The 54,638-nt window shown below is 65.9% G+C and carries 58 protein-coding genes and 3 tRNA genes (2 of these 61 running past the window's edge); 24 read left to right on the plus strand and 37 right to left on the minus strand.

Translation table 11 applies throughout. The features are described from left to right. The 6 genes from ACZ9BC_RS12705 to asd all read left to right on the plus strand — a co-directional run. Positions 1-820 carry the 3' portion of a WXG100 family type VII secretion target gene (locus ACZ9BC_RS12705; protein WP_476246218.1) on the plus strand. Its footprint begins 173 nt before the window's first position, so only the last 820 of its 993 coding nucleotides appear in the window; its start codon lies beyond the left edge, outside the window; it ends in the stop codon at positions 818-820. A 27-nt stretch (positions 821-847) separates the two neighbouring features. Beyond that, positions 848-1,489, plus strand: coding sequence for a hypothetical protein (locus ACZ9BC_RS12710; protein WP_476246219.1), 642 nt, complete (start codon positions 848-850; stop codon positions 1,487-1,489). Positions 1,490-1,551: 62 nt separating this feature from the next. Further along, positions 1,552-1,977, plus strand: coding sequence for a hypothetical protein (locus ACZ9BC_RS12715; protein ID WP_476246220.1), 426 nt, complete (start codon positions 1,552-1,554; stop codon positions 1,975-1,977). Between the two features lie 10 nt (positions 1,978-1,987). After that, entirely contained in the window at positions 1,988-2,488 is a 501-nt protein-coding gene (locus tag ACZ9BC_RS12720; protein WP_476246221.1) for a hypothetical protein, read from the plus strand. Positions 2,489-2,503: 15 nt separating this feature from the next. Beyond that, complete coding sequence (locus tag ACZ9BC_RS12725; RefSeq protein ID WP_476246222.1) at positions 2,504-2,920, plus strand: hypothetical protein; 417 nt, start codon at positions 2,504-2,506, stop codon at positions 2,918-2,920. Positions 2,921-3,030: 110 nt separating this feature from the next. Further along, the gene (gene asd / locus ACZ9BC_RS12730; protein ID WP_476246223.1) at positions 3,031-4,161 is read left to right on the plus strand and encodes an aspartate-semialdehyde dehydrogenase; all 1,131 of its coding nucleotides are present in this window, start codon (positions 3,031-3,033) and stop codon (positions 4,159-4,161) included. Positions 4,162-4,219: 58 nt separating this feature from the next. Here the strand turns inward: asd and ACZ9BC_RS12735 are convergent, their stop codons facing one another. Together ACZ9BC_RS12735 and ACZ9BC_RS12740 are read right to left on the minus strand one after the other, a co-directional pair. Beyond that, entirely contained in the window at positions 4,220-5,197 is a 978-nt protein-coding gene (locus ACZ9BC_RS12735) for a hypothetical protein (protein ID WP_476246224.1), read from the minus strand. A 140-nt stretch (positions 5,198-5,337) separates the two neighbouring features. Beyond that, positions 5,338-6,450 carry a winged helix DNA-binding domain-containing protein gene (locus ACZ9BC_RS12740; RefSeq protein WP_476246225.1) on the minus strand — a complete coding sequence of 371 codons (1,113 nt, stop codon included), beginning with the start codon at positions 6,448-6,450 and terminating at the stop codon, positions 5,338-5,340. 54 nt (positions 6,451-6,504) lie between these two features. Here ACZ9BC_RS12740 and ACZ9BC_RS12745 point away from each other — a divergent pair, with 54 nt between their 5' ends. Continuing rightward, complete coding sequence (locus ACZ9BC_RS12745; RefSeq protein ID WP_476246226.1) at positions 6,505-6,996, plus strand: hypothetical protein; 492 nt, start codon at positions 6,505-6,507, stop codon at positions 6,994-6,996. Here the strand turns inward: ACZ9BC_RS12745 and ACZ9BC_RS12750 are convergent. The 9 genes from ACZ9BC_RS12750 to ACZ9BC_RS12790 form a co-directional block, all read right to left on the minus strand. Then, positions 6,977-8,044 carry a UDP-N-acetylmuramate dehydrogenase gene (locus tag ACZ9BC_RS12750; RefSeq protein WP_476246227.1) on the minus strand — a complete coding sequence of 356 codons (1,068 nt, stop codon included), beginning with the start codon at positions 8,042-8,044 and terminating at the stop codon, positions 6,977-6,979. The genes ACZ9BC_RS12745 and ACZ9BC_RS12750 overlap by 20 nt on opposite strands. Before the next feature lie 50 nt (positions 8,045-8,094). Further along, positions 8,095-9,372, minus strand: coding sequence for an MFS transporter (locus ACZ9BC_RS12755; protein WP_476246228.1), 1,278 nt, complete (start codon positions 9,370-9,372; stop codon positions 8,095-8,097). 7 nt (positions 9,373-9,379) lie between these two features. After that, positions 9,380-9,817: a MaoC family dehydratase gene (locus ACZ9BC_RS12760; protein WP_476246229.1), complete on the minus strand. Its 438-nt coding sequence runs from the start codon at positions 9,815-9,817 to the stop codon at positions 9,380-9,382. Between the two features lie 2 nt (positions 9,818-9,819). Next, positions 9,820-10,281: an FAS1-like dehydratase domain-containing protein gene (locus ACZ9BC_RS12765; RefSeq protein WP_476246230.1), complete on the minus strand. Its 462-nt coding sequence runs from the start codon at positions 10,279-10,281 to the stop codon at positions 9,820-9,822. A gap of 53 nt (positions 10,282-10,334) precedes the next feature. Beyond that, positions 10,335-10,559 carry a DUF3188 domain-containing protein gene (locus tag ACZ9BC_RS12770; protein ID WP_275727684.1) on the minus strand — a complete coding sequence of 75 codons (225 nt, stop codon included), beginning with the start codon at positions 10,557-10,559 and terminating at the stop codon, positions 10,335-10,337. Positions 10,560-10,579: 20 nt separating this feature from the next. Continuing rightward, positions 10,580-11,521, minus strand: coding sequence for a DUF2797 domain-containing protein (locus ACZ9BC_RS12775; protein ID WP_476246231.1), 942 nt, complete (start codon positions 11,519-11,521; stop codon positions 10,580-10,582). 29 nt (positions 11,522-11,550) lie between these two features. After that, positions 11,551-12,414, minus strand: a complete 864-nt coding sequence (locus tag ACZ9BC_RS12780) for an HpcH/HpaI aldolase/citrate lyase family protein (RefSeq protein ID WP_476246232.1) — start codon at positions 12,412-12,414, stop codon at positions 11,551-11,553. A gap of 165 nt (positions 12,415-12,579) precedes the next feature. Continuing rightward, positions 12,580-13,521: an aldo/keto reductase gene (locus ACZ9BC_RS12785; protein ID WP_476246233.1), complete on the minus strand. Its 942-nt coding sequence runs from the start codon at positions 13,519-13,521 to the stop codon at positions 12,580-12,582. Between the two features lie 16 nt (positions 13,522-13,537). Next, on the minus strand, positions 13,538-15,250 hold the full coding sequence (locus tag ACZ9BC_RS12790; RefSeq protein WP_476246234.1) for a glycoside hydrolase family 13 protein: 1,713 nt from the start codon (positions 15,248-15,250) through the stop codon (positions 13,538-13,540). A gap of 98 nt (positions 15,251-15,348) precedes the next feature. Here ACZ9BC_RS12790 and ACZ9BC_RS12795 point away from each other — a divergent pair, with 98 nt between their 5' ends. After that, a complete protein-coding gene (locus ACZ9BC_RS12795) occupies positions 15,349-16,554 on the plus strand; it encodes an ROK family protein (protein ID WP_476246235.1) in 1,206 nt (401 codons plus the stop codon). On the opposite strand, the gene ACZ9BC_RS12800 is transcribed toward ACZ9BC_RS12795, so the two are convergent. The 8 genes from ACZ9BC_RS12800 to ACZ9BC_RS12835 all read right to left on the minus strand — a co-directional run bounded on the left by ACZ9BC_RS12800 (position 16,547) and on the right by ACZ9BC_RS12835 (position 23,815). Further along, the gene (locus ACZ9BC_RS12800) at positions 16,547-17,206 is read right to left on the minus strand and encodes an SDR family oxidoreductase (protein WP_476246236.1); all 660 of its coding nucleotides are present in this window, start codon (positions 17,204-17,206) and stop codon (positions 16,547-16,549) included. The two genes, ACZ9BC_RS12795 and ACZ9BC_RS12800, sit on opposite strands and share 8 nt — an antisense overlap. A gap of 16 nt (positions 17,207-17,222) precedes the next feature. Next, positions 17,223-17,780: a dihydrofolate reductase family protein gene (locus ACZ9BC_RS12805; protein ID WP_476246237.1), complete on the minus strand. Its 558-nt coding sequence runs from the start codon at positions 17,778-17,780 to the stop codon at positions 17,223-17,225. Beyond that, the gene (yidC, locus tag ACZ9BC_RS12810; RefSeq protein ID WP_476246238.1) at positions 17,773-18,588 is read right to left on the minus strand and encodes a membrane protein insertase YidC; all 816 of its coding nucleotides are present in this window, start codon (positions 18,586-18,588) and stop codon (positions 17,773-17,775) included. Before yidC ends, ACZ9BC_RS12805 begins: the two co-directional genes overlap by 8 nt. A gap of 138 nt (positions 18,589-18,726) precedes the next feature. Then, positions 18,727-19,674: a hypothetical protein gene (locus ACZ9BC_RS12815; protein ID WP_476246239.1), complete on the minus strand. Its 948-nt coding sequence runs from the start codon at positions 19,672-19,674 to the stop codon at positions 18,727-18,729. 298 nt (positions 19,675-19,972) lie between these two features. Then, positions 19,973-20,046, minus strand: a tRNA-Met gene (locus tag ACZ9BC_RS12820). 61 nt (positions 20,047-20,107) lie between these two features. Beyond that, positions 20,108-20,179 (minus strand) — tRNA-Thr (locus ACZ9BC_RS12825). 439 nt (positions 20,180-20,618) lie between these two features. Beyond that, on the minus strand, positions 20,619-22,754 hold the full coding sequence (locus ACZ9BC_RS12830) for a DEAD/DEAH box helicase (RefSeq protein ID WP_476246240.1): 2,136 nt from the start codon (positions 22,752-22,754) through the stop codon (positions 20,619-20,621). Between the two features lie 404 nt (positions 22,755-23,158). Beyond that, entirely contained in the window at positions 23,159-23,815 is a 657-nt protein-coding gene (locus tag ACZ9BC_RS12835; protein ID WP_476246241.1) for an MOSC domain-containing protein, read from the minus strand. Positions 23,816-23,975: 160 nt separating this feature from the next. Between ACZ9BC_RS12835 and ACZ9BC_RS12840 the strand changes: the two genes are divergently transcribed. From ACZ9BC_RS12840 to ACZ9BC_RS12855, 4 genes are read left to right on the plus strand one after another with little or no spacing between them, the layout of a single operon-like run. Continuing rightward, on the plus strand, positions 23,976-24,578 hold the full coding sequence (locus ACZ9BC_RS12840) for a Tat pathway signal protein (protein WP_476246242.1): 603 nt from the start codon (positions 23,976-23,978) through the stop codon (positions 24,576-24,578). Between the two features lie 2 nt (positions 24,579-24,580). Continuing rightward, on the plus strand, positions 24,581-25,792 hold the full coding sequence (locus tag ACZ9BC_RS12845; protein WP_476246243.1) for a glutathionylspermidine synthase family protein: 1,212 nt from the start codon (positions 24,581-24,583) through the stop codon (positions 25,790-25,792). After that, complete coding sequence (locus ACZ9BC_RS12850) at positions 25,789-27,312, plus strand: APC family permease (protein WP_476246244.1); 1,524 nt, start codon at positions 25,789-25,791, stop codon at positions 27,310-27,312. The genes ACZ9BC_RS12845 and ACZ9BC_RS12850 overlap by 4 nt, the downstream gene beginning before the upstream one ends. 7 nt (positions 27,313-27,319) lie before the next feature. Further along, positions 27,320-28,519, plus strand: coding sequence for an acyl-CoA dehydrogenase family protein (locus ACZ9BC_RS12855; RefSeq protein WP_476246245.1), 1,200 nt, complete (start codon positions 27,320-27,322; stop codon positions 28,517-28,519). Positions 28,520-28,618: 99 nt separating this feature from the next. Here the strand turns inward: ACZ9BC_RS12855 and ACZ9BC_RS12860 are convergent, their stop codons facing one another. From ACZ9BC_RS12860 to ACZ9BC_RS12885, 6 genes are all read right to left on the minus strand, one after another. Continuing rightward, positions 28,619-29,389, minus strand: a complete 771-nt coding sequence (locus ACZ9BC_RS12860; protein WP_476246246.1) for an SDR family oxidoreductase — start codon at positions 29,387-29,389, stop codon at positions 28,619-28,621. Positions 29,390-29,414: 25 nt separating this feature from the next. Further along, on the minus strand, positions 29,415-30,773 hold the full coding sequence (locus tag ACZ9BC_RS12865; protein WP_476246247.1) for an MFS transporter: 1,359 nt from the start codon (positions 30,771-30,773) through the stop codon (positions 29,415-29,417). Further along, positions 30,770-31,279 carry a winged helix-turn-helix transcriptional regulator gene (locus ACZ9BC_RS12870; RefSeq protein ID WP_476246248.1) on the minus strand — a complete coding sequence of 170 codons (510 nt, stop codon included), beginning with the start codon at positions 31,277-31,279 and terminating at the stop codon, positions 30,770-30,772. The genes ACZ9BC_RS12865 and ACZ9BC_RS12870 overlap by 4 nt, the downstream gene beginning before the upstream one ends. 117 nt (positions 31,280-31,396) lie before the next feature. After that, positions 31,397-32,560 carry a cystathionine gamma-synthase gene (locus tag ACZ9BC_RS12875; RefSeq protein WP_476246249.1) on the minus strand — a complete coding sequence of 388 codons (1,164 nt, stop codon included), beginning with the start codon at positions 32,558-32,560 and terminating at the stop codon, positions 31,397-31,399. Positions 32,561-32,598: 38 nt separating this feature from the next. Continuing rightward, the gene (locus tag ACZ9BC_RS12880) at positions 32,599-33,984 is read right to left on the minus strand and encodes a cystathionine beta-synthase (RefSeq protein ID WP_079596577.1); all 1,386 of its coding nucleotides are present in this window, start codon (positions 33,982-33,984) and stop codon (positions 32,599-32,601) included. 17 nt (positions 33,985-34,001) lie between these two features. Further along, entirely contained in the window at positions 34,002-34,421 is a 420-nt protein-coding gene (locus tag ACZ9BC_RS12885; protein WP_476246489.1) for a VOC family protein, read from the minus strand. A gap of 151 nt (positions 34,422-34,572) precedes the next feature. Between ACZ9BC_RS12885 and ACZ9BC_RS12890 the strand changes: the two genes are divergently transcribed. From ACZ9BC_RS12890 to ACZ9BC_RS12900, 3 genes are all read left to right on the plus strand, one after another. Then, positions 34,573-35,571, plus strand: coding sequence for a DNA-3-methyladenine glycosylase family protein (locus tag ACZ9BC_RS12890; protein WP_476246250.1), 999 nt, complete (start codon positions 34,573-34,575; stop codon positions 35,569-35,571). A 118-nt stretch (positions 35,572-35,689) separates the two neighbouring features. After that, positions 35,690-36,658: an ATP-binding cassette domain-containing protein gene (locus ACZ9BC_RS12895; protein ID WP_476246251.1), complete on the plus strand. Its 969-nt coding sequence runs from the start codon at positions 35,690-35,692 to the stop codon at positions 36,656-36,658. Further along, the gene (locus ACZ9BC_RS12900) at positions 36,658-37,464 is read left to right on the plus strand and encodes an ABC transporter permease (protein ID WP_476246252.1); all 807 of its coding nucleotides are present in this window, start codon (positions 36,658-36,660) and stop codon (positions 37,462-37,464) included. The genes ACZ9BC_RS12895 and ACZ9BC_RS12900 overlap by 1 nt, the downstream gene beginning before the upstream one ends. A gap of 77 nt (positions 37,465-37,541) precedes the next feature. Here ACZ9BC_RS12900 and ACZ9BC_RS12905 read toward each other — a convergent pair whose 3' ends face one another. Together ACZ9BC_RS12905 and ACZ9BC_RS12910 are read right to left on the minus strand one after the other, a co-directional pair. Beyond that, a complete protein-coding gene (locus tag ACZ9BC_RS12905) occupies positions 37,542-38,138 on the minus strand; it encodes an endonuclease domain-containing protein (protein ID WP_476246253.1) in 597 nt (198 codons plus the stop codon). Positions 38,139-38,606: 468 nt separating this feature from the next. Then, positions 38,607-40,286 carry an AMP-binding protein gene (locus ACZ9BC_RS12910; protein ID WP_476246254.1) on the minus strand — a complete coding sequence of 560 codons (1,680 nt, stop codon included), beginning with the start codon at positions 40,284-40,286 and terminating at the stop codon, positions 38,607-38,609. Positions 40,287-40,385: 99 nt separating this feature from the next. Between ACZ9BC_RS12910 and ACZ9BC_RS12915 the strand changes: the two genes are divergently transcribed. Beyond that, positions 40,386-40,664: a putative quinol monooxygenase gene (locus ACZ9BC_RS12915; protein ID WP_476246255.1), complete on the plus strand. Its 279-nt coding sequence runs from the start codon at positions 40,386-40,388 to the stop codon at positions 40,662-40,664. Positions 40,665-40,726: 62 nt separating this feature from the next. On the opposite strand, the gene ACZ9BC_RS12920 is transcribed toward ACZ9BC_RS12915, so the two are convergent. Further along, complete coding sequence (locus tag ACZ9BC_RS12920) at positions 40,727-41,149, minus strand: thioredoxin family protein (RefSeq protein WP_476246256.1); 423 nt, start codon at positions 41,147-41,149, stop codon at positions 40,727-40,729. 149 nt (positions 41,150-41,298) lie between these two features. Between ACZ9BC_RS12920 and ACZ9BC_RS12925 the strand changes: the two genes are divergently transcribed. Further along, positions 41,299-42,222 carry an ABC transporter ATP-binding protein gene (locus ACZ9BC_RS12925; protein WP_476246257.1) on the plus strand — a complete coding sequence of 308 codons (924 nt, stop codon included), beginning with the start codon at positions 41,299-41,301 and terminating at the stop codon, positions 42,220-42,222. After that, complete coding sequence (locus ACZ9BC_RS12930; protein WP_476246258.1) at positions 42,219-43,022, plus strand: ABC transporter permease subunit; 804 nt, start codon at positions 42,219-42,221, stop codon at positions 43,020-43,022. The genes ACZ9BC_RS12925 and ACZ9BC_RS12930 overlap by 4 nt, the downstream gene beginning before the upstream one ends. A gap of 7 nt (positions 43,023-43,029) precedes the next feature. Here ACZ9BC_RS12930 and ACZ9BC_RS12935 read toward each other — a convergent pair whose 3' ends face one another. After that, complete coding sequence (locus ACZ9BC_RS12935) at positions 43,030-43,584, minus strand: acyl-CoA thioesterase (protein WP_476246259.1); 555 nt, start codon at positions 43,582-43,584, stop codon at positions 43,030-43,032. A gap of 67 nt (positions 43,585-43,651) precedes the next feature. On the opposite strand from ACZ9BC_RS12935, the gene ACZ9BC_RS12940 reads away from it, so the two are divergent. Further along, positions 43,652-44,386 (plus strand): potassium channel family protein, encoded by a 735-nt coding sequence (locus ACZ9BC_RS12940; protein ID WP_476246260.1) that lies wholly within the window; start codon positions 43,652-43,654, stop codon positions 44,384-44,386. A 365-nt stretch (positions 44,387-44,751) separates the two neighbouring features. Further along, the gene (locus ACZ9BC_RS12945; protein WP_476246261.1) at positions 44,752-45,759 is read left to right on the plus strand and encodes a LysM peptidoglycan-binding domain-containing protein; all 1,008 of its coding nucleotides are present in this window, start codon (positions 44,752-44,754) and stop codon (positions 45,757-45,759) included. Positions 45,760-45,860: 101 nt separating this feature from the next. Here the strand turns inward: ACZ9BC_RS12945 and ACZ9BC_RS12950 are convergent, their stop codons facing one another. The 3 genes from ACZ9BC_RS12950 to ACZ9BC_RS12960 all read right to left on the minus strand — a co-directional run bounded on the left by ACZ9BC_RS12950 (position 45,861) and on the right by ACZ9BC_RS12960 (position 47,102). Beyond that, on the minus strand, positions 45,861-46,286 hold the full coding sequence (locus tag ACZ9BC_RS12950; RefSeq protein ID WP_079596567.1) for a CBS domain-containing protein: 426 nt from the start codon (positions 46,284-46,286) through the stop codon (positions 45,861-45,863). A 312-nt stretch (positions 46,287-46,598) separates the two neighbouring features. Then, positions 46,599-46,680 (minus strand) — tRNA-Tyr (locus ACZ9BC_RS12955). Between the two features lie 167 nt (positions 46,681-46,847). After that, a complete protein-coding gene (locus ACZ9BC_RS12960; protein ID WP_476246262.1) occupies positions 46,848-47,102 on the minus strand; it encodes a hypothetical protein in 255 nt (84 codons plus the stop codon). Between the two features lie 185 nt (positions 47,103-47,287). Between ACZ9BC_RS12960 and ACZ9BC_RS12965 the strand changes: the two genes are divergently transcribed. After that, the gene (locus tag ACZ9BC_RS12965) at positions 47,288-47,779 is read left to right on the plus strand and encodes a YajQ family cyclic di-GMP-binding protein (protein ID WP_079596566.1); all 492 of its coding nucleotides are present in this window, start codon (positions 47,288-47,290) and stop codon (positions 47,777-47,779) included. A 165-nt stretch (positions 47,780-47,944) separates the two neighbouring features. Here ACZ9BC_RS12965 and htpX read toward each other — a convergent pair whose 3' ends face one another. Beyond that, positions 47,945-48,811 carry a zinc metalloprotease HtpX gene (htpX, locus tag ACZ9BC_RS12970; protein WP_476246263.1) on the minus strand — a complete coding sequence of 289 codons (867 nt, stop codon included), beginning with the start codon at positions 48,809-48,811 and terminating at the stop codon, positions 47,945-47,947. A gap of 133 nt (positions 48,812-48,944) precedes the next feature. Between htpX and ACZ9BC_RS12975 the strand changes: the two genes are divergently transcribed. The 3 genes from ACZ9BC_RS12975 (at position 48,945) to ACZ9BC_RS12985 (ending at position 51,678) form a co-directional block, all read left to right on the plus strand. Then, the gene (locus ACZ9BC_RS12975; RefSeq protein ID WP_079596564.1) at positions 48,945-49,430 is read left to right on the plus strand and encodes a Fur family transcriptional regulator; all 486 of its coding nucleotides are present in this window, start codon (positions 48,945-48,947) and stop codon (positions 49,428-49,430) included. Between the two features lie 7 nt (positions 49,431-49,437). Continuing rightward, complete coding sequence (locus tag ACZ9BC_RS12980) at positions 49,438-50,919, plus strand: catalase (RefSeq protein WP_476246264.1); 1,482 nt, start codon at positions 49,438-49,440, stop codon at positions 50,917-50,919. 123 nt (positions 50,920-51,042) lie between these two features. Next, the gene (locus tag ACZ9BC_RS12985) at positions 51,043-51,678 is read left to right on the plus strand and encodes a DUF2461 domain-containing protein (protein ID WP_476246265.1); all 636 of its coding nucleotides are present in this window, start codon (positions 51,043-51,045) and stop codon (positions 51,676-51,678) included. A gap of 37 nt (positions 51,679-51,715) precedes the next feature. Here the strand turns inward: ACZ9BC_RS12985 and ACZ9BC_RS12990 are convergent, their stop codons facing one another. The 4 genes from ACZ9BC_RS12990 to ACZ9BC_RS13005 form a co-directional block, all read right to left on the minus strand. After that, positions 51,716-52,318 carry a TetR/AcrR family transcriptional regulator gene (locus ACZ9BC_RS12990; RefSeq protein WP_476246266.1) on the minus strand — a complete coding sequence of 201 codons (603 nt, stop codon included), beginning with the start codon at positions 52,316-52,318 and terminating at the stop codon, positions 51,716-51,718. A 40-nt stretch (positions 52,319-52,358) separates the two neighbouring features. Then, positions 52,359-52,715 carry a nuclear transport factor 2 family protein gene (locus tag ACZ9BC_RS12995; RefSeq protein WP_476246267.1) on the minus strand — a complete coding sequence of 119 codons (357 nt, stop codon included), beginning with the start codon at positions 52,713-52,715 and terminating at the stop codon, positions 52,359-52,361. A gap of 179 nt (positions 52,716-52,894) precedes the next feature. Then, the gene (locus ACZ9BC_RS13000; RefSeq protein ID WP_476246268.1) at positions 52,895-54,460 is read right to left on the minus strand and encodes an amino acid permease; all 1,566 of its coding nucleotides are present in this window, start codon (positions 54,458-54,460) and stop codon (positions 52,895-52,897) included. Between the two features lie 174 nt (positions 54,461-54,634). Then, on the minus strand, positions 54,635-54,638 hold the final stretch of the coding sequence (locus ACZ9BC_RS13005) for a DUF779 domain-containing protein (protein ID WP_476246269.1). 404 nt of this gene lie beyond the right edge of the window; only the last 4 of its 408 coding nucleotides appear in the window; its start codon lies beyond the right edge, outside the window — the gene reads right to left on this strand; it ends in the stop codon at positions 54,635-54,637.

A 54,638-nucleotide genomic window follows, 5' to 3' on the forward strand; every position in this document is an offset into this window, starting at 1 on the left:
CACACACCGTACCCTCCTCCAGCAAACGGCATTGGCGCTCAAGCAGGAATCCGCCAAGCTGCTGGAACACGCCAATCAGCAGGAGAATGCCAGTGACGCCGGGACGGGTTCCGGCGGACCCGGTCCCGGAGTAGAGGCTGGCGTTCCGTCCTCGTTCGTTCCCGTGGTTCCGGAGTGGCTTTCCAACGGTGATTCACCCTTCCGAAACGGCTGGGACGCCTACAACGGCGTCCTTGGGCTGAAGGGTGTCCCTTTGGGTCTTCGGGACATTTCGCAGTTTGATGCCCGGCATGGCCGCGAAATCGAAGCCTTGTTCGGGGCGGGTCAGGACTGGGCAGCATGGAAACGCTTTTTCAATAAGGACCTGTGGGAAGCTTCAGCGCGCGCCGATCCTTTGCGGGGCGCGTTCTCCGGTACTTCTGACCTTCTCAGCGGCAAATTCGGTGACTTCGCCGACATGGCCCGGGGTACGGGAGCAGCGGAGATCGGCCCCTGGGCGAAGTTCGGTCTCAACTCTGCGGGACATGTCCTCGGGGGAATCAGCGTTGGCTTGGATGGACTCGACACCGTCAACGCCATTCGCGCCGGAGAGACAGGTGACGCCATTAAGTCCGGCCTGAAGACCGCTCTCGGGGTCGGCTCTTTCTTACCCCCACCTGTCGGGGTGACGTGCATGGTTGTTGGCGGCGCATGGGCAGCCGTCGAACTGGTCCCGGGGGCCAAGGATGCAATCGACGACGCCTTCGATTGGGTAGGCGACACTGCTGAAGATTTCGCAGGAGCAGTCGGCGACGGTGTCAAGGACTTCTTTGGCTTCTAGAAAATGGGGACTCATAGGATGGACAGCATGACTGAGGCACAAACGGCGACAGACACCTCCGTGGGATTCGGTGTTGCAGAAATGGCCTATCTCGTACAACTGCAGGACACGGATGAATCCCGCGCCAGCGCCGCCTGGCTTCGGCTGACGGAGGAGTCCGGGAACAGGCAACTGGTCAGCGCGGGCCTGTCGTCGCTCGTCGCCCGCCGAATGGCGGCAGTCGATGGCACCAGCGTCGAGTTTGATGCAAAGGTGGATGCAGTCGCTTACACCCTCGCCCACGCCGCGAAATGGACGCAACTGGATCTGCTGATAGATGAGCACCGCGCAGACTCGGTGCTCCATGCCGGGGCCGGAAAAATATCGCTGATCTTTCAGCCGAGAACCATGATGAGTTGGTTCGTCCTTCCCCAGGATGCGCACTTCTCCAAGGAGGCGGCAGAATCCTTCATTGTTCAGGAGCACCTGCACAAGTATCCGGAAGGGGGCGTGAAGGTCAGATCTGGACGGATCCCTTCCGCACAGCAGCTTCTCATCCGTAGGGACACCCGCGGCTGGGCACACGCCATTGCGCAGGGCGACCTTGTTGGACCTGAACAGCTTGCGACGACCGGCGACGACCTCACGGCCGTACTGAGGGCTTTCGTCCATGAAACCGGAGAAAACTGATGGAAATGGATCCGGACGTACAAAAATTACTTGTCGAACGCCAGTACTTTTATGCAACGGGTATGGAACGCACCGTGCATGCCTACACAAAGGAAGAATGGGGCATCGGCGGTGCCCAGCCATCCGGGAACTACTCCGTCCACACAACCACCGGGCTTTTCGTGGTAACAGCCCTCATGACCATCCCTGCGCTCGGCGCACCCCTTCTGCTGATCATCGCACTCGCGAGCCTCAATCTGATTGTGGTTGTCTTTGGGTTGCTGGGTACCGCCCTCTTCACCGGTGGATGGCTCCTGGGCCTCAACAATCTCCGCCGCGAATTGCGGGCTTCCAAGCTGCGAAAACTGAAGGGATTGCCCAAGCCCCGCTTCGCCCTGACCGACGACCAGGCCCGTACCTGGTTTGAAGCCAACCCCTCAGGAATTGCCATCACCCGCGAAAATTTTCCGGACAGCACGCGTCCATTCCCCGGAGAACACGCGTTTTAGGGAAACTCACATGGGGCGACAGTCTACGTCCGATGCCCAGGTGCTAACCACATTCAATCGATTCGACAGGACTTCCGTGCAGAACGGCATTCAAGGCAGCAATGCGGGAAGCGGCCCCAACTCGGACGACCAAGTCCGTGCCTACCACGAACAGGCGCTGGCACGAGGTGAAAAGAGGGTCCTGTTCCGGACCGTGGAGGGCAGGCTTCACAGCTACGCCAAAGATGAGCTCGGAGTGGTTACTGCCAGTTCCCACGCCCAGGTGCGGTCCGCCGTCGGTTTCTTTGTCATGGCGGTTGTCTTCACTGCCGTCGCGGTCTTTTCCATCCTGCTGGTGGCGGGACCCACCGGCCGGGGCCAGGATCCCATGTGGAGCGGCCTGTTCCTGACCGCGGCCGGGGTCGGTGGTGCGCTGTACGCTATTCGGATGGCGAAGATGGCCTCAACGGCCAAGCGCCTCCGGGCCGAGCGGGGAATCCCGGAACCAACAGCCAAGCAATTCGACCGGTAAGGGGACAGCCTGCTGATGGTTTTCAATCGGGAAGCTGAGCGGCGAAACGACGCCGTGTACGCCGAGCACAAGGCGGCACTCGCCCGGGGTGAAAAACGGGTGCTGCGTAAAACTGATACTGGCGACCTCCACAGCTACCCCGCCGACGAGATTGGGTTCTCACCTGGCAGAGGCCAAGCGCAGGTCCGGACATGGTGGGGAATGGGAATTGTGTCTGCCTTTTTGGGGCTTTTAGCCATCCTTTCATTGGTAATTCTTCTGATCCCGGCGGGAAGCGGCGAGCAGCCCTTCTGGGGCGCCTTGTTCCTCACCGCGCTCGGAGGATCTGGGGCGTGGTACACCTTCGGCATGGCAAGGGACGAGTACCGAGCCAAGAAGCTGCGGAAAGAGCGGCAGGCACCCGAACCAGGGGCGGGACACGTCTCACAGTGATCCGCTGGCCGAGCACGAGCAGGCAGTAGCTGCCGCCCGCCGTCGACAGTTCCACCCGGGAGTGACGTAACCGACTGCGCCCAGCCGGTTCCAAAGTCTAAACTGGACGGATGACTACAGCAGCTACCCCTTCCGTCGGCCTGGTCGGATGGCGCGGTATGGTCGGTTCCGTCCTCATGCAGCGCATGCAGGACGAGGGCGACTTCGCCAACATCAACCCGGTGTTCTTCTCCACCTCCAACGCGGGAGGTGCCGCGCCGTCCTTTGCTGACGGCGCCGGCAAGCTCGAGAACGCGTTCGACATCGACACCCTCGCGAAGCTGCCCATTATTGTTACCGCCCAGGGTGGCGACTACACCAAGCAGGTCCACGGCGAACTCCGCAGCCGCGGCTGGGACGGCCTCTGGATCGACGCCGCCTCCACCCTTCGCATGAACGACGACTCGATCATCGTCCTGGACCCCATCAACCGCGACGTCATCGACAAGGGCCTGGTCAACGGCACCAAGGACTTCATCGGCGGCAACTGCACCGTGTCCTGCATGCTGATGGGCCTCGGCGGCCTGTTCAAGAACAACCTGGTGGAGTGGGGCACCTCCATGACCTACCAGGCTGCCTCCGGCGGCGGCGCCCGGCACATGCGCGAGCTGCTCAGCCAGTTCGGCACGCTCAACTCCCAGGTCAGCACGGAACTGGACGACCCGGCGTCAGCCATCCTGGACATCGACCGCAAGGTCCTGGCCCACCAGCGCACGGACATCGACGCCACCCAGTTCGGCGTTCCGCTGGCCGGCTCCCTGATCCCCTGGATCGACGCGGACCTGGGCAACGGCCAGTCCAAGGAAGAGTGGAAGGCCGGGGTTGAGACCAACAAGATCCTGGGCACCGCCGAGGAAAACCGCGTGATCATGGACGGCCTCTGCGTCCGCATCGGCGCCATGCGCTCCCACTCCCAGGCCCTCACCCTCAAGCTCCGCGAGGATCTGTCCGTCGCCGAGATCGAGAAACTCCTGGCCGAGGACAACGAATGGGCCAAGGTGGTTCCCAACACCAAGGAAGCCTCCATGGCCGAGCTCACCCCGGTGGCAGCCTCCGGCACCCTGGACATCCCGGTGGGCCGCATCCGCAAGATGGAGATGGGCCCGCAGTACATCAGCGCCTTCACCGTGGGCGACCAGCTCCTCTGGGGCGCCGCCGAACCGCTGCGCCGCATGCTCAACATCGCCACCGGCAACCTGTAACCCTCCAGCTGCCTCACAAGCGGCCCTGACCCGCTTAACCGGTGCTGTCCAGCACCGGTTAAGCGGTCCAGGGCCGCTTTTGCATGCCGGGCGTTCGATCGAGGAAAGTGGTCAGGCGCTGCTTGAGCTCTCCCGGCCGGTCCAGGTGCCTCCAGTGCAGCCGGAAGACGCGCCACCCGGTTTCCACCAGGGCATTTTCACGCTGGCGCTCTGCGAGCAACACTTCGTCTGCGGGTTTGTAGTCCGTGTACTTGGCTATGCCATCGAACTCGATGATCACCCGGGACTCCGGGTCGGCGAAGTCCGCCCGGAAGAGCCCTTCAGGAGTCGGAACCTCAACCTGCGGGGTAAAAGATTGCATCCCAAATGAGTGCAGCAGCAGCCGGGTCCGGGTCTCCCCCGCTGATTCCGACCGGCCGTCCAACACATCCAGCAGGTTGAGCACTCGGCGGCTCCCCCGCTTGACTGGGGTCTCGGACAGGAGTCCGTGCATCGTGCGCACCGAGGCTCCTTTGCGCAGCGCATGATCACCTATAACCGCGGCCTGGTCCAGCGGCAGAATGCGGGCACAGTCCAGCACCGTCCTCTCCAAACTGGTGGTGAGCATATCCCGGCCATCGGGCGTCCGGATCGTGGCTAATTCCCTGTCAGTCAGAGGAAGCCGATGAGCCTTGACGTCGCTTCCTGCGCTGCCCGGCGAATTCGCGTACTGGGTTGTCACATGGACCATCGGCTCTGCGTTCCACAGATAACAGGAGTGCAGCCTGGCGGCGCTGATATGGCTGTACCGGGCCTGGCCGCCGGTCGATTCATAGTGCGCCGTAATCAGCAGCCGATCCCGGTCCCACGGCTTGATGGTGTTCCAATACGCTTGCTGGACGTAGGCTCCGCGCCGTAGCCGGAGCAACATGCCGCTGCGCACACCCGCCGTCAATACACGCTCATCGATTCCTGCCCTGGCCAATTGGAGCGTCGAGGCCACGGCCGTACCGGGCCACCGCTCCTCAACCAGGGCGTTCAATTTCCTGGATTCCATGCTCCACAGATTGCCGGACGCTTAGACCCTCGTCAGCGCCGGGATTGCCTATGTGGACAGCGTTAGATGCATGAGCGGCCTTACCCCGCACAACCGGAGCTGGGCAGCACCGGTTGTGCGGGGTGGAGCCGGTTTTGTCGTCAGGTGTCGAGGAACTCGAGGTAGCGCTGGGCGGCTTTGGCGAAAGCAGCCTGGGCTGCCGGGCCGAGCGGCCGGGACGGGTCAAAGAGCTGGGGTACGACGGCGGCGCGCTGGCCTTTGCCCTCGACGGCCCAGGTGCCAATTACCTCTCCCCCGGCCACCAGGGTTTTCTTGAAGACCCCGTTCCCGCCGGGAACGATCTTGTTGGCATGCTCGGGCGGCAGGACCAGGCTGCGGTCCGTGTAACCGAGCAGGAATTCGTCGAAGCCGGGCAGCAGCAGGACGGAGCGCGGGCCCGGGACGCCGGTATCCAGCAGGGCCGCCGTCTCATGCGACATCCAGTAGCTGGCACCCTCAAACTCGAGTTCCACCAGCCCGCCCCTGATCGTTTCGAGGGCAGCCCGGACCTCGGTCAGCGGAATCTGCGTCCACCAGGCAAAGTCACGGACAGTCGCCGGGCCGTGACTGCGGAAGTAGCGGAGCAGGAACTCGGCAATGGCCTCCGCCCGGCCAAGGCGGCGCGAAACGGGAATCCAGTCGTCGAACGCCACGATCAGCTGCTGGTTCCCGGCCAGCGGTCCCTGCACCAGCCACCCGTGCCGGCACAGCGTTCCCAGGATGTGGATGCCCCGCTGCCCCTGGGTGGGCTGTCCGCCGTCGTCGAACAGCTTGAAGAGACCCGTGCGGCTGACCGGGCCTTCCGTGGAGATCCCGGCCAGGGCAATGTCACGGCACTTCTCGACATCCGCCCAAGTAATGCCGAGTTCGCGGTGCCGGGCGGCGATGCCCTTGGTAAGCCGGTCCGCGGTCAGCTCCAGCATCCAGCGCAGGTCCTCCGGTGCCACCAGGTGCAGCGTGCCCCGCATCGGCCACGAGCGCACGACCGTCCCCGCGTCGATGGCAGCCCGCACGTCGCTGACACCGGAACCGGTGAGTCGCACGGCCACCGCCCACAGGGCCGCCTGCAGGTCCTGCGCCTGCATCGCCGTCATCCAGCGCACCACGCCGCCTGCCGACTCCGGCCGTTCCCCCGCACCAAGAAGCCCCTGTGACGCCAGGCGCAGCCGGCCCATCATCTTGCGGTCAACACGCTTCCCCACCTGTGCAGCCATGCCCTCATCCTAGGGGCGGGGCGGGGTCCGCAAAACGACGGTTAGGGTAGGAGCATGACTTTGGGGAGTTTGTGGCAGTTGCTCGCGCGTAAAACCAAGCGGTGGATGATCGGCGGCACGGTCTGCGTCCTGGCAGGAACCGCGTTGGGCCTGCTCTCCCTCGCGGCGTTTCTGGACAGCGGCAAGTCCGAGCCCCTGCTGCTGCTCCCTTCGCTCACGCTGAGCCTGGGCGGCGGATATGCCGTACTGTTCCCCGGCATCGGTGTCAGTCCCGGCGGCGTCCGCATCCACCGCGACTGGCGCCGGCACCCCCGTGCAGGCCAGGTCCTTTGGGTCCTGTCACTGGCCGTCGCCGTGGCGGGTCTGGTGACCTGCGTCCTGTCGGGTGCATCGGATCCCCTGGCGCCCGGGCTGCTGGTCTGGCTTTTCATGGGGATCTACCTGGTCCTCACCGGCTGGGCCTCGGCCCTCATGGGAGCAGCCGAGGTCCTGCGGCACAAGGCAGCCCCGGACAAGCCGCTGGAAGCTACAGCTGCAGGCCGATAAGCAGCGGTTCCGGATGCAGCTCGATGCCAAAGCGGCGTACGACGCCGGCACGCACCTCGCGTGCAACGGCCACCACGTCCGCGGCGCTGGCTGAGCCGCGGTTGGTGATGGCGAGCGTGTGCTTGGTGGAGAGCGACGCCCGTCCCCCGGACACACTGTCCGCCGCCAGGCCAAAGCCCTTGGCGAAGCCCGCCTGGTCAATCAGCCAGGCTGCGGAAAGCTTCACCAGCCCGTCAGCACCCGCCGGATACCGCGGCGCCGACTCCGGCAGCGCCTCGGCCACCTCGGCGGGAACGATGGGGTTGGTGAAGAACGAGCCCGTGGAGTAGGTGTCCCTGTCTGCGGAATCCCACACCATGCCTTTGGAGGCGCGCAGCCTCAAGACCTCGCGGCGCACGTCGTTGGCGTAGGCGCGTTTTCCGGGCTCCACACCCAGCGACCGTGCCAGCTCCGCATAGCGGATGGGGGCACTCATCCGGCCCAGGGGAAGCTGGAACTCCACAGTCAGCACCACGTAGCGGGGCGAGCCGTTGACGGTGGTCTGCTTGAGGATGGAATCCCGGTAGCCGAACTTGAGCTCGGAGTTGGTGAAGGTCTTGACGGCATTCCGCTCGCGGTCCCAGGTACGCACCGCGGCGATGGTCTGGGAAACATCGGCACCATAGGCGCCAACGTTCTGCACGGGTGTGGCACCCGTGGAACCCGGGATGCCGGCCAGCGCTTCAATCCCGGACCAGGCGTGCAGCACCGCGTGCTCAACCAGCTTGTCCCAATTGTGGCCCGCCTGGACCACCACGGACACGCCGCCGCAGGAGTCCTCCGCATTCACGGTGAACCCTTCGGAGGCGATTTTCACGACGGTCCCGGGGAACCCGTCGTCGGAAATCAGGAGGTTGGACCCGCCGCTGATGATCAGGACCTGTTCGCCTGCCGCATCGGCCGTGCGGACGGCGTCGATGATTTCGGCCTCGGTGCGCGCCTCGATGAAGGAGCCGGCAGGGCCTCCGACGGCGGACGTGGTCAGGGAGGAGAGCAGGGTGGAATTCACCGGAACTACAGTACTTGAAAATACTTATCTAACGCAGCACCTTTAAGTACCTAGGCAAGCTTCCGGGCCACCGGCGAGAGCAGGAAGCTCACCACCAGCATCACCATCACGGCCAGCAGGGAATGCAGGATGCCCACATGCTCCGCGAGCAGGCCCAGCAGCGGCGGCCCGCAGAGGAAGGCCCCGTACCCGATGGTGGACACCACCGAGACCCGGGCAGCTGCCTTGGCGGGATCATCCGCTGCAGCGGACATGCCAACGGGGAAACCGAGGGACGCTCCCAGGCCCCACACCGCCAGCCCGGCAAAAGCCAGCCAGGGAACCGGCGCGAAGACAAACACCCCGAGCCCGAACACCGCCAGGGCTGCGCTCCAGCGCATCACCGGCACCCGGCCAAAGCGGTCCAGGACCAGGGTGCCGGCAAATCGTCCGATGGTCATGAACGTGACGAAGAGTCCATAGCCGGCGGCACCGGCGGCGTCGGTCTGGCCGTGGCCGTCAGCCAGGGCCAGCGCCACCCAATCCCCCGCCGCGCCTTCCGCCAGGGCGAGGCCCAGCACCAGCACGCCCAGAAGCAGGGTCCGCCGGTCGCGCCAGGCCTGCGCTATCTTGCGTTTGTTGTCCAGCGGTGCGTCTTCCGGGCCAGCGCCTGCCGGAATGACGGGGATAGGGCCGGTGGTGGGATCTTCGAAGTTGTCCGGGGCGTAGGTCCGCTCCACTGCCACGGGGGTGACGTCCGCGCGGAACCAGGCTGCCGCCGTCGCCACCGAGACGGCGACCACCACCCCGGCTGCGCCCAGATGCCAGGACACGGGCACAGACAACGCGGCGGCTCCCGCGCCCAGTCCTGCGCCGGCTACTGTCCCCAGGCTGAAGGCGCCGTGCAGCCGGGGCATGATGTGCCGGCCAACGGCCCGCTCCACCGCGGCGCCCTCAACGTTGGACGCCGTGTTCCAGCTGCCGGTCCCCAGTCCGATGATGGCCAGCCCGATAGCGGTTGCCACCGGGCTGGACAGGACCGAGGTGCCAAGCCCGGCCAGCAGCAGGCCAATCCCGACCAGGATGCTGCCGGTCCTGATGGTCCTCTTGGATCCCAGCCGGAGCACGATCAGCCCGGACGCGGAGACGGAGGCAAACGACCCCAGGGTCATGCAGAGCAGGAGGACCCCGATGTTGCCCGGGGTGAGGTCCAGCGCGTCACGGATGGCCGGAAGCCGGGAGACCCACGAGGCAAACGCCAGGCCGCTGGCAGCGTAGGCCACCACCACGGCATTGCGCCAATGCGTAACTTCGGCGGTGCTGGCCCCTGTTGCTGCCCGTGAGGTCAAGGGGCGCTCAGGAAAGCTTGACGACGGCCTGGGCCTTCATCAGGACTTTTTGCCCGGCCGAGACCACGGTGAGGTCAACGCGGGCGGTGCCGGCATCGGCGTCGAGCTTCCCGATGGTGCCGCTGACCTCGATAGTGGCCCCCGGTTCTTCGGTCCCGGTGGTGTCGGTGACCAGGACCGGCTTGGTGAAGCGGGTCTGGAAGTCGACGACGGCAGCCGGGTCCCCGGCCCAGTCGGTCACCAGCTGGACGGCCGAGCCCATGGTGAACATGCCGTGCGCGATGACGCCGGGCAGTTCCACGCCGGTGGCGAAGCCCTCGTTCCAGTGGATGGGGTTGAAGTCCCCGGAGGCACCGGCGTACTTGACCAGGTCCGTCCTGGTGACCTCGACGGTGCGGCTGCCGATCTCCTGGCCGGCGCTGAGTTCATTGAAACTGGGGCTCATGGCTACTGTCCCTCTCCGCGGACCAGGATGGATGACGTGGTGGTGGTGACCGGTTCCTTGGAATCGTCGGCCGCCAGGGCAAAGATTTCGGAGCGCGTGGTGATCATCGCGCCGCCGCCCATGGCCCGGACGCCGTCCACGTGCAGTTCTGCCACCAGGCGGTCGCCGGCGAAGATGGGCCGGTGGTGGGTGAAGCGCTGGTCCGCGTGGACCACGCGGGAGAAATCGATGCCGGCGTCCGGGTCCTCGATGAGCTGCGCGTCCGCGCGCTGGGCGATGATGATTGCGAAGGTGGGCGGGGCCACCAGGTCGCTGTGGCCCAGGGCCTTGGCTGCATCCACGTCGAAGTGTGCAGGGTGGGTGGCTTTGACGGCGCGGGCGAACTCGCGGATTTTCTCGCGGCCAACGTCGTACACCTCTGCGGCAGGGTAGCTTCGGCCCTGCAGATCCGGATTGATAGTCATGGCTTCAACCCTATCGCCCGCCCGTCAGGGGGCAGAAAACCGCGCGGAAACAGCTACCGGCGCAGGTTCTTGCGGATGGCCTGGCCGCGGACCACGATGCCGGCGATGTGCAGGAGCAGGCCCAGCCCGATCAGCGGCAGCGACGCGGTGGCCAATCCCTGGTTGCCGCTGGTGTTGCCCACCAGGTTCAGGATGATGCCGACGGCGATCAGGCCCATCGCGCTGAAGACCAGGACTTTGTAGCGGGTTGGCGCGGTGGCCCAGAATTCGTTCAGCACCGTCCCAGTTTACCGGCTGCCTAGAACAGGGGTTCCTGCACCGCCGGTACGTCCGAGGCGAAGTCCCCCAGGACTATGGTGCGTGCCGCCAGTTGGCCCAGGTTCACCACAAACTCGGCGTCGGTCCCGTCCAGCCGGGCCAGCGCGATGAGTCCGCTGAGCGCCGCGATATGGAAGCCGTGCCGCCCGCTGTCCAGCGGATACGGGTAGGCGTGGCGGGCCGCGGGGACGCAAAGGCGGGAGGCCTGTGCCGGACGCACCCACTGCTCGTCCAAAATGGCAAAGCCCTCGACGGCGGTGCCCGCCAGCAGGCCGCGGACTTGGCCAGCATGCCGGGCGTTGAGGGCGTCCAGTTCGGCTGGTGCGAGCGGCTGCAGCAGCGCCTCCGACTTCGCGGCGGACCGCACCTGCTGTGCCAGCCCGGCTTCGGCCGTCACCAGGTCCTCCAGGATCCGCACCACGCGGCCGTCCTGTGCCCTGGCCACGTACCTGGCCGTCACGGCGCCCTGCTCTGCGAGCCGGTGCCATTTCCGGGGCCCGGACGCCGTTCCCACCTTGCTGCCGCCGCCGGCGAAGGTGGCCACATACAGCCAGTGCTCCTGCATCAGGTAGTCCCGCAGGCCGGGGGTGACGCGGCCGCCGCGGTGAAAGTCGTGGATCAGCCGGGACTCGTCGAGCATGAAGCAGCGTTCGCACTGCTTGCCCTTGGCTGCCGGGGCGCCGGCCGTACACAGGATATGGTCACGGCGCGTGGACGAGTGGACGCGAAGGTGGCCCAGGCAGGACCTGCCGTGCTCAATGACGTGGAAGCCGAGCCGGGCACCCGGGTGGAGGCTGAGCTGCCGGAAGTCCCCGGAGGGTGACTGAAGGCGCAGAACCGGGGCGCCGCCGTCGTACTCCGTTGCGGAAGCCGGCGGCCCATCCCAAAAGACCCCGTGGACCAGATAGCGGGTATCGGTCACGGGGTCTCCTGGAGTGGAAAGCGGGGCGGCTACAGCGCCGGCTGCACGCCGAAGGCTACCGCGAGCTTCATGATCTTTTCGGCGCGGCCCAGGCGGGGCAGGTCGGAGCCGTCGCGGATGACACGGCCGTTGGCCTCGAAGTCGGCCATGAAGTCGGTGGCCCAGGCGACGTCGGACGGCGTGGGGCTGATGACCTCGTTGATGACGGGGGTCTGGTCGATGGCCAGGCAGAGCTTGCCGGTCATGCCCATCATCACGGTGATGCCGGTCTGCTCGCGGAGGATGGGGTGGTTGGTGCCGACGGTGGGGCCGTCGATGGGGCCCGGCAGGTTGCCGACGCGGCTGGCGACCACCAGCTTGGCGCGGGGGTAGGCCATGGCCTCGGCGGTGGCGGCCATGCCGGTGTCGCGGCGGAAGTCGCCGGAACCGAAGGCCAGGCGGAAGGCGCCCTGGGCCCTGGCGATGTGATTGGCTTCCTCGATGCCCAGGGCGGATTCCACCAGCGGGATGACGGGAGTCTTGCCGTCCATGCGGTGGAAGCTCTCGGTCACCTGGTCCGCTGATTCGGTCTTGGCGAGCATGACCCCCAACAGGCCGGGCGTGCCGCGCAGGCCGGCGAGGTCGTCAGCCCAGAACCGGCTGGTGGCATCGTTGATGCGGACCCAGGCCTTGCCGCCGGCCGTGAGCCAGTCCACCACGTTGTTCCGCGCCTGGTCCTTCTGCGACGGGTCCACGGCATCTTCAATATCCAGGATGATCGAGTCGGCGCGGGAGACTGCCGACTGGTCGAAGAGCTCGGGCTTCATGGCATTGACCAGGAGCCAGGAGCGGGCGATCTCTGCGGGGATATTGCGTTCGGGCCGTACAGTTTCGGCGGCGATGGTAGACGTCATGTATCTACCGTATCCGCCCGGCAAGCAGCACGTCGAAGAAAACGGCCGGCATGTGAGGTTCAATACGAACTAAACCCCATATGACTCAATCCTGATCAAAGTAGGTGGCAGCAAGTGTCGTTATGGGGCTCCATAACGACACTTGCTGCTACCCACTTGGGGAGGTCAGGGGATGTTGCTGCCCCGCGCCGTCACCCAGAGCCGGTACCAGTCGGCGCGGGTCAGTTCCCGGGCCATCCGGGCAGCGTCGGCACAGGCACGGATGCGGTCCGGGTTGACCGTCCCGATTACCGGCGCGATGCCTGCCGGGTGCTTCATCAGCCAGCCGAGCAGCACGGCCTCGCCGGAGGTGCCGTGCTCGTGGGCCAGCGCGGCCACCAGCTCCGAGGTGGCGGACTCGGCGGAGGTGGGGCTCTCCGGTTCCGCGCCGGTGTACAGGCCGCGGGCCAGCGAGCCGTACGCCTGCAGGGTGATGGAGTTGCGGGTGCAGTACTCCAGCGTGCCGTGCGGAAAGCTGTAGTCCAGGTGCTCGGGATGGTTGACCAGCACCTGGCTTTCCAGCCAGGCCCGCTTGAGCAGGCTCATCTCCAGCTGGTTTGCCACCACGGGCGTCTCCAGCCGGTCCTGCAGCACCTCGATCTGCGCGCCGGACATGTTGGACACACCCAGCTGCCGGACCTTGCCTTCAGCCATGAGTTGCCCGACGGCGGACGCCACCTCCGCGGGGTCCGCCAGAGGATCGGGGCGGTGCAGCAGGAGGATGTCCACGTAGTCGGTCCGTAGCCGTTCCAGGCTCCCGTTGACGCGCTCAAGTATGGCGTCGCGGCTGAGGTCATAGTGGGTCTGCAGGCCCCTCTCGTTCAGCCGGATTCCGCATTTGGTCTGGAGCCTGATCCGGTCCCGCAGCCCAGGCGTGCCGGCCAGCACTTCCCCGAAGACCGCCTCCGACTTGCCGCTGCGGTAGATGTCCGCATGGTCGAAAAGCGTGATGCCGGCGTCCAGGGCAGCGTGGACGGCGGCAGCGGCCTCGTCCACATGGCTGCTCCCATGCGGCTCGTCGGACCAGCTGCCGCCCAGGCCCATGCAGCCGTAGATCAGCTCCTGCAACGGATGACTTCCCGCATCAGCGCAGCCACGCGGTGGTATTGGCCGGCAGCTTGCCGTCCTCCAGCGGTGCGCTGCTGACCAGCACGGTTCCGGCAGGACGGTCGACGGCGGTGTCCCCGAAGTTGGTTACTGACTGCCAGCCGTTGGGGCGGCGGAAGTGCAGGACCTCGGGGTTGCCGGCCTCGACCCATTCGAGTTCCTCGTCCGTCTGCAGTTCATGGCGCAGCTTCAGCGCGGTGCGGTACAGCTCCAGGGTGGAGCCTTTGGTGCCGTCCTGCGCCTCGACCGCGTACTTGCTGAACCAGTCCGGCTGGGGCAGGTGCGAGCCGCCCTCGCCGAATCCGAAAGAGGTGCCCTCCACCTTCCACGGCAGCGGCACGCGGCAGCCGTCGCGGCCGATTTCCACTCCCTTGTTGCGGAAGAAGGACGGGTCCTGGCGCTCCGATTCCGGAATGTCCGCCACTTCCTGCAGCCCCAGCTCCTCGCCTTGGTACAGATACGCGGATCCCGGGACGGCGAGCATCAGGAGCGTGGCCGCGCGGGCCCGGCGTTCGCCCAGCTCCACGTCCAGTTCCTCTGCGGGTCCGCCGGCGAGCAGCCAGTCCTTGCCGTCCTGGCCCTTGGTGTGCCCCTTGCCCTTGGACACCTGAGGCAGCCCGTAGCGGGTGGCATGGCGGACAACGTCGTGGTTGGAGAACACCCAGGTGGACGAGGCGCCGGTGGCGGCCGCTTCGGCGAGGTTGCGGGTGATGATCTCCTGGTATTCGGCGGCGTCGAAACCGGCCTGCAGCAGGTCGAAGTTGAACGCCTGGCCCAGGCCCTGCGGGCTGGCATAGCGGGCGCGCCGGGTGGCGTGGACCCACGCTTCCGCGACGGCGGTGCGCGGCGGGTTGTACTCGTTGAACACCTCGCGCCATTCGGCGTAGATTTCGTGGACTTCGTCGCGGTCCCAGAACGGGTGGGTGCCGTCGTCGAATCCGTCCACGCCGGTGTTGGCGGCGCTCAGTTCCAGCTTGGAGAGCAGCGGCTCGGTGAGGTCCTTGGTGAGGGCGTGGGCCACGTCCACCCGGAAACCGTCCACGCCGCGGTCCGACCAGAAGCGCAGGGTCTTGAGGAAGTCGTCCCGGATCTCCCGGTTGGACCAGTTCAGGTCCGGCTGCTCCTTCGCGAAGATGTGCATGTACCACTGGCCGGGGGTGCCGTCCGGCTCAGTGATGCGCTCCCACGCTGATCCGCCGAACACGGAGTCCCAGTCCGACGGCGGGAACTCGCCGTTGGGGCCCTTGCCGTCACGGAAGATGTAGCGGTCGCGGGCCGGGGAACCCTTCGGGGACGCGAGGGCTTCCTGGAACCACTTGTGCCGGTCGGAGGAGTGGTTGGGCACGATGTCCGCGATCAGCTTGATGCCGGCGTCGTGCAGGGCCTTGGCCATCTCGTCGAAGTCGTCCAGGGTACCGAGCTTGGGATCCACATCGCGGTAGTCGTCAACGTCGTAGCCGCCGTCGGCGAGCGCTGAGGGGTAGAAGGGGCTCAGCCACACAGCATCGATCCCCAGCGACTTCAGGTACGGGACCTTGGACGTGATGCCTTTCAGGTCTCCGATGCCGTCACCGTTCGAATCGGCGAAGCTGCGCGGATAGATCTGGTAGACGGACGCCTGGCGCCACCAGTTGGGATCGGCCGGACGGTCGGAGTCGGACAGGGTTGCCAGGGTGGCAGTGGTGGACAAGGGGTGATCCTTTTCTTCTGGTTCGGCGTATATTTATTTTGACTCTAAATTTACTTCCTCGAATGTTATCTGGTGTGGTCCGCAGAAAGGTCAACAGCATGCCTGAAATGCCCCTTGCCACTCCAAGCCTGCTGCGGCGGGTCAGTGCCGGCGCCGTGCTGGAGTTCATGCGCCTCTCCGGCGCGGTGACGGTTACGGAGGTCATGGACGCCACCGGCCTGACGAGGGCAACCGCCATTTCCGTGTGCGAGGACCTGAAGGACCGAGGGTGGATCCGCGAGCTGGAAAACCAGCGGGCCTTCGGGGACTACCAGAAGGGGCGGCCGGCCCGCAGGTTTGAACTGAACCACCGGGCCGGCGTGGTCCTTGGCCTGGACATCGGCTTTTCCAAGGTGACGGCGGTTGTTGCGGACTTGCGGGGCAAGACCGTGGCCAGGTTGAGCCGGCGTTTTGATGTCGCCGACCTTACTGCCGTCCAGCGCATCAGCTTTATCGACCAGGTGGCCATGACGGCGCTGGACAGCGCTGCTGCCGGGCCGGAGGAAGTCCTCGCTGCCTGCGCAGGCGTTGCCGCCCCCGTGGACCGGCACGGCGACGTGCTCGCAACGCAGAAATTCTGGGGCCTGTTCGATATTGACCTGCGGGCGTCCCTGAAGGACCTTCGGGGCTGGACGGTGCTGCTGGAGAACGACGCCAACCTGGCGGCGCTCGGGGACCGCTGGCTGGGCGCGGCCGCCGGCGTGGATGACGTGGTGGTCATCCTCGCCAGCGAACGCCTGGGCTCCGGGGTCATCGACGGCGGCCGGCTGCTGCACGGCAGCCGCGGCAGCGCCGGCGAGCTGGCCTTCCTGGACCTGGTGCAGGGTGTGGGCGACACCTATGGCATCGCCCACCTTGCCCGGACCTGGGCAGCGGAAGCCGTGGCCGGCCCGGCAAAGACGTCCCTGCGCATCCACGCCCGCAATGGCGCCGAGGCAGAACAGGTCTTCGCCGCAGCGGCATCCGGCGATGCCGTGGCGCAGGACATCCTGGAGCGCCTGGCAGACAGGATGGCCCGCGTCATTGGCACGGTGGCCACCATGTGCAACCCGGAGCTTGTGGTCATTGGCGGCGCGGTGGCCAACTCGGCCGGTGTGCTGCTGGACCCTATCGCCGCACGGCTGCCGGAATTCACGGCCACTCCCCCGCGCATCGCCGTCTCCCCGCTGGGCGACGCCATGGTGACTGTTGGAGCGGTCCGTGCGGCGCTGGACTACGTGGAGAAAAATTCCCTCGACCTGGAACTGTCCACAACGGTCAGTTAAGCGACTCCAGGGCGGCAGCAACCGGCAGCGAGCCGTCGCAGAACTCGATCGTCCGGCCCGCCGTCTCCGGCAGGTCCAGCACGGCTGCTGCCACGATGGCCGTATTGCTGCGCGACGTTCCCCGTCCGTCCTCCCCCGCAGAGGGGTTGACCTTGATCATGCCCGTGCCGGGTTTATCGGTCAGGGTGCCCGGCCCCAGGATTGTCCACGCGAGGCCAGTCGCGCGCAGGTACTCATCAGCCGCGGCTTTCGCCTCGGCGTAGGCAAAAAAGCCGTTGTCCTCCGGCACCCCATGGTCCTTGCGCGCCCCGAGGTAGGACACCATCACGTAGCGGTTCACGCCGGCCTGCGCTGCGGCGTCCATCGACCGGATGGCCGCGTCCCTGTCCACGGCATAGGTCCGCGAAGGGTTGCCGCCGCCGGCACCGGCAGACCACACCACGGCGTCGTGGCCCTGCAGCGCGGCGGCGATGTCCGCCGTCGTGGCATTTTCGATGTCGAGGACCGACGGCGTTGCGCCGGTTTCCGCGACATCGGACGCATGGTCCGGGTTGCGGATGAACGAGGTGACGCTGTGGCCTTCTTCCGCGAGGAGGGTGGACAGGTGGAGGGCCACTTTGCCGTGGCCGCCGATGATTGCGATTCGGGTCATGGACCCATTCTGCCCCTCAAGCCAGGCAGCGGTAGCGCAGGTAGACCACGCCGTTCCGGAACGTGCGCTCATCCACGAGTTCCAGCCGGAGGTTCAGGCCGTCGGGCAGGAACCGCAGGCCCCCGCCCACCGATACCGGGTTGAGGAATATCCGGCACTCGTCCACCAGCCCGGCCCGGAGCGCGGCAGCGGCCAGGGTGGACCCGCCGATGCCGATGCTGCCTTCCGTGTTCTCCTTCAGGTTCCGGATGGCACCGGCATCGAAGGAGCGCTCGATCCGCGTTCTCGGAGCCGGCGGCGCGTCCAGGGTTTCCGAATAGACGATCTTGTCCGCGGCGCGCCAGATGCGGGCGTAGTCCTGGATCACGGGCGGATCGTCGCTGCCGCCAAGGGTTTCCCAGACGGCCATGACCTCGTACATGCGCCGCCCCAGCAGGTACGTGGTGACCTCGCGTTCAAGATCGTTGACGAAGGCGTGCACTTCCTCATCCGGTGCGCTCCAGTCGAAGTTGCCGCTGCTGTCTGCGACGTAGCCGTCCAGGGAGGCGATGCCGGTGTAGATGAGCTCAGCCATGCGCCCCATTCTGCCCCGCCTGCCGGTCACTGACGAGGAACTGCTGCACCATGGTCCAGAGATTGGTGACCGTCCAATAGACCAGGACACCGATGGGAAACAGGACGCCGCCCACAGCGAAGACGACGGGCAGCGCGTAAAGCAGCATCTTTTGCTGCTTCACAAAGGGGCTTTCAGGAGCCCCCGGGACCGCCGTCCGGGCCATGATCCGTCTTTGCGTCAAGAACTGCGCAGCGACCATCACCAGGATCATCAGGACGGTCAGCAGCACAACGGCGGCCGGGTCGCCGGCACCGCCATGAAGCACCGACGCGGTCAAGGACGCCCCGAAGATGCTGGACTGGTCAAACTGCACCACGTGGCCGGCGCTCATCGCCCCGATCCCCTCCCCCTGCTGCGCCCGTGTACTGATGCCGGAGAGGACCTGGAACAGTCCCAGGAAGAACGGGACCTGGACCAGCACGGGAAGGCAGGCCGAAAACGGGTTGGTCCCGTGCTCCCGGTACAGCGCCATCTGCTCCTGGGCCATTGCCTGGCGGGACAGCGGGTCCGTTTTGCCTTGGTATTTTTCCTGGAGCTTCTTCAGGTCCGGCTGCAGGAGCCGCATCCAGCGCTGGGCATCGAGCTGCTTCAGGAACACGGGAATCAGCGCCGCGCGGATCAGCAGCACCAGCCCGATGATGGACAGCGTCCAGGTCCAGCCGCTGGCCGCCGGCATGCCGGCCGCGCTTAGCCCGTCGTGGATTCCGACCATGGTGACGGACACAAGCCACTGGAACGGAGCCATGATTTCGTCAAGTACGTCCATGCGGCGGTCCCCCAATGTCTGATGCCGCAAAGCTACGGCGAAACCGGGAACTTGTCACGCAACGAAAAAGCGGGGGCCGGCGAAGATCGCCAGCCCCCGCAGGGCCACCAGTTGAAGCTGGTGGACATGTCCGTTTGTTTACTGCTTTACGAGCGTGTTGCCGTAGCCGGCATCGCACTTGCCGTCGTGGATGACTCCTGCCCCCGGTGCCACAACGTAGTTGCTTGCCGGGTTGAAGACGGCGGTGTTGACGTTGGTTACCTTGCTGGCGCAGGCGTTGGCGCCGTCGGCGCTCATGCTCTGGCCGCCGATCCACATGTCGATCCAGATGGTGGAGTTGGTGCCATGGACGTTGACGCCCTGGTGGCACGGGCCGCCCTGGGGATCGTTGCCGTCACCGCAGGTGTCTTCGACGATGAAGTAGCGGCGGACGTCCGGAAGGTAGATCCGCGTGCCGGCCGGGAAGTCGAGGACGTCCTCACCGGTGGCCAGCGAGTGGCCCACGGCGATGGTGATGGGGTCTTCGTAGGTGCCGGCGCCTCCGGCGGTCTTGTGCAGTACCGGGTGGCTGATGGCGGACGAGCCTGCCGGGGTGTTGTCGTACCAGGTGTACGCCGTCGTGTAGGCGGTGGTGACGATCCGTTCGGAGGTCGACGCCGGCAGGACCGGTGCGGGGGCAGCGGCAGGGGCTGCGGGTGCCGGGACAGCCGACGGCACGGGGCGCACGGTCTGCAGCTTTTCAGCTGCCTTCTGGGCGGTTGCCACTGCCGCCGCCTGGGCCTTCTCGGCCTCTGCTTTTTCGGCTGCGGCCTTGGCGGCCTTCTCAGCTTCGGCTGCTGCCTGGGCCTTCTCGGCTGCGGCAGCTTCCTCGGCCTTCTTGGCAGCAGCGGCCTTTTCGGCGGCAGCGCGCTGGGAGGCCCCCACCTCTGCGGACGACTTGTCGTGGACGGTGCTGGAGCTGGCTTCAATACCGGCGTTCGCCGAGGACTGTGCGGATGAGTTTGCGTCGCTGCTTACGCCGCTGCACGCCGACGTGGCGAGCAGGACCGAGAGCATGCCGACGGCCAGCAGATTGTTTCTGCGCATGGAAAACAAAGCCTCTTCATGGGAGTGCGGAACGGGCAGTCCCAGGGGGATCCTGCCCGGAGTTGGGCGCGGCTGCGGAACGCAAGGGCGCTGCCACCTGGGGGCTTACCACACGCAAGCATCAACGACGCTCTTTGGGAGGCGTGTGCGCCAGCCGGTGACCTAAACGTTACCTTGGCCGGCGGGAAGGATGCCAATCGGTGACACGCCGGCCCCAGGACCTGCAGCGAGGGGCACCCAATGAGGAAGTTAAACAGGAAAACCCCCGGAATCTCGGGGATTCCGGGGGTTTAGCCTGTAGCGGTGGGGAGGCTCGATCTCCCGACCTCACGATTATGAGTCGTGCGCTCTAACCAACTGAGCTACACCGCCACGAATGAGAAAAACCTGCGCCAAGCCGGTCAAAACCGCCTTGACACAGGCCCTCATTCAGAGCCCCCCACCGGAATCGATCCGGTGACCTCGTTCTTACCAAGAACGCGCTCTACCACTGAGCTAGGGGGGCAACGAGTAAATACTCTACCGGAAGATTTTCCCACCAACAAATCGGCTCCCCGGGCGGCCGGGAAGCGGCGCAACAGTTGCGCTTCTCCCCTTCACAGGGTCGCTTTTCCGCGCCAATACAAGGGTTCCGGGGCCGCCAGCCGGCACCGCGCCGGGCGTCAAAGGCCCAGTGCAGACCCGCGAGATGCATGAAGTGTGGCGAGTCCCACACCCGAAAACTTTTTGTCCGCGCACGGCAACAACGCGAAGTCACTTCCGGCCCACTTCCAGGCGCGGAACGGGCCAGGAGTGACCCCGCGTTGTCCTGGGCCGCGGGCGACGTCACCGGCTGCGGGGAAAGACAAAGGACCGGACGACGGAGGGGCCGCCGCCGTCGTGCGTTAAATGCCGATGGGCCGGCTCGAAAGCCGGCCCATCGGGGATGTCAGACTAGCTGACGGTTACCACTTGCCCTTGCGGTTGAAGTCGCGGTGTCCGCCTTCGTTGCCGCGGGGCTTGCGGGAGCCGTCGCCGTGGCCGCCGAAGCGGGAGTCGCTGGACTGGCCACGGTCGCCGAAGGAGCGCTCGGAACGTTCGCTGTAGGAGCGGCCGCCGCGGTCCGCGGAGGTGCGCTCGCCGTCGTTCTTGCGGAACTCCTTCTTGAACCCACCGCTGCCCTTGAAGTTGCCGCCGCGGTCACCGCCACGGTCGCCGCCGCGGTTGCCCTGGTAGGCGCCGCGTTCGCCCGAGGGCTTGCGGCCGTTATCCAGCTCGAGGTGGATCAGCTCGCCGCCGATCCGGGTGCGGGACAGGGCACGCAGCTGCTCGGGGCTCAGGTCCGCGGGCAGCTCCACCAGGGAGTGGTCCGAGCGGATGTCGATGCCGCCGATCTGCGCCGAGGAGATGCCGCCCTCGTTGGCGATGGCGCCCACGATGGAACCGGGCATGACGCGCTGGCGGCGTCCCACGGCGATCCGGTAGGTGGCGTTGCCCTCGGTGAGCGCACGGGTGGGGCCGCGGGAGCCGAAGCCGTCCTTGGAGCGCTCGCGCTTCTGGAACTCGGGAGCTGCGGGGAGCTCCTTGACCAGCAGCGGCTGTCCGCCCTGTGCCATCACGGCAAGCGCGGCTGCGATCTCCGAGGCCGGAACGTTGTGCTCTTCCTCGTAGGACGCGATGAGGTCGCGGAACGGAGCCACGTCCTCGGAGGCCAGGGTCTCCGTGATGCGCTCGGCGAACTTGCCCAGGCGCAGCGTGTTCACGGTCTCGGCCGTGGGCAGGTGCATCTGCTCCACCGGCTGGCGGGTGGCCTTCTCGATGGAACGGAGCAGGTACTTCTCGCGCGGCGTCATGAAGAGGATCGCGTCACCCGAACGGCCTGCACGGCCGGTACGGCCGATGCGGTGCACGTAGGACTCGGTGTCATGCGGGATGTCGTAGTTGATGACGTGGCTGATGCGCTCCACGTCAAGGCCACGGGCTGCGACGTCGGTGGCCACGAGGATGTCGATGCGGCCTTCCTTCAGCGCGTCCACGGTGCGTTCACGCTGCTGCTGCGGGATGTCACCGTTGATGGCGGCCGCCTGGAAACCGCGGGACTTCAGCTTGTCGGCGAGGTCCTCGGTAGCCATCTTGGTCCGCACGAAGGCAATAACGCCGTCGAACTCTTCAACCTCGAGGATGCGGGTCATGGCATCGAGCTTGTGCGGGCCCATGACCTGCAGGTACCGCTGGCGGGTGTTGGCGCCGGTGGTGGTCTTGGACTTGACGGAGATCTCGGCCGGGTTGTTCAGGTACTGCTTGGACATACGGCGGATCTGGCTCGGCATGGTGGCAGAGAACAGTGCAACCTGGCGGTCCTCGGGCGTCTGCTGGAAGATCTGCTCAACATCGTCCGCGAAGCCCATGCGGAGCATTTCGTCAGCCTCGTCCAGCACCAGGTACTGGAGCTCGGACAGGTCAAGGGAGCCCTTTGCGATGTGGTCGATCACGCGGCCGGGGGTACCCACAACCACCTGGGCGCCGCGGCGCAGGCCTGCGAGCTGGGGGCCGTAGGCGGAGCCGCCGTAGACGGGAAGGACGGTGAAGTCGTCGATGTGCTTGGCGTAGGAAGTGAAGGCCTCGGCAACCTGGAGCGCGAGCTCACGGGTAGGAGCCAGCACCAGGGCCTGCGTCTTGCGGGACGGGCCGTTGAGGTCGTGGAGCTCTGCCAGGCGGGACAGTGCCGGTACTGCGAATGCTGCAGTCTTACCGGTGCCGGTCTGGGCGAGGCCCACAACGTCGCGGCCTTCAAGCAGCAGCGGGATGGTTGCTGCCTGGATGGGGGACGGCTTTTCGTAGCCGACGTCCTGCAGGGCGGCCAGGACGCGGCCGTCGATGCCGAGGTCGGCGAACTTGATGCCTTCTTCGTCGTCTTCCTCGACCTTGGCGGCGGGAGCGGACGTCTCTGCGGCGGGTGCGGCGGGTTCTGCTGCCGGGGCAACAGCTGCTTCAGCGGGCTCTGCTGCGGGGGCAACGGCCTCGGTGAATTCGACAGCCGCGGCGGGGGCGTCGTTCACGGTGTTCGGGGTGTCGACGGAGTCGTTGTGATTTTCGGGCATAGGGAAATATTCCTCATCCATAGGGGGCCAGGCGGCACTACCCGAGGTGAGCGGAGCCGCAGTACGTGTGCCGTGGATGCCGGGCAAACGTTGACCGGCCGGTCACAGAAGTCCGGCGCTTTCGCAATCCCGTGGCAGGACTTCGCGCTGCATCTCTTGGCTGCTATCCCAGCAGTCTGTACAGCGTTTTCTTTAGCCGGCTCTCCCTATGAAAATGCCCGCATCGCTTGTGCGGGCCCCAACACTTGCCAGTCCTGCCTCAAAAATTGGGCAGGAATAAGGGATTTCCGGAGTGGGGGATGTTTCAAGTGTACGGTACGGAAGGTACGGACCGGAAATCAGGCGGCCGACGGCGGCGGTGAGCTTGCGCACATGGCGCGCCTCCGCCGTCGTACTCTTCCGCGCTAGCCGCGGAGCTGCCGCTGGAGCGCCTCGAACTTCTTGGTGAATTCCGGCTGCTGCAGGCGGATCTCGCCGTCGGCGTCCGCATCCTTGAGCGCTTCCATGGCCTCCATGTCCGGCCCGCTGAACCACCGGCCGATCGTGACGCCGTGCCGCGGAACGAAGGTCCGGTGGATATGGTCGCCGGCCTGGATGGTTCCGGTACGGATCACCCGGAGGTAGGCCCCCACCCTGCCCTCCTCCGTGAAGCGTTTGACGAATGCGCGCTCCCCCAGCCGCCGTTGGAACGTGGCACAGGGGGTGCGGGGGGACGTGACTTCCAGTTCGACGTCGAGCCCGATCTTCCAGCGCTCTCCGATCACGGCGGAAGTGGCGTCGATGCCTGTTACCCGGAGGTTCTCGCCGAAGATGCCCGGCGGCACGTCACGCTGGAGCTCCGCGGCCCAATAGTCGGCGTCGGCCTGGGAATAGGCGTAGACGGCCTGGTCCGGGCCGCCGTGGTGGACCCGGTTTGCCTGGATGTCTCCCTGCAGGCCCAGCCGGTGCACCTTGACCGGCCCTTCGACGGGTCGCTTGTCAATCGCCGTCACGCCCACGTTCGAGGCGTCGGGCAGGAGTTGGTGGACACGGCAGACGGCAAGCACGGACGCGGTTTCCATGGCTCCAGTGTAGGGTCCCGGACCCGTGCCGGACCGGATGGGCAGCGCTCCCCTATCTCCCGCTCGCAGCCCCGGCCGGCAAGGACTACGCTGAATTGAAGATTTGCATTTGGGGGTGCAGCGCTGTGCCCAATTTCCGTGGACAACAGAGGGGGACACCGTGGACCCGAACACCGGGGATCCGAAGGATCCGGAGCGCGAGCCGGGCAGCGCCCAGGGCGCCGGCGAGGGCAGCAGCCCCAAGCCTCCTCCATGGCAGGTACCCAAACCGGAACTCCGCCCGGAACTGCTCAACGAACCTGTCACCCCGGTGGACCCGTTTGCCCGGGACCGGGAGAAGCAGCTCAACGAGGCGGCGGCCCGGAAGAAGCGCTCCCAGCGGCGCACCGTCGTCGTCGGCCTTGGCGTGACCGCCCTGCTGGCCGGCACCATCACCGCAGTGGTTGCCAGCAACCAGGACGAACCCGAATACGCGCAGGTGTGCTTCAACGATGAAACCGGCGAGCGCGTCGAGGATGCCAGCTGCGACAGTTCTGCCGGGAGGGCCGGCGGCATCTACGCCTGGTACTTCTTCTCCCGTGGCGCCTACGTTCCGGCAGTGGGACAGAACCGCTCCACAGCTCCCAACTACACCCGGACCGTGCCCAGCGGCGCAAAAGCCTCAACGGGCTACACCAACCAGGGCGGCACCGTCAGCAGGGGCGGTTTCGGCACCAGCGCCAAAAGCGGCACCAGCGGCGGCGGCAAAGTCTCGGGGGGCTGAGCGTGAAGCGGTTGCCCTCTGAACCCCGGCCGGGCTGGAAGCAGAAGATTGAAGAGCAGGGCCTGGTTTTCTCCACAACCACCATGGATGACGGACGGAAGATCGAATACTGGAACGAATCCGCCTACTACGAGTTCACCATGGACGAGGTGGAAACCCTCGAGGAGACAGCCGAAGAGATGCACCGGATGTGCATTGAGGCGGCACAATTCCTTGCCACCGGAGCCATGGGCACCATCGGCATCGGTCCGCAGGCACTGGAGCTGGCCGCTGAATCCCTGCAGGCCGGCGACGTGGACGTCTATGGCCGGTTCGACTTCATCTACGACGGGCAGGGCGGCCCGGCGAAGATGCTCGAATACAACGCTGATACCCCCACCGGCCTGATCGAGGCCGCCGTGGCGCAGTGGTTCTGGCTGCAGGACGTCTTCCCGGAAAAGGACCAGTGGAACGGCATCCATGAAGCCCTGATCCGGCAGTGGAAGAAGTTCCAGTACCGCACCGGCATGAGCACCCTCCACGTGGCGCACTCGGAGGTGGAGGAATCCGGTGAAGACTGGATGACCGCGGCCTACATGCGGGACGTCGCCAGCCAGGCCGGATGGACCACCATCGGGATCAACATGTCCGATATCGGCTGGGACCCCAACCTCAACCGCTTCGTGGACCTGGACAACTTCATGATCAGCACCATCTTCAAGCTGTATCCGTGGGAGCTGATGATGAAGGAGCCGTTCGGGCACCGGCTGCTGGAACGCGCGCACAACCCCCGCTGGGTGGAGCCTGCCTGGAAGATGCTGCTCTCCAACAAGGCCCTCCTGGCCGCCCTCTGGCACCTGTACCCGGAGCACCCCAACCTGCTGCCCGCCTACCTCAACGAGCCGGGGCCGCTGAAGGAATGGGTGGCCAAGCCGCTGCACGGCCGTGAAGGCGACAACATCAAGATCCACGCCGAGGGCATCAGCCTGGAGCAGCCGGGCGGGTACGGCCGCGAGGGCTGGTGCTACCAGCAGTACCACCCGCTGCCGGACTTCGACGGCAGCCATCCCGTCCTGGGCCTGTGGGTGGTGGACGGGGAATCCGTAGGCTGCGGCATCCGCGAATCTGACGGCCCCGTCACCGACTACTTCTGCCGCTTCGTGCCCAACACCATCGACGCGCCGGCGCCCCTTTCGGCCGCTGCCTCCTCCAGCAAAGCAGGTATCCAACTATGAGCACAGACACGACGACGGCGGGCGGCCAGGGCGGAGCGCCCGGCACCCCGGTCCCCGCCAAGGGACTGCGCGCCGGAATCCTGGACCTTGGCGACTCCGTCATGCTCGGCTTGGCCTCCACGGCACCGGTCTACTCGCTTGCCGCCACGCTGGGCCTCATCGTGGCGGTGAACGGGAACTACACTCCGCTGATCCTGCTCATCGGTTTCATCCCTGTCCTCTTCATCGCATACGCCTTCCGCGAGCTGAACAGCGCCATCCCGGACTGCGGCACCACCTTCACCTGGTCCCGCCGCGCCTTCGGGCCCTGGGCCGGCTGGCTGGGCGGCTGGGGTGTGGCGCTTGCCGGCATCGTGGTCCTGGCCAACCTCGCGCAGGTGGCCGGCCAGTACCTCTGGCTTCTGGTGGGCGACGGGGCGCTGGCGGAAAACAAGATCCTGGTCACCGCCACCGGCGTGCTGTTCATCGCCGTGATGACCCTGGTCAACTACCGCGGCATCAGGCTGGGCGAGCACGTCCAGCGGGTGCTGACTTACGTGCAATACATCGCCCTGGGAATTTTCGCGCTGGCCATCGTGGTCCGGATCGTCGGCGGGGCGCCGGAGGGGCAGGCGTTCGACCTTGAATGGTTCAACCCGGCCGGCGCCTTCGCCGATCCCGGGGCGGTGGTGCACGGGGCGCTCCTGGCCCTCTTTATCTACTGGGGCTGGGATACCTGCCTGGCCGTGAACGAGGAAACGGAGAACCCGTCCGTCACGCCGGGACGCGGTGCCGTCATCTCGGCCTTTGTCCTGGTAGCCATCTACGTCTCCGTGGCCCTGCTGGTGATGATGTACGCCACCGTGGGCAGCGAGGGAATCGGCCTGGGCAACGAGGCCAACCAGGACGACGTGTTCGTGGCCATGAAGGACGTCGTGCTCGGCCCGTGGGGCTGGCTGATCGTCGTCGCTGTCCTCGCATCGGTGCTGTCCTCCACGCAGACCACCATCCTGCCCACCGCCCGCGGAACGCTGTCGATGGGCGTCCATGGTGCCCTGCCCGCCAGGTTCGGCAGGGTCCATCCACGGAACCAGACTCCCGGCTTTTCCACGCAGGTGATGGGCGCGGCAGCCATCGCCTACTACGTGGCCATGAGCTTCCTCAGCGAAAACCTGCTCTCGGATTCCATCAGCTCCATCAGCCTGTTCATCGCCTTCTACTACGCCCTCACCGGTTTCGCCTGCTTCTGGTACTTCCGGGGCACCCTGCGCGAGTCGGCCCGTAACCTCTGGTTCCGCGGGATCCTGCCGCTGGTTGGCGCGCTGCTCCTGACAGGCGCTTTCTTTGTCTCGGCCGTGCAGATGTGGGACCCGGCCTACGGCGATACCGAGATTTTCGGCGTCGGCGGGGCGTTCATCAGCGGCGTGGTGCTGCTGGCGCTGGGTGTGGTGCTGGCCGTCGTCTGCCGGTTCCTGCCCTCCACCCGCGGCTACTTCACGGGCAAGCCCACAGCCGTGGCCTCCGCCGCGACCACGGCATAGGCCCCTGATGACCGACGCAGCCGAACTATCAGCCAGCCCCGACCCGTCCGATGTCCTGGACCTGGATGTACTCCTGACCGCGGAAGAATTGTCAGTGCGCCAGAAGATCCGCGACTTCACCGACCAGCGGATCCGGCCCGGAATCGCCGCCTGGTACGACGCCGCCGTGTTCCCGCTGGAGCTTGCCCCTGAACTTGGCGGGCTGGGCGTCCTGGGGATGCACCTGCAGGGCTATGGATGCCCCGGCCGGTCCGCCGTCGAATACGGCCTGGCCGCGATGGAACTGGAGGCCGGCGATTCCGGGATCCGCACGTTCGTTTCGGTGCAGGGTTCCCTGGCCATGACCGCCATCCACAAGTGGGGCTCGGAGGAGCAGAAACAGGAATGGCTGCCCCGGATGGCGTCCGGCGAAGTCATTGGATGTTTCGCCCTGACCGAACCGACGGCCGGCTCCGACCCCTCCTCCATGACCACCGTCGCCCGCCGCGACGGTGCCGGAGACCAGGCAGGCTGGGTGCTGGACGGCGCCAAGCGTTGGATCGGCCTGGCGTCAGTGGCGGGCGTCATGGTGGTGTGGGCCAGGACCGACGGCGGCGTGCGCGGCTTCCTGGTCCCCGCCGGCACCCCGGGCGTGACGGCCACTCCCATCACGCAGAAATTGTCCATGCGGGCCTCCATCCAATGCGATGTGGTGTTCGACGGCGTCAGGCTGGGACCGGAGGCCCTGCTGCCGGCCGCCCGTGGCCTGCGCGCTCCGCTCACGTGCCTGAACGAGGCACGGTACGGCATCGCCTGGGGTGCGATGGGGGCTGCACGGGATTCCTACCAGGCGGCGCTGGCGTACTCGCAGGAGCGGCTGCAGTTCGGCAAGCCGCTGGCCGGATATCAGCTGACCCAGGAGAAGCTGGTCAACATGCTGGTGGAGATCCAGAAGGGCACGCTGCTGGCCCTGCACCTCGGACGGCTCAAGGACGCGGGAACTCTGAGGCCCGAGCAGGTCTCGCTGGGGAAACTGAACAACGTCCGGGAAGCGTTGGCCATCGCCCGCGAAGCCCGCTCCGTCCTGGGCGGCAACGGCATCACATTGGATTACCCGCCGCTGCGGCACGCCGCCAACCTGGAGTCGGTGCGAACCTATGAGGGCACCGACGAAGTCCACACCTTGATCCTCGGCCAGCACATCACCGGCATCGGCGCCTTCCGCTGACCCACCCCAAGTAAGTAGCGCTATCTGTCGTTCTGAGGGGTCAAAGCGACAGTTCGCGCTACCTAGTTGGGTGAGGTCCAGGCAAGGTGGGCCGGGCACCTAGGCTGAGAAGCCGCCGTCGGACTTGATCAGCTGGCCGGACACCCAGCGGCCCGCCGGCGAGAGCAGGAAGGCCGCTGTGCCTGCGACGTCTGCGGGAGTGCCCAGCCGGCCGGTGGGCTGGCGTTCGACGACGGCCTGCCGGATGTCGTCCGTCATCCAGCCCGTGTCCACCGGACCCGGGTTGAGGACGTTGGCGGAGATGCCCCGCGGACCCAGTTCGCGGGCCGCCGCGATCACGATCCTGTCCAGCGCGCCCTTTGACGCGCCGTAGGGAAGGTTGAACGCTGTGTGGTCACTGGTCAGCGCAACGATCGCGCCGCCGTCGTCCGTTGCCTGCCGCGCGAACGCCGAAATCAGCTGCCAGCTGGCCCGGGTGTTCACGGCGAAATGCCGCTCGAAGGATTCCAGGCTGGTGTCCAGGATCCCTGAGTCCACGGACTCCGCATGGCTGAGCACCATCCCCTGCAGCGGTCCCGCAAGCGAAACGGCCTCCGCTACCAGCCGGTCCGGGACGCCGGGATCCTGCAGATCGGCCGACAGGACGTGGACCCGGGCGCCGATGGCTTCGAGCTCGGCGGTCAGCCGGATGACGTCCTCGGGTTCACTCCCCCACGGCATCCGCTCGTCGTACTCCTGCCAGTAGGACAGGACCAGGTCCCAGCCGTCGGCCGCGAGCTGGCGGGCAATGCCGGCGCCGATGCCCGCCAGCCGGCCGGCACCCGTGATCAGGGCAGTATTGCGCACAGCGCCTTGCGAAGGGGTTTCCATGGCACCAGCGTAATAGGCCCTTCGCCTACGGCACCGGGACCGGTTCTTCCTGCGTCGCGGGATGCCGGCGGATGGTGGCGCTGATGACCGCCGCGATGGTGCACATGGCCGCCGCACCGAACCACGCGTACGTGTACTGGCCCGTCGCGTCCCGGATGAACCCGGCACCCAGCGCGGCCGCGGCCGCTCCCAGCTGGTGTGCTGCGAAGACCCAGCCGAAGACCACGCTGCCGTCCGCTCCGAAGGTTTCCCGGCAGATGGCGGCCGTCGGCGGGACGGTGGCAACCCAGTCCAGGCCGTAGATCACCACAAACACAAGCATGCTGGGCTGCACTTCGGCGCTCAGCAGCAGCGGCAGCACCAGCAGGCCGATGCCCCGGAACTGGTAATAGACGGCAAGCAGGATGCGCGGGTTGAAGCGGTCGGTCAGCCAGCCGGACGCGATGGTCCCCACGATGTCAAAAATCCCGACGACGGCGAGAAGGCCCGCAGCGGTGGTTTCAGGCATGCCGTGGTCATGGGCGGACGGGATGAAGTGGGTGCCGATCAGCCCGTTGGTGGTTGCCCCGCAGATCGCGAAGCCTGCCACCAGCGCCCAGAAGGTCCGGACCCGGCTGGCCCGCCGGAGTACCTGCAGCGCGCGCATGGCCGCGTTGCCCCGCGGGGCGGCGTCCCCGGCGATGGGTTCATTGGCCGGCGCCGTGACAGGTGGTTCCGCTCCGTAAGGCAGGACGCCGACGTCGGCCGGGGAGTTCTTGAGGAACTTCAGCACCAGCGGGACCACAGCCAGGGCACCTGCGGCGATGAGGAGCGAGGCCTGCCGCCAGCCGGGATCCTGGGCGAGCACCGCGATGAACGGCAGGAAGACCAGCTGGCCTGCCGCGCTGCCGGCCGTCAGGATACCGATCACCAGGCCCCGGCTCTTCACGAACCAAGTGTTGGCGATGGTGGCGGCGAAGACCAGTGCCATGGAGCCGGTGCCCAGCCCGATCAGCAGACCCCAAGTGAGGAGGATCTGCCAGGACTGGTTGACCAGCACGGTCAGGGCACTGCCGGCCCCGATCAGCACCAGCGCCGCGGCCGTGACCTTCCGGATGCCGAAGCGTTCCATCAGGGCGGCGGCAAAGGGTGCCGTGAGGCCGAAGAGGACCAGGTTGATGCTGACCGCCGCGGACAGCACGGTGGTGGACCAGCCGAACTCCTCCTGCAGCGGAACCATCAGGACGCCCGGGGCGGCGCGGAAACCGGCGGCTCCCACCAGGGCGAGGAAGGCCACCCCCGCCACAATCCAGGCAGGGTGCGGCCGGCGCCGCGTTGGCGGGGAAGGCAGGACAGGTGATTCCCGTTTGTCAGGAACAGCGGCCTCGTCAGGAAGGGTGCTCACGCGGCGGCTCCTGTACCGGACACTGCGGTGGAAAGTTCAACGGGGTGCTCAGACCTGGTCTGGCTGTGCCAGCTGGTGTTGGCCGCAGTCAGCCGTTCCCCGCATCCGGTGCAGGTGTCGGCGGACGTGGTCCGCTTCCCGCAGCCCGAATGGATCACGTACATATGGGCTTTGTCCGAGGGGGCCGGAAGATGCTTTTCCGCCCAGATGGTCACGGCATTCAGGACCGGCAGGGCATCCTCGCCCATGGGGGTGAGGACGTACTCCTGGCGGGTGCGGCCGCCGTCGTCGTACGCCTTCTTCTCCAGCAGCCCGGACTCCACCAGGCCGGCCAGGCGTTTGGTGAGCACCGAGTCCGCAACTTCCAAGCGGGCCTTGATGGCGTCAAAGCGCCCGTTGCCAAAGAAGATTTCGCGGAGTACCAGGACGGTCCACGGGTCGCCCAGGATGTCCAGGCCCCGGGCCATACTGCACGCGCGCCGGGACCAGTCAGATCGAAGTGCCATACGGGCACCCTAGCTGACTTCTTTGAAGAAAGCCAGGCACTCGCCGAAATGGCACTTGGCGGCAATCTCTGCCGGAAACATTGCCGTGAAGTGCAATCTCGCGGTGCCGGAAACCACTTACGGGATGGAGGTGAAGGCCTGCTCCAGGTCCGCGATCAGGTCCTCCACGTCCTCGATGCCGCAGGACAGCCGGAGCAGGTTCACCGGAACGGCCAGCTCGGTGCCCTTAACCGACGCGTGGGTCATCTCGGACGGGTAGTTCATCAGCGACTCAATGCCGCCCAGCGACTCCGCCAGCACGAACACGGACGTGGACTCGGCCACCTTCCGCGCCGCCGCCTCGCCGCCCTTGAACTGGACGGAGACCATCCCGCCGAAGCTCCGCATCTGCTTCTTCGCGAGTTCGTGGCCGGGGTGACTGGGCAGCCCCGGGTACAGGACTGCCTCCACCTCCGGGCGTTCCAGCAGCCATTCGGCGACGGCCTGGCCGTTAAGGCTGTGCCGGTCCATCCGTACACCCAGGGTCTTCAGGCCGCGGGTGGTCAGGAAGGCGTCCATGGGGCCGGACACCGCGCCGACCGCGAACTGGACGAAGCCGATCTTCTCAGCCAGTTCGGCGTCCTTGACCACCACGGCGCCGCCCACCACGTCGGAGTGCCCGCCGATGTATTTGGTGGTGGAGTGGACCACAACGTCGGCACCCAGGGCGAGCGGTGTCTGCAGGTAGGGGGACGCGAAGGTGTTGTCGACCACCAGGAGGGCCCCGGCGTCGTGCGCTATGTCCGCGAGCGCGGCGATGTCGGTGATCTTCATGAGCGGGTTGGACGGGGTCTCCACCCATACGAAACGGGTCTTGTTGGCGGCGACGGCCTGCCGGACGGTATCCAGGTTGGCCATGTCCACGGGAGTGTTTCCAATCCCCCAGTCGCCGAGGACCCGGCTGATGAGCCGGTAGGTTCCACCGTAGGCATCGTTGCCCAGCACGATGTGGTCGCCGGGCCGGGTCAGCGCGCGGATCAGCGCATCCTCCGCGGCGAGCCCGGAGCTGAAGCTGTAGGCGTGGGTGCCCAGCTCCAGGGCGGCCAGCTGTTCCTGCAGCGCGTCCCGGGTGGGGTTGCCGCCGCGGCCGTACTCGTACCCGTCGCGGAGTCCGCCGATGCCGTCCTGCGCATAGGTGGTGCTGAAGTGCAGCGGCGGCACCACAGCCCCGGTGCGGGGTTCGAAAGCCTGGCCGGCGTGCACGGCGCGGGTGTTGAAACCTTGGTTTTCAGAGGCGGACATGATGCTCCTTATCGGGTGAGCAGTTCGGGGAAGCAGATTCAGTTGCTGAGGTAGGCCAGCAGGTCGTGCCTGGTGAGGATGCCCACCGGCGCACCCACGAACGTGACCATAACGGTGTCCACATCGGAGAGGAGCTCCCTGGCCGCGGAGATGGTTTCCAGCGATCCGATCACCGGCAGTTTGGGGCCCATGTGTTCGGAGATCTTGTCCGTCAGCTTGGCCTCGCCGCGGAAAAGCTTGGCGGTCAGGGTGCGTTCGTCCACCGCGCCCAGGACCTCGCCCATGACCACCGGCGGTTCCTGCGACAGGACAGGGATGTGGCTGACGCCGAACTCGTTCATGATGTTGATGACATCGCGGACGGACTCGTTCGGGTGGATGTGCACCAGATCCGGCAGTTCGCCGTTCTTGGACTTGATGACCTCACCCACGGACGTCTCTTCCCCGCCGGAGAGGAAGCCGTAGGAGCGCATCCACTGGTCGTTGAAGATTTTGGCCAGGTAGCCGCGGCCGGAGTCCGGCAGGATGACGACGACAACGGCGCTCTCCGGGAGGTCCCGCGCCGCCTGCAGCGCGGCCACCACGGCCATGCCGGAGGAGCCGCCCACCAGCAGGCCTTCCTCACGGGCGAGGCGGCGGGTCATGGCGAAGGAGTCGGCGTCGCTGACGGCGATCACCTGGTCCGGGACAGACTTGTCGTAGTTCGCGGGCCACATGTCCTCACCCACGCCTTCGACGAAGTACGGGCGTCCGGTGCCGCCGGAGTAGACCGATCCTTCGGGGTCGGCGCCGATGATCCGGACCAGGCCGCCGTCGGACTCCGGCCTGTCAGCGGAGACCTCCTTGAGGTAGCGGCCGGTGCCGGTGATGGTCCCGCCGGTGCCGGCGCCGATCACGCAGTGGGTGACTTTGCCGTCGGTGTCGCGCCAGATCTCCGGACCCGTGGTGCGGTAGTGGCTGGCGGGAGCGGCAGGGTTGGAGAACTGGTCGGGCTTGTAGGCGCCGGGGGTTTCGCGGACCAGCCGGTCCGAGACGCCGTAGTAGCTTTGCGGGCTGTCCGGTGGCACCGCGGTGGGCGTGACCACCACTTCAGCGCCGTAGGCCTGGAGTACGGCGCGCTTGTCCTCGCCCACCTTGTCCGGGACCACGAACACGCACTTGTAGCCCTTCTGCTGGGCCACGAGCGCCAGGCCCACTCCGGTGTTGCCCGAGGTGGGTTCCACGATGGTGCCGCCGGGCTGCAGTCTGCCCTCCCGTTCGGCATCCTCAATCATCTGCGCCGCAATGCGGTCCTTGATGGAACCGCCCGGGTTCAGGTACTCCAGCTTGACCAGGACGGTGGCCTTGACGCCGTCGGTCACGTGGTTGAGTTTGATGAGCGGGGTATTGCCGATGAGGTCCAGGATGGACTGGGCGTACTTCATAGGTACAAAGCTACCGCTTACTGCCCGGCGGCCTGCCCCGCCTGCCCTGCCTCCTCCGGCGGAAGGTTTTCCCACAGGCCCATCACATTGCCCTCGGTGTCCTTGAAGTACGCGAAGGAGCCCATCCCGGGAATGGTTTCCCTGGGTTTCACCACGGCTCCGCCCATCGATTCAATGGTTTGCAGGGTGGCGTTGATGTCCGGCACGTCAATGGTGATGACAGGGTTCTTGAGGTCCGGTTCGCGGGCCATCAGGCCTCCGTTGATGGCGCCTGCTTCCGTGGGCTGCCCGGTGGACTCGTCCATCGGCGTGGTGACCACCATGTTGTAGTCCATGCCTGGGACGGGATCGATCCGCCAGCCGAGGGCCTCCTGGTAGAACTTCCTGGCCCGCTCCTGATCGTCAGCGGGGATTTCGAAATGTACCACTCCACCCAATGCGCTCACCTGCCGGATTGTAGGAAAGGCGCAGCGATTCCGCGCCACAGGGTGGAGTCTAGTACCGGATGGAGTGTTGGATAAGGGTGTTTTTGCTCCTGCCGACTGCACCTCCGGCAGCGTTGTCAGTCCCGCGTGGGACGATGGAGGCATGACCATCGCAGAGGCACCTCCCCGGCTGGCCGCTGCCGCCGACGTCTCCCTGCGCTGGTATCCGGGTGGCCCCTTCAGCCTGGGCCGGACCCTCGGACCACTCCTGCGCGGCACCAGCGATCCGTCGTTCAGCATCCAGGGCGACGTCATCTGGAATGCGTATACGACGCCGGACGGTCCGGCCACGCTGCGGCTCAGCCCGGCGGGCGGTGGCGACAGCCCCAGTGCCGTGGCTGAACCATTCGTGGACGTCCAGGCCTGGGGTCCGGGTGCTGCCGCTGCAGTGGAGGCAGTACCACGGCTCCTCGGGGCTGACGATGACTGGCGCGCCTTTGACGAGCCCGCCTTCCACGCCACCCTCCCTCTCATGGTCCGGGAGGCACGGCGCCGGAGCCTTGCCCTGCGCCTTCCCGCGAGTGGCCGCATGGTGGACCAGCTGGTGCCCATCATTCTCGAGCAGAAGGTGACGGTGATCGAGGCGAGGCGGGCCTACCGGTACCTGGTGCACCGGTACGGCACACCGGCTCCGCGGGCCGGCGCCTCCACCCCTGCCGGCCTGGTGGTCGCACCCACCGCCGCGCAGTGGCTGCAGATCCCCAGCTGGGAATGGCACAAGGCAGGTGTAGGACCCCAGCGCTCGGCAACGGTCATGCGCGCGCTGCGTTCCGCCGTCGCGCTTGAACGCCTGGCAGCCTTGCCGGCCCCTGAGGCCTCGGCGAAGATGCAGACCATCCCCGGCATCGGCATCTGGACCGCCGCGGAAGTGGTGCAGCGGACGCACGGCTGCCCGGACTCCATTTCCGTGGGTGACTACCACCTGGCGGCTTATGTGGGGGCGGCTTTGACCGGGCGCAGGACTGACGATGCCGGCATGCTCCGGCTGCTGGAGCCGTGGACGGGGCAGCGGCAGCGGGTGGTCCGGATGATCCAGAGCACCGGCTTCCGTAAACCCACCTTCGGCCCTCGGATGACCATCCAGGACCACCGCCGGCACTAATGCCCGGCAGAACGTCCGGCCTGGACGGGAATGCCGTGGACGGGCACGTCCGGCGGGAGTAGCGTGGCGCAAGGAGCCCGTCCCGGAGCCCCGGCACCTGTGTACCCCTGGAGTCAGCATGATCCACACGGAAAAGCTCACCAAGAACTTCACGGTGAAGAAGGAAACAGTAGAAGCCGTTAAGGGCGTCAACATCGATGTTGCCCGCGGCGAACTGGTGGCCTTCCTGGGTCCCAACGGCGCGGGAAAGTCCACCACGCTGCGGATGCTCACCACCCTGCTTCGGCCCACCTCCGGCATGGCCACCGTCGCCGGCGTAAACGTCACCGCGGACCCGGCGGGAGTGCGCGCGCGGATCGGGTACATCGGCCAGGGCAACGGCGGAGGGCACAGCTTCCGCGTCATTGACGAGCTGGTGATGCAGGGCCGCTTCTACGGGATGAATTCCGCGGATGCCATGGCCCGCGCGCAGGAGCTGTTGAAATCCCTTGACCTCGCCGACCTGGCAAAACGCACCGTGGTGAAACTGTCCGGCGGCCAGCGGCGCCGGATGGACGTGGCGCTGGGCCTGATGCACTCCCCCCAGCTGCTGTTCCTGGACGAGCCATCCACGGGCATGGACCCGCAGAACCGGGCCAACCTATGGGAGCACATCATGCGGATGCGCGAGGAGAACGGCACAACCATCGTCCTGACCACGCATTACATGGACGAGGCGGACTCGATGTCAGAGCGGGTGATCGTCATAGACCACGGCCAGATCATCGCCGATGACACCGCATCCCGGCTGAAGGCCAACCTGGCAGGTGACCTGCTTGCGGTGGAGGTCGCCGCGGACGCAGCGCCTGACGTGCGGGGGCTGCTGGGGCGTGCTGCAGCGGGCGGCGAGGTACAGGAAAACCGGCTCGACGGCGTGGTGACGTTCCGGCTCCGCCTGCCGGAGGGCGCCCGCCTGGCACCTGCGCTCCTGAAGGAAATGCACGACGCCGGCGCTCCCGCCCAGTCCCTGGAGCTGAAGCCGCCGACCCTGGACGACGTGTTCCTGGAACTGACCGGCCGCAACCTGAGGGAAGGGGCGAACCGCTGATGACTTCGCTTGCCGCGTCGGAGGTCCGGGAGAAGCCCGGCCTCGGTCGGATCCTCCGCGACACCAAATACGTGTTCTGGCGCGAGATGCTGCTGCCCCTGCGGGACCCGTTCTCGCTGATCTTCTCGCTGATCCAGCCGCTGGTGTTCCTGGGGCTGTTCGGTCCGCTGCTGGGAGCTGCCGTGGGCGCGCCGGCCTTCGGCGGCCAGTCCACCCTCCAGTGGTTCCTCCCCGGAGTTGTGGTGATGATTGCCCTGTTCGGCACGTCCATGACCGGATCCAACCTGCAGTATGAACTGATGACGGGCTCCTACGAGCGGATCTTGGCCACGCCGTTGTCCAGGTCGTCGCTGATGATCGGCCGGGCCCTGAAGGAGTGGGCGCCGCTGGTGGTGCAGGGGCTGCTGATAGCGCTGGTGTGCATTCCCTTCGGCTTCGTCTTCTACCCCCTGCACGTGCTGATCGGCCTGGTGATCCTGGGGATTTTCGGGATCGGGCTGGGCGCCCTCTCCTACGCCCTGGCGCTCGTGTCGCAGAACAAGGAGTGGATTTTCTGGGGTGTGCAGCAGACACTGCTGTTCCCGCTGATGATCCTCTCCGGCATCATGCTTCCCATCGAAGCCGGGCCGGCCTGGATGAAGACCGCAAGCCTCTTCAACCCCCTGACCTACCTGGTCAATGCCGAACGGGAACTCTTCGCCGGCAGCTTCGGGACGGACACCCTCCTTGGCCTGCTCGCCGCCTCAGTGACGGCCGCCGTCGGACTCGCTGTTGGCGTGAAGGCCATCAACCGGAACATCAAGTAACCACTTCTTATAGCAACGCGGGGTCACTCCTGGCCCAATAAACCCTGGTTTTTGGGCTAAACCTGACCCCGCGTTGTTTAGGAAGAGCGGTTTTGGGAAGAGCGGCGTGCCCGTTTGATCCTGGCGATGAGCCGTTGAAAATCGTCGGCGAGATCGTCTGCGTTCGGCTTGAAGTAGGACCAGCCGGCGTTGATGAAGAATTCGTCGCGCCGGTTGTCGCGTGACTGTTGCTCCCGGGAGCGGTGATGTTCGCCGTCGTACTGTACGGCGATCCGGTACTTCCGGTACCCAAGGTCGGCCGCCGGCGATCTTGGGTCCTCGGGGTCAAGGCGCAGCTGCAGTTCCGGCTCGGGCAGGTGCGCGTCCAGCATCGCCAGCCGGAGGAACGTCTCCGGAAAGGAATCCGATCCCACCCGCATCTCGTCAATGGCCAGGCGCGCTTTCTCCACCCCCTTCATGTTGGGATGTTGCCGGATCAGCAGGCGCAGCCCGTCCTTGTAGGCAAACGGCGCGCTGCGGGACTCCAGCTCCGACCGCGGAATCCGGATCAGCTGGTCGCCCATGGCCACGAGGTATTTCAGGGGCAGCTCGTGCGCCAGGTCAAGCCATGTCCTGGCAGGTCCGCTGACCCTGATTCCGTCCACCTCCACGACTTCACCCGGAATCAGATGCACCCGGTGACCTATGACGCCGGACCGCCCGAACACGGGGCAGCCCGTGCGGCTTACTGAGGTGGATCCGTGGCTCGATGCCCAGCCAGGGAGGAAGTCGCAATCCCGATAGGACGGCCGCTGTCTCGTGGGACACCCAGGCATCCGGGGTTGCCTCGCATAGCACACGGGCCCGCTCAGCCAGGTCGAGATCCCGCCCGGCATGGGCCCGAATCAGCCGGCCCGAACCAACCATGTCTTTGGCGCGCAAGCGCTTTTGTGTAACGCCAAGGTCGCGTGCCTGATAGATCGTAAAAGGCTGCTTGGCGAGAGTCTCGGGGAGTGGCCTGGCAGTAACCATGGCAACAAGTGTGCACCCCCGAAGGAACACATTCTGGAGTTATCCACAGGTACAGGCGCACTCACCAACGCTGGGTCACTTTTGGCCCAAAAAACCTCAGTTTTTGGGCCAGATCTGACCCCGCGTTGCAGTCAGAGCCCCAGCCGGGCCACAGCTTCCTCGCGCATCTCCACCTTGCGGACCTTTCCGGACACCGTCATCGGGAAGCTGTCCCACACCTCGACGTAGCGCGGGATCTTGTAATGCGCCAGGTGTCCGCGGCAGAACCCGGCAACGGCATCGGAGTCCAGGGGCGCTGCCCCGGGTTTGAGGATGATGCAGGCCATCAGCTCCTCGCCGTACTTTTCGTCCGGGACACCGATCACCTGCACATCCTGGATGGCCGGGTGGGTGTAGAGGAACTCCTCGATCTCGCGCGGGTAGATGTTCTCACCGCCGCGGATCACCATGTCCTTGATCCGGCCCTCAATGATGACGTACCCGTCGTCATCCATCCGGGCCAGGTCTCCGGTGTGCATCCAGCCGTCCGCATCAATGGCTTCGGCTGTCTTCTCCGGCTGGTTCCAGTACCCGGCCATCACTGCATAACCGCGGGTGCACAGTTCACCGATCTGCCCGCGTTCCAGGACCTCACCGGAGGCCGGGTCCACGATCTTGCTCTCCAGCCGCGGCATGGTCCTGCCCACCGTCTCCGTCCGGTGCTGCAGCGTGTCCCCCTGCCGCGTCATGGTGGAAACCGGCGACGTTTCGGTCATGCCGTAGCAGATGGCCACATCCTTCATGTTCATGTCGGAAATGACCCGGTTCATCACCTCGATGGGGCACACCGAGCCGGCCATGACGCCGGTGCGGAGCGTGGACAGGTCGTAGGTGGCGAAGTCGGGCAGGGCGAGCTCGGCGATGAACATGGTGGGCACGCCGTACAGGGACGTCCCGCCGAAGTCCTGCACCGCCTCCAGTGTTGCCGCCGGCGAAAACCCCCGCCCGGGGATGATGGTGGCCGCACCGTGGCTCAGCGCGTTGAGGTTCCCGATCACCATGCCGAAGCAGTGGTAGAACGGCACCGGGATCACTACCCGCTCATGCTCGGTGTAGCCCAGCAGTTCCCCGATGGCGGACCCGTTGTTCAGGATGTTGTGGTGCGTCAGCGTGGCACCCTTCGGGAAGCCTGTGGTGCCGGAGGTGTACTGCAGGTTGACGGGGTCGTTCGGGCTCAGTTCCGCCATCCGGGCCTTAAGAAGGGAATGCCCGACGCCGTCCGCCCTCTTCAGCAGTTCGGCGTACGTCAGTTCCGCGTCAGTGAGTGGGGTCGCGCCGTCGTCACGCCGGTCAGCTCCCGGCGCCGGGAGGAACACGAGCTCGCGCAGCCCGGGGCACTCAGCAAGCGCATGGCGGGCCATGCCGACGTAGTCGCTGTTCCGGTCGGAAGGCGCCGTCACCAGCATCCGCATGCCGTTCTGCTTCACCACGAATTCGAGTTCGTGGCTGCGGTAGGCGGGGTTGACGTTGACCAGGAGGGCGCCGGCCTTCGCCGTGGCATACTGCAGCAGCGTCCACTCGGCGCAGTTGGGACTCCAGATTCCCACCCGGTCCCCCTTGGCGATGCCCACGGCGAGGAGCGCACGGGCCAGCCGGTCGACGTCGTCGTTCATCTTGGTGTAGCTCCAGCGCCGGGCGTCCGCACCCGGCACCGGCCCCGCCTCGATCAGGGCGTCGTGGTACGGAAACCGCGCCACAACCCGCTCAAAGTTCGCACCGATGGTCTCTTCGAGCAGTGGAACGTCAGTGTCCCCGGCTGTATAAGCACGCATGGTGGCACGCTACCAACACGTCCCCGGCAAAAGAAGCATTCAGGCGGGCCCGGCGCAACAGAACCTGGGGAGGGGCAGGAGGCCGGTATTGTGAAATCCATGAGTGCACCCATCGACCTGCAGGCAACGTTCATCCCCAATGACGGCGAGTTTTTCCGCGTGAAGCTCGCGCTGGAAATCGCCATCGACGAGGTGGTGAACGAGCCGGGCTGCATCCGCTACGAACTGACGGAAGCCACCGAGGAGAAGCTGGTCCTGACCGAGCAGTGGGCCTCCGAAGAGGATCTGGACAGGCACTCCAAGGGCATCGCCGTGCAGGACCTGAACGAATCGTTGAGCGCACTGCTCGCCGAGCCGGTCAAGGTGGAACGTATCTGAAGCCCGCTTAACGCAATGCGGGACCTTCCCTGTGGGAGGTCCCGCATTTTTGTCTCGGGGGCTTAGGCGTCCGGGATCTGTGAGCCGTCCTGCGGTCCGGCCGGCTTGCTGCCGGCTGAGGCTTCTTCCCGCTGGCGTGCCACGTGGGCGTGGACTTCTTCCATGTCCAGAGCCTTCACAGCGTCCACCACCTGATCGAGCTGCTGGGCGTTCAGGGCGCCGGGCTGCGAGAACACCAGCACCTTTTCGCGGAATGCCATCAGCGTGGGGATGGACGAGATGCCGGCCTCGGCGGCGAGCTGCTGCTCAGCCTCCGTGTCCACCTTGGTGAAGAGGACATCCGGGTGCTTCTCGGAGACAGCCGAGTAGGTGGGGCCAAACTGCTTGCAGGGACCGCACCATTCAGCCCAGAAATCGACCAGGACAATGTCATTGCCTTCGATGGTTGATGCGAACTGTTCACCGGTGATGTCAAGGGTAGCCATGAGTCAACGGTACGCGGGACGCCCCGTGATTGTCGCGGCTGTTCGCTGCCCGCGTCATCGGGAATAACCGCGGCCTGCTCGTATACACCCCGCCTGCCGGGGCCTAGTCTTGGGATCATCAGCGTTCCCTGCCGCAACCAGGAGGGCCCATGGACACCGCTGTTTCGGCCCGGTCCCTGACCAAGAGTTTCGGCCGCCGGGAGGTGCTCCATGGCGTTGATTTCATTGTGCCGGCCGGTTGCGTCTTCGGCATGATCGGGCCCAACGGCGCCGGGAAAACCACCACCATGCGCTGCCTGCTGGACATTATCCGTCCCAGCAGCGGCGAAATCCGGGTCCTTGGTACCGATCCCCGCGCCGGCGGGCCGGAGTTGCGGCGCAGGATCGGCTACCTGCCCGGGGAACTGTTCCTGGAGGGCCGTGTTACGGGACGCAGGCTGCTGGCCCACTACCAGGCCATCAGCGGCCCTGTCCCGCGTGGCCGGATCGACGAGCTGGCAGAGCGGCTGGGGCTGGACCTGGACCGCCACACCCGCAAGCTGTCAAAGGGCAACAAGCAGAAGCTCGGCCTGGTCCAGGCTTTTATGCACCAGCCCGAACTGCTGGTCCTGGACGAGCCCACCAGCGGCCTGGACCCGCTGGTGCAGCAGGAATTCCATGGCATGGTCCGTGAGGCCCGGCACCGCGGGCAGACCATCTTCCTCAGCTCACATGTCCTCAGCGAGGTCCAGCAGACGGCGGACACCGTGGCCATCCTTCGGGACGGACGCATCATCGCCGTGGAGTCGGTCAGCGGGCTGCGCGAAGGTGCGGTGCGACGGGTCCGCCTCACCGCTTCGGGAACAGCAGCGCACGACGCCATGACGCTGCTCGGTGGTGTTCCCGGCGTCGGGCAGGTGGAGGTACTTGAGTCCGACGGCGACGTGACGCTGTCCGCAACATTGGAGGGCGCCATCCAGCCGCTGGTCCGGGTGCTTGGTTCGCTTGAGCTGACGGACCTTGTCCTCGACGAGCCTGACCTGGAGGAAGCGGTGCTGAAGATGTACTCCGGACCGAGGGAGGATGCCCGGTGACAACAACCATCCTGCCCCTGTTCCGGAGGGCCTTCTTCGACACGTGGCGCTCCACCCTCGGCTGGGCGGCCGGACTGGCAGCTGCCGCCCTCCTTTACCTGCCGTTGTACCCGTCCATCGGCGGCAGCGCCGAGATGCAGGACATGGTTGATGCCCTTCCGGCTGAGATGACAAAGGCCCTCAACTACGACCAGATCGCCACCGGCCCCGGCTACACCCAGGCCACACTGTTCGGGCTGCTGGGATTCCTGCTGATGACCATCGCGTCCGTGGCGTGGGGCGCGGCCGCCGTGGGCGCGGATGAGGAGTCCGGCCAGCTGGAACTGACCCTCGCTCACGGGGTGAAACGGGTCCAGGTGGTCCTGGAACGTGGGCTGGCACTGTTGCTGAGGGTGGTGCTCCTTGCCGCCCTGGTCTTTGTCCTGGTGCTGCTCCTGAACGGACCGTCCGGGCTGGGCATAGAGCCAGGAAACCTGTTGGGCGCCACGGTCCTCTTCGCCGGCCTGGCCCTGCTCAGCGGCACCGCCGCCCTTTGCGCGGGCGCCGTGACCGGCCGAAGGACCTATGGACTGGCCGCCGGGGCTGCCGTCGGTGTGCTGGGATATGTCTTCAATGCCGTGGGGCGGCAGAGCAAGGACGTGGAGTGGCTGCTGAATCTCAACCCATACCACTGGGCCTACGGGAACTCACCGGTGGCAAACGGTGCCGACTGGGCGGCAGCCGGGTGGCTCTGGAGCCTTTCTGCCGCCCTCGTGGCGCTGGCCGCCGTCGCGCTTGAACGGCGGGACGTGGGGGCGTAGCAACCCGTCAGGCGTTGCTCCCCCAGGCGTGCGGCGCCGGCGTCCGGCTGCCCGGCAAAGCACTCGCAGCCCGCCACTCGTGGATCCATTCCGGCAGCACCAGATCCATAGGGGGCTCGCCGAACTCCTGAAGGATGGCCTCCTGGCTGACCGGCCCCACCTTGGTGACCAGGCGGGTGGCGATGTAGGCACGCGCGTAAATCTCGCCGTCGGACACCATCCGCTGTTCGAAGTAGATGGCTTTCGCGTCCAGCCCGATGATGCGGGTCTCAATGGTGTATTGCTGCCACAGCTGCAGTGACTTACGGAAGGCGATGGTTTCGGCCGACACCACCGGTCCCCAGCCGCGCCGGCGCATCCGCTTCCACACCCCGCTGCGCACCATAAGGTCGAAACGGCCCAGGTCCATCAGTGACAGGTACATGCCGTTGTTGACGTGCAGGGCGATGTCAATGTCCGTTGGCAGGACGCGCAAGGGAAGCGATGAGCTGTCCCAGACGGTCAGCGGCTGCCGCCGGGCCGAACGGAACAGCATCAAAAGGGTTCTCAGGAGCAGGTGCATCCCCCAATGCTACCCGCCGGTAACATCGGCCGGCAGGCGGCGGGTCCGCCCGCGTAGGATTTCCTGCATGACGCAACAACGCTACCGGGACCTGGCGGACTGGCCGCTCACGGTCACTGCGCTCGTCTTCCTGGGTGCCTATGCGTGGCAGGTGATCGGCCGCGTCGAAGGCAGCGCGTCGCTGTGGCTTGAGGGCGTGATGTGGGTGACGTGGGGCATCTTTGCCGTGGACTACGCAGCCAACCTTTGGCTTTCCACCGACCGCTGGGACTGGTTCATCCGCAACCTGCACGAACTGCTCATCGTGGCCCTGCCGCTGCTCCGCCCGCTGCGGCTCCTGCGGCTGGTGACGCTGCTGTCCGTGCTGCACCGGACACTGGGCGATACGCTCCGGGGCCGCGTGGTCACCTATGTGGCGGGTTCCGCGGCGATGCTGGTGTTCGTGGGCGCACTCGCCGTCCTGGACGTGGAGCAGTATGCGCCGGACGCGAAGATTGTCACTTTCGGTGATGCGCTGTGGTGGGCCATGACCACCATCACCACTGTTGGCTACGGCGATATGTATCCGGTGACACCCATCGGCCGGATGGTCGCCGCCGCGCTCATGATGAGCGGCATCGCCGTCCTGGGCGTGGTTACGGCATCCATCGCGTCCTGGCTGGTCCAAAGGGTGGAGGACACAGCCGAAACCACCGCCGACGCCATGGAGGAACCGATCCGGGAGGAAGTGGCAGATCTCGTGGCCGAAATTACCTCGCTTCGCCGCGAAATTGCAGAGCTCAAGGAACAGCGCGCGCTGTAGGACGCTTCCTTGCCGGACCGGCTTCCGTGGACAGGTATCTGGTCCCTGCGTGCGTGAGTAGCAGCTGCGGCGCCACCAAGTACCGGCCTAAAAAATTCGGGTAATTCCTACTGGTGCCGTGCCCCATGCCCGCTTCCTAGACTCGGGATTCCTAGGACCGAACACGCACTGGCGGGTCCCCCGGGTTGGCTTCCGGAGGTTCCGCTTCCTCGCGGAGCCTCCGTATTTTCTGGGGATGCGGATGCCTCCATCCCGCGCTGCCTGCGCGGCCCCGGCATTTGTCCGGGCTGCCGGCACGCTGCATCTCGCTCCGTCCTGCCGGCCTGCTTCCGCGCCCGGCCGGACCGACCCCGGATGGGCCACCCATGAACGAGCCTTACCTCACTACACCTGAAGCCGAGAGCAGAAGCTTCGCCACTGACGAACCCCGTACCGACCTGACCACGGGCCGGCCGGCCATCAGCAACAGGCTGTGGGCCGGAATGGCCACCGCCGCTGTCGTAGCAGCGGTAGGCGTGGGAGCCTTGGCAGCGCCGCCGGCCTCCCTGAACCAGGGCTCCGTCAGCCAGGGCGCGACGGCGGCGGGCGAGGTTGCCGGCGCCGCGGCACCTGCCGGAAACGGCACCGCCGTCGAGGCCGGCGGCGGTACGGCTCCCGGGCAGGAACCTGCCGCCGTCCCGGCAGCAGAAGCTCCGGCCGCAGTTGCCCCTGCCGCCCCGGAACCGGCACCCGTGGAACCCGCACCGGCTCCGCCGGCCCCCGCCCCTGAACCGGCACCGGCCGGCGACCCGAACCTCTACACCGTGGTTCCCGGCGACACTGTCGGCGCCATCGCGGGCAGGCACGGCGTGGACATGAACGCCATGCTCGCCGCCAACGGCCTCAGCCCCTACAGCGTGATCGTGCCTGGCCAGACCCTTGTGCTGACCGGACCGGCAGTGGCAGCGCCCGCGCCGGCAGCTGCACCGGTGTCCGCGCCGGCCCAGGCCGCGGCTCCGTCGCCGGCGCCCGCCCCGGCACCCGCCTTTGTTCCGGCTGCTCCCGCCGTGCGCACCATTTATGTTGCGGGCGCCGGCGGGCAGGAAATGGTGGACGCCTGCATCGGCCCGATCCACTACACCCCGGGCGACGGGTATTCGCTGTTCATCACCGAGCATGATTTCTGCGGCGGCTGGGCACGGTTCTCCGGAATCGGGGTAGGGGAAACGGTGAGCATCCCCGGCTACGGCACCTACACGGCAACGGCCCGCGGGCAGGTTCCCAACCCGGGCACCACCAACGACGTACTCAACGTATTCGGCGGGTTCCCCCGCGCGATTTTGCAGACCTGCATTCCGGGCACCAGCCAGATGCTCCTGATTGCGCTGAACTGATTCCCCGCCTGCTTGCGGGGTGTTAAAGCTTGTCCGCGGGTCCGAACCTGGTAGGACGGGATCCGCGGACAAGGCCACGTGGTTGTGCTTCTTTTGTGGCGCTACACCCGATGGCGTTCTGAAATATGCTCCACCAGTTCGCCCACACGCTGCTCCGAGTAGTTGCGTGCGATGTCACCCTGGCTGATGATGCCTACCAGCTTGTGGTCGGCGATCACGGGGAGCCGCCGGACCTGGTGCTTTTCCATCATCTCGATGGCAGCGTCCACGTTGGCGTCGGCATCAATCCAGTGCGGGCGCCCGGCGGCGAGGTCCCGGGCCATCATCTGGCCGGGATCGCGGCCGGCGGCAACGCACTTGAGAACAATGTCGCGGTCGGTGATCATGCCCTTCAACTTGCCGTCATCACCACAGATCGGCAGTGATCCGCAGTCCAGGTCCATCATCATCCGGGCTGCATCCACCAGTGACTGGTTTTCCTTAATACATCGTGCATCCGTGGTCATGAATTCACGTACAGCACTCATTGAATCCTCCTTTATCGATGGATGTATCGACGCAGGGCATCGGGGCGCGTGCGCCGATAACTGCCAGACTACGCCCGGGCCGGTACGGTGTCGACGGCGATTTCGGCGCCCATGTCCCCCTGAGAATTCTCCCCGCCTAATGGACTACTTCCCCTGGAACGCCGCGGGGAATAGACCATCATGCGGGGAAAACTGACTGCCGGCGGACCGCGCAGCCGGAGGTGGCCCAAGAAGCGGGGCGGCACGGGCGCGATCAACGCCCGCACACGAAAAAGCCTCCGGAACCATCAGGTTCCGGAGGCTTTCCTTGGGTGGCAGATGAGGGATTCGAACCCCCGTAGGCGTTGCCAGCTGATTTACAGTCAGCCCCCTTTGGCCGCTCGGGTAATCTGCCGAACTTCACAAGAAGCTACCCTCGGCTGCAGTCTTTGGAACGCCGTTTCCGGGCCGTTCCGCTTCCAGTAACCGCGGGCAAGACAACTTTACAGAACTTCCGCCGAAGAATCGAATCGAGTCCCGCGCGGCAGCAAAATTACCGGAATCACGCGGAAATTTGGTCCGTCAGGCCTCGCCCAGGATCCTCCCGGCCAGCTTCGCCTCGAACCGAAGGGCCTGCTCCTCGGTGATCTGGTTCAACTGGACGGCCCGGAGCAGGTCTGCGTGCACACCTTCCAGGCGGGAGGACGCGTCCGCCACGGGGCTGAAAATGATGGAGGCAGCCACTGCGGCTGCGGCCACCGATGTTGCCGCCGTTGCAACCGCCCCCGCCGCAGCGGTGGTGGTTTTGGAGACATAACTGACGGCTTTACGGTGCATGGCGTTCCCTTCGAGCAACAATCCAACACGTACAACTCTCCCCAGCACTCCTTCGTTCCCTCCGTGCGTCCGCTGAGAGGGAACTGTGAATTCCTCCACTCCACCGGGCGGGGCATCCGTATTAGGCTTGAACGCAGTGATCCATGCCCTGTCCGCGCACAGGGCTCCACCAGCGAAGGAGAGTCATGGCAGGCGAGTCAACGTTCGACGTCGTAAGCAAAGTAGACAAGCAGGAAGTGGCCAATGCACTGAACCAGGCCCAGAAGGAACTGGCGCAGCGCTACGACTTCAAGGGCGTAGGCGCCGAGGTGGACTTCAGCGGCGAAAAGATCCTGATGAAGGCCAACTCCGAGGAACGCGTCCTGGCCGTCCTGGACGTCCTGCAGTCCAAGCTGATCCGCCGGGGCATCTCGCTGAAGTCCCTGGACACCGGGGAGCCCTACGCCTCGGGCAAGGAATTCCGGCTGGAAGCCTCCATCAAGGAGGGCATCGCCCAGGACCTGGCCAAGAAGATCAACAAGCTCATCCGCGACGAGGCCCCAAAGTCCGTCAAGTCCCAGATCCAGGGCGACGAGCTGCGGGTGACGTCCAAGTCCCGCGATGACCTGCAGGCCACCATGGCACTGCTGAAGGACTTCGAGGAAGCCGACCTGCAGTTCGTGAACTTCCGCAGCTAACGGCACGGCGCCGTCGTCCTTCGACGCGCAAAAAACCTGCCGCTGCACAAAGAGGCTGGCGCACCCGGAATATGGGCTGCGCCAGCCTCTTTGCGTGTCGAATAAAAAGAGTTTCCGCCCCACGCCGGGCCTCACTGGAGGTCAGGGCACGACGGCGGCACGCGGCTACCGCAGCGGCCCGCCGGCCATGCGCTCCAGGCGGGCGATCCTGTCCCGCATGGGCGGATGCGTGGCGAACAGCTTGTTCATCGCGCCGCCGCGGAACGGGTTGGCGATCATCAGGTGGGACGCGTTGACCAGCCGCTGGTCCTGCGGCAGCGGCGCGATACCCACGCCGCGCTCGATCTTGGCCAGGGCTGAGGCAAGCGCCAGCGGATCGCCGGTCAGCTGCGAGCCGTCCTCGTCGGCGTCGTACTCCCTGGTCCGGGAAATCGCCATCTGGACCAGGGACGCCGCGAAGGGTGCCAGCAGTGCCATGGCCAGCATGGCGAGCGGGTTGGAGTTGCGCCGGTCGCCGCCGAAGAACAGCAGCATCTGGCCCACCGAGGTGATGACGCCGGCGACGGCGGCCGCCACCGACGAGGTGAGGATGTCCCGGTTGTAGACGTGCATGAGCTCATGGCCCAGCACGCCGCGCAGCTCCCGCGCATTCAGGAGCTGCAGGATCCCCTCCGTACAGCAGACAGCGGCGTTGTTGGGATTGCGTCCTGTGGCGAAGGCGTTCGGATTCATGGTGGGTGAAAGGTAGATCCGCGGCATGGGCTGGTTGGCGCGGACCGACAGCTCCCGGACCATCTGGTACAGCTGCGGGGCCTGAGCTTGCGTGACGGGATAGGCCTGCATGGACCGGATGGCGATCTTGTCACTGTTCCAGTAGCCGTAGGCGGTGGTTGCCACGCCCACCAGCGCCATGATCCAGATGGGCGCGGAGCTGCGCGTGCCTGCACCTATCAAGGCGCCCAGGCCCAGCAGGACCGCCCACAGAACGCCGAACAGCGCCGCTGTCTTCAGCCCGTTGTAGTGCTTGTGCACGTCTCCTCCTTTGCTCACAAGGGGAACGGCTTTAGGTGCAACACGGTTCCATCATGGGCGGTTTTGGGTTGGGCGTTCCGAGGTTAGCCAACCCTTATTGTGAGATATTCATAATAAGTGTTTCAATGGAGCCATGACGGAGCACACAGGCGGCCACGAGGACTGGGCTGGTGCCCTGCGCGCTCACGGCCGCCGGGTGACCAAGCAGCGGCTCGCCGTGCTGGCCGCCGTCGAACGCCACCCCCACTCCCCCGCGGAAAGCATTCTTGCTGCGGCGCGCGCCGAGCTGCCCGAGCTGACGGCCCAGTCCGTGTACGTGGTGCTGGGCGACCTGACGGACCTGCATATGCTGCGCAGGTTCGAGCCGCCGCACTCCCCGGCCCTGTACGAAACCCGCGTGGGTGACAACCACCACCACGCCATCTGCATCAGCTGCGGCCGGGTGGAGGACGTGGATTGCGCGGTGGGCCATGCCCCCTGCCTCACGCCCCACTGGGATGAGAACGCCAAGCCGATGACCATCCAGATCGCCGATGTCATGTACCAGGGCATCTGCCAGGACTGCCAGCAGTCCCAACAACTTCCTTCCAATCGTCCCTCGCAAGAAATAGAGAAATAGGAGAACAATGACTGCCATTTCAACAACCCAGTCAGGTGCCCCCGTCACGTCCGACGCGCACTCGAAGTCAGTTGGTGCCGACGGTGCCATCATCCTGACCGACCACTACCTGGTGGAAAAGCTCGCCCAGTTCAACCGCGAGCGGGTTCCGGAGCGCGTAGTGCACGCCAAGGGCGGCGGCGCATTCGGCACGTTCAAGACCACCGAGGACATCTCGGCCTACACCAAGGCGGCCTTCCTGCAGCCCGGCGTCGAGACCGAAATGCTCATCCGCTTCTCCTCCGTCGCCGGTGAGAACGGCTCCCCGGACACCTGGCGCGATCCCCGCGGTTTCGCCGTGAAGTTCTACACCTCCGAGGGCAACTACGACCTCGTGGGCAACAACACCCCCGTCTTCTTCATCCGCGACGGCATCAAGTTCCCGGACTTCATCCACTCCCAGAAGCGCCTCCCGGGCACCCACCTGCGCGACGCCGACATGCAGTGGGATTTCTGGACCCTGTCCCCCGAGTCCGCCCACCAGGTCACCTGGCTGATGGGTGACCGCGGCCTGCCCGCCTCCTGGCGTGAAATGCAGGGCTACGGCTCACACACCTACCAGTGGATCAACGCCGCAGGCGAACGCTTTTGGGTCAAGTACCACTTCAAGTCCAACCAGGGCGTGAACTCCATGACCGGCGAACAGGCCGAGGCCCTGGCCGGCTCGGACGCGGACTTCTACATCCGCGACCTGTCCGAAAACATCGAAGCCGGCAACTTCCCGTCCTGGGACCTGCACGTCCAGGTCATGCCCTACGAGGACGCCAAGACCTACCGCTTCAACCCGTTCGACCTCACCAAGGTGTGGCCGCACGCTGACTACCCGCTGATCAAGGTGGGCACCATGGAGCTGAACCGGAACCCGGAGAACTACTTCGCGCAGATCGAACAGGCCACGTTCGCGCCGTCGAACTTCGTGCCCGGCATCGCCGCGTCCCCGGACAAGATGCTCCAGGCCCGCATCTTCTCCTACGCCGATGCGCACCGTTACCGCGTGGGCACCAACCACGCCCAGATCCCGGTGAACCAGCCGAAGAACCAGGTCAACAACTACAGCCAGGACGGCGCCGGACGTTACCTGTTCAACGCCCCCTCGGTTCCGGTCTACGCCCCGAACACCTTCGGCGGCCCGGCTGCCCTTGAGCCGCAGAACCCGGCCGGCGGCTGGGAGAACGACGGGGAACTGACCCTCGCCGCGCACTCCCTGCACGCCGAGGACAGCGACTTCGTCCAGGCCGGCGCGCTGTACCGCGAGGTCTACGACGACGCCGCCAAGGCCCGCTTCCTGGACACCATCACCGGCGCCGTGGGCGGCGTCAAGCGCTCCGACATCAAGGAACGCGCCATCCAGTACTGGACCAACGTTGACGCCGAACTCGGCGCCAAACTCCGCGCCAACCTCGGCGCAGCACCCCTCTCCGACGCTGAGGCAGCCAACAAGATCGGCTGATTCCGCCCGGGTTCGCATCTGAAACCACCCCGCCACGGCTGCCGTGGCGGGGTGGTTTTTTGCGCTTTCCACATAGCCGACTACGCCGTAGCCGCCGCGAAGCGCTCTCCCTAGGATCGCTGTATGACAACTTTCCAGGGCATACCCGCCGGTGCTTTCGTGTTCTATGCCGAGCTGCAGGACAACAACAACCGGGAGTGGTGGCTGGAGCACAAGGACAGCTACCAGTCACTGGTCCGGGATCCACTTATGTCGCTCCTCGAAGAGCTCGAACCCCGGTTCGGGCCAGGAAGAATTTTCCGCCCCAACAGGGATATCCGCTTTTCATTCGACAAATCCCCCTACAAGACCGCTCAGGGTGCGTTTGCCTCCGGCCAGGAGGGCGTGGGGTACTACCTTCAGGTCAGCGCGGAGGGCCTGCTGGTGGGCGGAGGCTACCACTCCCATTCGCCGGCACAGCTGGCAAGGTACCGGAATTCAGTTGATGCCTCGGGCACCGGGGAGTCGCTGCGGCACATCGTGGATGCGGTGGCTGCCGCAGGGTTTGCTGTGGAGGGCGAGAAGCTCAAGACCGTGCCGCGCGGTTACGCCCGTGACCATCCTCGGGCCGAACTCCTCAAACACAAGTCGCTGGCGGCAAGCGTTGATCTGGGCCAGCCTGAATGGCTGGACAGCCCCGCCGCTGTCCCGGAAATCGCCAAGCTCTGGGAGCAACTGCGCCCGCTGGTGGACTGGGTCACCCGGCATGCAGCCCCGTGATACGGCCGGCAGCAGGCCGGAACGGGCTGCCTGGTATTCAGGCGTCCTGGACGGCGGCCAGGCGGGTTTCGAGGTTGTTGAAGAATACGGTCAGCATCAGTTCGAAGGCTTTGGTGGCCGCCTCCGGTTCGTTCATGACTACAAAGTCGAACTGCAGCCCGTAGAAGGTGGAGGTGAAGAGCCGCGCATCGGTGTCGGCATATGCTTCCGGGATCCCCTGAACCATCAGCCAGTCGCGGGTCTTGTGGTGAAGCATCCGGAAATGCTCCTGGGACGTTCCGCGCGGCTCGGCGGCGACGATGTCCTGGGCAGTGGCCTCGAATTCCAGCCGCGTCAGGTGCCGGTTCCGCTGGGCCATGGTCCACTGCCAGGAATCCAGCAGGAACTCCCGCCAGGCGGCGCGGTCGATGTCGCGGACATCGGTGTTTCGCATGCGGTCCAGCCGGGATTCGATCGAGACCACAATGTCATTGATCAGCTGGTCGCGGCTGCCGAAGTGGTACACCAGCACGTAGGCGCTCATGCCCAGCCCCTCCGCAAGGCTGCGGAACGTCAGCTCCGCCAGCGTTTTATCCATCAGGTAGTCCAGGATGGCGCCCAACAGCTCGGCTTTTCGTTCGGGTCGGGTGGGTCGTGCCATGAATCCATCCTAGGGATAACCCAACGGTGCTTCGCGCGCCCTACACCGGCTGCTGCTCCACGTTGTAGGAGCGTATCCGGGTGATCAGTCCTTCGGAGAAGTCGTAGATATCGCAGGACGCCACTGTACTGAGGCTGCCGTCCGGGGCGAGGTACCGGGCGATGCTGTCGATAACCACACATTCGGCGGCAACAACTGCCCGGAGCCGGTCGAAGGTGGTCTCAACGTCCGTAAGTTCTTCGCCAAGGGCAGTACATGCTTCCGTAACGGCCTTTTTGCCGGTTAGATCCTCACCTCCCACCACTTCCCATACGACGTCGTCGAGGAGGTACGGGAAGGCCACCTCAAATCTGTGGCTCGAAAATGCGAGGGCTATCTCTTCAGTGGACAACTGCATGCTGCCTGCCTTCCCTGTGACCAGCCCCCGCGGCCGGGAGGCCTCTGGTTCAATAGAACCCCAAAATCGGATCGCCGGCCATGACATGCAGTACCAGGAACGTCGAAACCGCCCGCCGGTCCGAGGACCAGCGGGCGGTTTCGATGCCGGGCAACACGTCAGCGGCCGGAGCGGGACGGTCAGGCGCGGGTGAACTCGTCCTCGTCGTCGCGCTCGGAGGCGGCAGCGGCTGAACCACCCGCAGCAGGGCCGTTGACCGCGGTGCTGGCAGCGCTGAAGCGCTCGTTCAAGCGCGAGTGGCGCTGGCCGTAGGCGAAGTAGATCGCCAGGCCGATGATCAGCCAGATGGCAAAGAAGATCCAGGTCTCCACAGCCAGGTTGGTCATCAGGTACAGGCACAGCAGGGCGGACACAACCGGCAAAACCTTGCCGAACGGGACGCGGAAGGCGGGCTTCAGGTCCGGGCGCTTCTTGCGCAGCACCAGGATGCCCAGGCTGACCACAACGAAGGCGGACAGCGTGCCGATGTTGATCATTTCCTCAAGCAGGTCCACGTTGGTCAGGCCTGCCACCAGGGCAACCGCGGCGCCGCAGATGATCTGGAGGCGGACCGGCGTCGAACGCTTCTCGCTGGTCCTGGACAGTGCCCGGGGCAGGAGGCCGTCGCGGCTCATGGCCAGGACCACGCGGGACAGGCCCATCAGCAGGACCATGATCACGGTGGTCAGGCCCACCAGGGAGCCGAACGCGATAATCTTCGCGGCGGACGTGTCACCAACGGCTTCGAAGGCCGTGGTGAGTGTCGGGTTCTCAGCCTCGGCCAGCTGGGTGTAGGACACCATGCCGGTGAGGGCCAGCGAAACCAGGATGTACAGCAGGGTGACCAGGGCGAGGCCGCCGAAGATGCCGCGCGGAAGGGTCTTCTGCGGGTTCTTCACTTCCTCCGCGGAGGTGGCCACCACGTCGAAGCCGATGAAGGCGAAGAACACCAGCGCGGCACCTGCGAAGATGCCCAGGGTGCCGTACTGGGCGGGGGCTGCGCCCGTGAGGAAGCCGAAGAAGGACTGCTTCAGGACGTCGGCGGCGCCGGTGCCGCCGGTGGGCTCGGCTGCGGGGATGAACGGCGCGTAGTTTTCGAACTTGACGTAGGTGAAGCCCACCACGATCACGAAGAGGACGACGCCGATCTTGATCAGGGTGAAGATGTTGCCTACCCGGGCGGACAGCTTGGTGCCGAGCACCAGCAGCACGGTGAAGACGGCAACAATCAGGAACGCGCCCCAATAGAGGTCAACGCCGCCCAGCGAGATAGCTGGCGGAATGTCGGCGCCCATCAGCGCGAACACCTTGCTGAGGTAGATGCCCCAGTACTTGGCGATGACGGCCGCGGCGGTGAAGAGCTCCAGGATCAGGTTCCAGCCGATGATCCAGGCGAGGAGCTCACCCATGGTGGCGTACGTGAAGACGTAGGCGGAGCCGGCCACCGGGATGGCGGTGGCGAACTCGGCGTAGCACATGATGGCCAGGGCGCAGGTGATGGCGGCGATGGCGAAGGACAGGGTCACGGCGGGGCCGGAGAAGTTGGCGGCAGCCTTGGCACCCACGGAAAAGATGCCGGCGCCGACAGCAACGGCGACGCCCATGATCATGAGGTCCCAGGTGCTGAGGGAGCGCTTGAGCTTGCGTCCGGGTTCATCGGCGTCGGCAATCGACTGCTCGATGGATTTGGTCCGGAGAAGGTTCATTAGGGATCACAATCCTGATTTGTGAAGGAAACGGACCTATCCACGGTAGTGTCCATCCATTGGACGGCCACAATTGTTCCGAATGGTGAGACAGTCCTTCTGCCAAACTTTATTCTGCATCAAGCGCTTGAGGCCCTCCGAATGGAGGGCCTCAAGGACTACTCGACCGAACGGTTAG

It is taken from the genome of Pseudarthrobacter sp. TE3704 (assembly GCF_056279405.1).

What these genes read in the sequence shown, in the direction of transcription:
- ACZ9BC_RS12710 (WP_476246219.1), top strand. Translation starts at nt 848, where the DNA reads ATGACTGAGGCACAAACGGCGACAGACACCTCCGTGGGATTCGGTGTT.
- ACZ9BC_RS12715 (WP_476246220.1), top strand. Translation starts at nt 1,552, where the DNA reads ATGGAACGCACCGTGCATGCCTACACAAAGGAAGAATGGGGCATCGGC.
- ACZ9BC_RS12720 (WP_476246221.1), top strand. Translation starts at nt 1,988, where the DNA reads ATGGGGCGACAGTCTACGTCCGATGCCCAGGTGCTAACCACATTCAAT.
- ACZ9BC_RS12725 (WP_476246222.1), top strand. Translation starts at nt 2,504, where the DNA reads ATGGTTTTCAATCGGGAAGCTGAGCGGCGAAACGACGCCGTGTACGCC.
- asd (WP_476246223.1), top strand. Translation starts at nt 3,031, where the DNA reads ATGACTACAGCAGCTACCCCTTCCGTCGGCCTGGTCGGATGGCGCGGT.
- ACZ9BC_RS12735 (WP_476246224.1), bottom strand. Translation starts at nt 5,197, where the DNA reads ATGGAATCCAGGAAATTGAACGCCCTGGTTGAGGAGCGGTGGCCCGGT.
- ACZ9BC_RS12740 (WP_476246225.1), bottom strand. Translation starts at nt 6,450, where the DNA reads ATGGCTGCACAGGTGGGGAAGCGTGTTGACCGCAAGATGATGGGCCGG.
- ACZ9BC_RS12745 (WP_476246226.1), top strand. Translation starts at nt 6,505, where the DNA reads ATGACTTTGGGGAGTTTGTGGCAGTTGCTCGCGCGTAAAACCAAGCGG.
- ACZ9BC_RS12760 (WP_476246229.1), bottom strand. Translation starts at nt 9,817, where the DNA reads ATGAGCCCCAGTTTCAATGAACTCAGCGCCGGCCAGGAGATCGGCAGC.
- ACZ9BC_RS12765 (WP_476246230.1), bottom strand. Translation starts at nt 10,281, where the DNA reads ATGACTATCAATCCGGATCTGCAGGGCCGAAGCTACCCTGCCGCAGAG.
- ACZ9BC_RS12780 (WP_476246232.1), bottom strand. Translation starts at nt 12,414, where the DNA reads ATGACGTCTACCATCGCCGCCGAAACTGTACGGCCCGAACGCAATATC.
- ACZ9BC_RS12795 (WP_476246235.1), top strand. Translation starts at nt 15,349, where the DNA reads ATGCCTGAAATGCCCCTTGCCACTCCAAGCCTGCTGCGGCGGGTCAGT.
- ACZ9BC_RS12800 (WP_476246236.1), bottom strand. Translation starts at nt 17,206, where the DNA reads ATGACCCGAATCGCAATCATCGGCGGCCACGGCAAAGTGGCCCTCCAC.
- ACZ9BC_RS12805 (WP_476246237.1), bottom strand. Translation starts at nt 17,780, where the DNA reads ATGGCTGAGCTCATCTACACCGGCATCGCCTCCCTGGACGGCTACGTC.
- yidC (WP_476246238.1), bottom strand. Translation starts at nt 18,588, where the DNA reads ATGGACGTACTTGACGAAATCATGGCTCCGTTCCAGTGGCTTGTGTCC.
- ACZ9BC_RS12815 (WP_476246239.1), bottom strand. Translation starts at nt 19,674, where the DNA reads ATGCGCAGAAACAATCTGCTGGCCGTCGGCATGCTCTCGGTCCTGCTC.
- ACZ9BC_RS12830 (WP_476246240.1), bottom strand. Translation starts at nt 22,754, where the DNA reads ATGCCCGAAAATCACAACGACTCCGTCGACACCCCGAACACCGTGAAC.
- ACZ9BC_RS12835 (WP_476246241.1), bottom strand. Translation starts at nt 23,815, where the DNA reads ATGGAAACCGCGTCCGTGCTTGCCGTCTGCCGTGTCCACCAACTCCTG.
- ACZ9BC_RS12850 (WP_476246244.1), top strand. Translation starts at nt 25,789, where the DNA reads ATGAGCACAGACACGACGACGGCGGGCGGCCAGGGCGGAGCGCCCGGC.
- ACZ9BC_RS12855 (WP_476246245.1), top strand. Translation starts at nt 27,320, where the DNA reads ATGACCGACGCAGCCGAACTATCAGCCAGCCCCGACCCGTCCGATGTC.
- ACZ9BC_RS12860 (WP_476246246.1), bottom strand. Translation starts at nt 29,389, where the DNA reads ATGGAAACCCCTTCGCAAGGCGCTGTGCGCAATACTGCCCTGATCACG.
- ACZ9BC_RS12870 (WP_476246248.1), bottom strand. Translation starts at nt 31,279, where the DNA reads ATGGCACTTCGATCTGACTGGTCCCGGCGCGCGTGCAGTATGGCCCGG.
- ACZ9BC_RS12875 (WP_476246249.1), bottom strand. Translation starts at nt 32,560, where the DNA reads ATGTCCGCCTCTGAAAACCAAGGTTTCAACACCCGCGCCGTGCACGCC.
- ACZ9BC_RS12880 (WP_079596577.1), bottom strand. Translation starts at nt 33,984, where the DNA reads ATGAAGTACGCCCAGTCCATCCTGGACCTCATCGGCAATACCCCGCTC.
- ACZ9BC_RS12890 (WP_476246250.1), top strand. Translation starts at nt 34,573, where the DNA reads ATGACCATCGCAGAGGCACCTCCCCGGCTGGCCGCTGCCGCCGACGTC.
- ACZ9BC_RS12895 (WP_476246251.1), top strand. Translation starts at nt 35,690, where the DNA reads ATGATCCACACGGAAAAGCTCACCAAGAACTTCACGGTGAAGAAGGAA.
- ACZ9BC_RS12900 (WP_476246252.1), top strand. Translation starts at nt 36,658, where the DNA reads ATGACTTCGCTTGCCGCGTCGGAGGTCCGGGAGAAGCCCGGCCTCGGT.
- ACZ9BC_RS12910 (WP_476246254.1), bottom strand. Translation starts at nt 40,286, where the DNA reads ATGCGTGCTTATACAGCCGGGGACACTGACGTTCCACTGCTCGAAGAG.
- ACZ9BC_RS12915 (WP_476246255.1), top strand. Translation starts at nt 40,386, where the DNA reads ATGAGTGCACCCATCGACCTGCAGGCAACGTTCATCCCCAATGACGGC.
- ACZ9BC_RS12920 (WP_476246256.1), bottom strand. Translation starts at nt 41,149, where the DNA reads ATGGCTACCCTTGACATCACCGGTGAACAGTTCGCATCAACCATCGAA.
- ACZ9BC_RS12925 (WP_476246257.1), top strand. Translation starts at nt 41,299, where the DNA reads ATGGACACCGCTGTTTCGGCCCGGTCCCTGACCAAGAGTTTCGGCCGC.
- ACZ9BC_RS12935 (WP_476246259.1), bottom strand. Translation starts at nt 43,584, where the DNA reads ATGCACCTGCTCCTGAGAACCCTTTTGATGCTGTTCCGTTCGGCCCGG.
- ACZ9BC_RS12940 (WP_476246260.1), top strand. Translation starts at nt 43,652, where the DNA reads ATGACGCAACAACGCTACCGGGACCTGGCGGACTGGCCGCTCACGGTC.
- ACZ9BC_RS12945 (WP_476246261.1), top strand. Translation starts at nt 44,752, where the DNA reads ATGAACGAGCCTTACCTCACTACACCTGAAGCCGAGAGCAGAAGCTTC.
- ACZ9BC_RS12950 (WP_079596567.1), bottom strand. Translation starts at nt 46,286, where the DNA reads ATGAGTGCTGTACGTGAATTCATGACCACGGATGCACGATGTATTAAG.
- ACZ9BC_RS12960 (WP_476246262.1), bottom strand. Translation starts at nt 47,102, where the DNA reads ATGCACCGTAAAGCCGTCAGTTATGTCTCCAAAACCACCACCGCTGCG.
- ACZ9BC_RS12965 (WP_079596566.1), top strand. Translation starts at nt 47,288, where the DNA reads ATGGCAGGCGAGTCAACGTTCGACGTCGTAAGCAAAGTAGACAAGCAG.
- ACZ9BC_RS12975 (WP_079596564.1), top strand. Translation starts at nt 48,945, where the DNA reads ATGACGGAGCACACAGGCGGCCACGAGGACTGGGCTGGTGCCCTGCGC.
- ACZ9BC_RS12980 (WP_476246264.1), top strand. Translation starts at nt 49,438, where the DNA reads ATGACTGCCATTTCAACAACCCAGTCAGGTGCCCCCGTCACGTCCGAC.
- ACZ9BC_RS12985 (WP_476246265.1), top strand. Translation starts at nt 51,043, where the DNA reads ATGACAACTTTCCAGGGCATACCCGCCGGTGCTTTCGTGTTCTATGCC.
- ACZ9BC_RS12990 (WP_476246266.1), bottom strand. Translation starts at nt 52,318, where the DNA reads ATGGCACGACCCACCCGACCCGAACGAAAAGCCGAGCTGTTGGGCGCC.
- ACZ9BC_RS12995 (WP_476246267.1), bottom strand. Translation starts at nt 52,715, where the DNA reads ATGCAGTTGTCCACTGAAGAGATAGCCCTCGCATTTTCGAGCCACAGA.
- ACZ9BC_RS13000 (WP_476246268.1), bottom strand. Translation starts at nt 54,460, where the DNA reads ATGAACCTTCTCCGGACCAAATCCATCGAGCAGTCGATTGCCGACGCC.